Origin of the sequence: Arthrobacter sp. SO5 (assembly GCF_020532805.1) — a bacterium.
GTDB lineage: Bacteria > Actinomycetota > Actinomycetes > Actinomycetales > Micrococcaceae > Arthrobacter.
This window is the reverse complement of the sequence record NZ_MQTQ01000054.1, coordinates 77,169-132,769: the sequence shown is the minus strand read 5'-3', so window position 1 is coordinate 132,769 and position 55,601 is coordinate 77,169. Positions and strand designations below refer to the sequence as shown.

Here is a 55,601-nt window from a genome sequence, read left to right as displayed (position 1 = left end):
GAAGAAGTACCCCTGACCGAATTCGCAGTCCAGGTCCCTGAGCTTCTCCGCCTGCGCCTGGTGCTCGATTCCCTCGGCTACGGCTCCCAGGCCCGCCGAATGGATCAGCTGCAGGATTGCGGCGACGAAATTCTCCTGTTGACTGTCCTCCACCAGGCCGTCGATGAGTGACTTGTCAATTTTCGCATGCAGGGCCGGAAGGGTTCGCAAGTAGCTGATGGACGAATAGCCTGTGCCGAAATCGTCAATCTCCAAGGGAATTCCCAGCCCATTGAGCGCCTCCATGGTTCTGGAGACCTCCGGGCCGCCGCTCATGATCGCCGTTTCCGTTATTTCTATCGCGACCTGCTCCGGGGCTACCCCGTACTCAGCGAGCAACCCCTGGACGTACCGGGCCAGATCGCTGTGATGGAGTTCCACGGCCGAAAGGTTGACATGGATACGGAAATTCGCGGGAAGACCCGGTGCCGTCCGCCAGCTTCCGGCCTGTGCGATGGCGTGGTCCAGCACCCAGCGGCCGATTTCCACCGTGAGGCCGCCTTCCTCCGCCGCGGGGAGGAACGAATCCGGCGCCAGCAGGCCCCGCCTCGGATGGCGCCAGCGGATCAGGGCCTCAGCCCCCGCGAGCCGCCCCGTTCGCAGGTCGATGATTGGCTGGTAATGGAGTTCAAACTCGCCGGCAGCGAGCGCCGCCCGTACTTCCGTCACCAGGTGGACCCGCTCCTTCGCGGTCTCATGCATGGCCTGGGTGAACACCTGCATCTTGTCCGGGCCCTGTTTTTTCGCCTCGTGCAAGGCAATGTTGGCGTCACGGATGAGCTCGTCACTTCGGAGCCCGGTCTCGCCGAACCGAACCCCGGTTCCTGCTGTGACGGTCACTGCGATTCCGCCCGCCTGGATCTTTGCCTCGATCCCGGACAGGAGGCGGGCGGCGAGTTGCAGCACGTCCTCGGGCTCACAGCCCAGAACAAGCACGGCGAATTCGTCCCCGCTGAGCCGCGCCACCAGATGCTGCTCGCCTGCCGCGGATTTCAGGCGCCGGGCGACTTCCACCAGAACGGTGTCTCCTGCCGCATTTCCCAGGCTGTCGTTGATCAATCGGAAGGAATCAAGGTCCATGAGGATGAGCGCGGGCGGTTTGCCGGATTGCTCGGCCGCCAGGATGGCGTGGGAGATCGTTTCGCGCAGCAGCGAACGGCTAGCGAGGCCCGTAAGTTCATCGGTGTTGATGACCCGGCGCAGGTCCGTCTTCGCATCTTCCAGCAGCGCCGTGCGCTCTTCGACCCGGATTTCCAGGCTGTCGTACATGCTTTGAAGCTCTTCGGCGAGCAAATTGATGCCGGTGGTCACAGCGTCGATGCCGTCCCGGGCCGGGGAAATCTCCATGCGGTTGGAAAGATCTCCGGAGGAGAGGACAACGATGCCTGCCACCAGTTGCTCGAGCCGCCTACCGTCGTCGTTACTCGCGAGCATCGGCCTGGGACATCAACCAGTTGACAGCCTCGTCCTGGCTGGTGAAAAACTTCGTCGGAACCGGTGCGGTGTGGACACCCAGGAAGAAATTGGCGATGACCCGGTCAACGGGTGAGGAGCCGAGCAGGGCAATGGCGGAGGCATCGCAGCGTTGGGAAAACACAGCCCTCGCGGGCCGGCTCACTGAATTTGTGGTGGCCATATCGATCAGGAGCGGCAGCTGCCGTCCCTCGCACAGTTCATTGACACGGTCCATGGCCAGCTGCGCGCCGGAGCCGTCGATACTGACTCCCCGCGCCCAGACGAGCCGCAGGATGCCGTTGGGGTCAAGCTCAAGGGATTCGATGTCCGACCCGCCTGGGGTTTCAAGATCCCGATCAGGCACGGGCATACCTCAGCTTCCAACTTATTGCGTCCAATGCCTCGACACTAACGCACCGGATCCCCCTTCGCGTTCACCGGCACAGCCGTTGCGGGCCCGCGGCGGGTTGGCCGGCATCCCGGAATTAGGCGGCCGCCCGGGCGAGTTTGCGTGTCACGGAGTTCTGCCGTGCAGTCCGGAGCATGTCCACGGTCAGCACCAGCAACGCCAGCCACACGACGCCGAAGCCGATCCAGCGGTCCGTGGTCATGGTTTCCCCGAACACCGCCAGGGCCACGATGAACTGCAGGACCGGGGCGAAGTACTGGAGCAGGCCGATCATGGTCATCGGCAGCCGGCGTGCGGAGGCGCCGAAGAACAGCAGCGGCACGGCGGTGATGATGCCCGACGCCGCCAGCAGCCAGAAGTGCGCGGGGCCGTTGGCGCCGAGCGTTGCCGCACCGTTGAGCGCGAGGAAGATCATGGTCCCGGCGGCCACGGGTGTCAGGACCATCGTTTCGACCGAGAGGCTGGTGATGGCATCCGCCCGCGGGCCCACGCGCTTCTTGAGGAAACCGTAGAGGCCGAAGCTCAGCGCCAGGGTCAGGGCGATCCACGGCAGCTTCCCGTAGGAGACCGTCAGTACGCCCACGGCAATGAACCCGATTGCGACGGCGGCCCACTGGAGCCTCCGCAGTTTCTCCTTGAGGACGAAGACGCCCAGCAACACGGAGACGAGCGGGTTGATGAAGTAGCCCAGGGAGGCTTCTACTGCCTGGCCGGTGGTGACGCCGTACACGTAGGTCAGCCAGTTCACCGCGATCAGGACAGCGGCGAGGATCAGCGGGACAATCACTGTGCGGTTACGGAACGCCGCCCCGAGCACCCGCCAGGACCGGGTAATGGTGACGAGCAGCATGCAGAAGACCAGGGACCAGATGACCCGGTTGGCCACGATCTCGACTGCTCCGGCCGGCTGCAGCAGGAAAAAGTACAGTGGCATCAGGCCCCACAGCCCGTAGGCGCCGATGCCGAAGAGGATCCCCGCCGTCGTGTCCTTGTCCACGGAATGAGGCGCAGTCGGCGGGCCTCCGGCGGGCGCGCCCGCCCGGGGAGCGGTCAGCGTGGCTGGGGCGAGGGTTCCGTCGGGGGTAGGCACAGGATCCATAACGCCGCCCCGGGCAGCCGTATTCCTGCCCTGGACACCGTTGCCGCCGGCCCTCCCGGCCGACCCGCCGGCCGGGCCTCCGTGCGATCTCTGTCACGGCGGGCCGCACGGGGTCCCGCGGACATTTAGAATGGGGGGATTGTGCACTGCCTCGCCTGATGCAGCCGCCACGACTCAGAAGGGCTTCCGGTGTCCAACTCGGCCGAAACCACCTCCAATCGACCCCTCCGCGTCGCGATTGTCGGCGCCGGGCCGGCCGGCGTCTACGCTGCCGACATCCTGACGAAGTCCAATGAGGTCAAGGACGGCGACTTCGAGGTCAGCATCGACCTCTTCGAGGCGTACCCGGCGCCGTACGGGCTGATCCGCTACGGCGTGGCCCCGGACCACCCACGGATCAAAGGCATCGTCAACGCCCTGCACAAGGTGCTGGACCGCGGCGATATCCGGTTCCTCGGCAACGTCACCTACGGCCGCGACCTGACCCTGCACGACTTGCGCGCGTTCTACGACGCCGTGATCTTCTCGACCGGCGCCATCAAGGACGCGGACCTCGACGTCCCCGGCGTCGGGCTTAAGGGCTCCTTCGGCGGGGCTGACTTCGTTTCCTGGTACGACGGGCACCCCGATGTTCCCCGCGACTGGCCGCTGGATGCCAAGGAAATCGCCGTGATCGGCAACGGCAACGTGGCACTGGACGTCGCCCGGATGCTCGCCAAGCACGCCGACGAACTGCTCGTGACGGAAATCCCGGACAACGTCTACCAGGCGCTCAAGAACTCCCCGGTCACCGATGTGCACGTTTTCGGCCGCCGCGGACCGGCCCAGGTGAAGTTCACCCCGCTGGAGTTGCGTGAACTCAGCCATGCCAAGGACGTGGATATCGTCCTGTACCCGGAGGACTTCGAGTTCGACGAGGCCTCGGATGAGGCGATCCGCAGCAACAACCAGATCCGCACCATGGTCAACACCCTGAGCAACTGGCTCGTCGAGGAGCATGCCGAGGCCGAAGAACCCTCTTCCCGCCGCCTGCACCTGCACTTCCTGCACAACCCGGTGGAAATCCACGGAACAACAGGCGACTCCGCGCACCCCGGCCAGGTCGCCGGCATCAAGTTCGAGCGCATGCAGCTGGACGGCACCGGCAACGTCAAGGGCACCGGGGAGTTCCTCGACTACCCGGTCCAGGCCGTCTACCGCGCCATCGGCTACCACGGCTCGCCGCTGGACGAACTGGAATTCGACGCCCGCCGCGGCATCATCCCCAATGAGGGCGGCCGCGTGCTCGATGCCGCGGGACAGCCGGTTCCGGGGATCTACACGACCGGCTGGATCAAGCGCGGACCTGTGGGCCTGATCGGGCACACGAAGGGCGACGCGCTGGAGACCATCGGCTTCCTGCTCGAGGACCGGCTCACCCTGCCGCCGGCCCGGAACCCGGACCCGCAGGCGATCATCGATCTCCTCGACGAGCGCGGAATCGAATACACCACCTGGGCAGGCTGGAACAGGCTCGACGCCCACGAGCTCGCCCTCGGCGCGGAGTGGTCCGCCGCGGACCCCAACGGCATTGTCCGGGAACGCGTCAAGGTTGTGCCCCGCGAGGACATGATCGAGATTTCACGCGACTGAGTGACCCGCCCCCGTAGACTGGGCCGCACGTGGCAGCCTACGGTTCGCCGTCGCGCCCTTCAGGTGGGAGTTCAATGAGGAATCTGGTCCATCCGGCAGCCCGGTTCCCGCCAGCGGGCGGGAACACGGCGGAGCTGCGCCAGCAGTATGCCACCGCCGGCCACGAGCAGCTCGATTCCCAAGGACTTGTATTCCCCGCGGACCTGCACCTCCCCGGCCTGAGCCGGCTGATCCAGGACTCGTGGCGGCGCTCGGCGCAGTTGCACGCGAACCCGGACAACCCCGAAGCCCCGCTGGCCATGGACCGAGACGAACTCGAAGAGTACCGGCGACAGCATCCGCTGGCCGCTATCATGCCCGTCATTCACAAGCTCCTGGTCCTGCCCAGTCACGACAGCGGGATGCTGGTGGCCGTGGGAGACGAGGTGGGCCGTCTGCTGTGGGTCGAAGGCGACGCCGCCATGCTGCGCCGCGCCGAGGGCATGATGTTCGTTCCGGGCGCCGACTGGTCCGAGGCCACTGTGGGAACGAGTGCCCCCGGGACAGCTTTGGCGCTGGGCAGGGGGATCCAGATCTCCGGCGCCGAACACTACAAACGCTCGGTGCACCCGTGGAGCTGCACGGCCGTGCCCATCCACGATCCCGATTCGGGGGCCCTGCTGGGCGTCGTCGATATCACCGGGACCGAGTCCGCCGTCGCGCCGCATGCGCTGTCGCTCGTTGAAGCCACGGTGGCCGCCGCGCAGGCCCATCTGAGGGTGGAAAGGCTCCAGCTGGCCGCGTCCCGGCGGGCCTCGCCGTCCCGCCGGCGGAGCGGGGCGTCCGCTTCACAGGCTGACCCGGCAAGGGGAGGCGGCAGCCTCTACCGCAACAGCCTCCAGCTTCTGGGCCGGGACCAGGCCCTGCTCAGCATCGACGGCCGGACTGTGGCGTTAACCGCCCGGCACAGTGAAATCCTTGCCCTGCTCAGCACGCACCCGGAAGGACTGAACGCCGAGGAGCTCTGCACATTGCTGTACCCCGGCGACGCCGCCACCATGACGCTCCGGGCCGAGATGGTGCGGTTGCGCAAGGTGCTCCAGCAGCTGAACCCGGACGCGGTCCCGGAATCCCGCCCCTACCGGCTGCCGATGGATTTGGTGCCCGACGCCGGCCAGGTCCTCAGCTGCCTGCAGCGCGGCGCGCACCGGATCGCCCTGGAAATTTACCGCGGTGCCGTGCTGCCGCGCTCGGAAGCCCCGGGCATCGCCGGGCTTCGGACCCGGATTTCGGCCCTGCTCCGCGAAGCGGTGCTGACGGACGGCAGCGCCGAATCGCTGCTGAAGTACGCCGGGCTGCCCGAGGCGAGGGACGACGTCGAGGTCCGGCTGGCGGCGCTCAGGCTCCTGCCGCCGCGCTCACCGAAGCGCGCCGCCGTCGTCGCCGATCTGGAACGGCTCGACGCGGAACTCAGCGCGTGGCCACGCACGTGACCCGGCTCACTCGGCCTGCAACCTGACTGCAACCTCCCCGCTCCTAGGCTGAACGCAACGGCGGCGCCGACATCTGGCCGCCCTCAATCTTGCACAGCAAAGGAGCTAGCAATGACTGTTTACGCACAGCCCGGCACCGAGGGCTCGAAGGTCACCTTCAAGGACCGCTACGAGAACTGGATCGGCGGCGAGTGGGTTGCCCCGGTCAAGGGCCAGTACTTCGAGAACATCACCCCGGTCACCGGCAAGGCTTTCTGCGAAGTTGCCCGCGGCACCGCCGAGGACATTGAACTCGCGCTCGATGCCGCCCACAAGGTTGCTCCTTCCTGGGGCAAGACCTCCGTCGCCGAGCGCGCCGCGATCCTCAACAAGATCGCGGACCGGATCGACGAGAACCTCGAGATGCTCGCCGTCGCCGAATCCTGGGACAACGGCAAGCCGATTCGCGAGACCCTGAACGCCGACATTCCGCTCGCGGCTGACCACTTCCGCTACTTCGCCTCCGCGGTCCGCGCCCAGGAGGGGCGGCTGTCCCAGCTCGACGACGACACCACCGCCTACCACTACCACGAGCCGCTCGGCGTCGTCGGCCAGATTATTCCCTGGAACTTCCCGATCCTGATGGCCGTCTGGAAGCTGGCCCCGGCCCTCGCCGCCGGCAACGCCGTGGTCCTCAAGCCGGCCGAGCAGACCCCGTCCTCGATTTTGGTGCTGATGGAGCTCATCGGCGATCTACTGCCGGCCGGCGTCCTCAACGTCGTCAACGGCTTCGGCGTGGAGGCCGGCAAGCCCCTGGCTTCAAGCCCCCGGATCCGCAAGATCGCCTTCACCGGGGAAACCTCCACCGGCAGGCTGATCAGCCAGTACGCCAGCCAGAACCTGATCCCGGTGACCCTGGAACTGGGCGGCAAGAGCCCGAACATTTTCTTCAATGATGTTGCCGATTCCGACGACGCGTTCTACGACAAGGCGCAGGAGGGCTTCACGCTCTTCGCCTTCAACCAGGGCGAAGTCTGCACCTGCCCGTCCCGTGCCCTGGTCCAGGACGGCATCTACGATTCGTTCATGGCCGATGCCATTGCCCGGGTCGAGAAGATCATCCAGGGCAACCCGCTGGATACCGAGACGCAGCTCGGCGCCCAGGCCTCCAACGACCAGCTGGAAAAGATCCTCTCCTACATCGACATCGGAAAGCAGGAGGGCGCCAAGGTGCTCACCGGAGGCGCTCGGGCCGAAATGCCCGGCGACCTGGCCGGGGGCTACTACGTCCAGCCGACCATCTTCGAAGGCCACAACAAGATGCGGATCTTCCAGGAGGAGATCTTCGGTCCCGTGGTTTCCGTGACGCGCTTCAGCGACTACAACGACGCCATGGGCATCGCCAACGACACCCTCTACGGCCTCGGCGCCGGCGTCTGGTCCCGTAACGGCAACGTCGCCTACCGTGCCGGCCGTGAAATCCAGGCCGGCCGCGTGTGGGTCAACAACTACCACGCCTACCCGGCCGGCGCCGCGTTCGGCGGCTACAAGTCCTCCGGGATCGGGCGCGAGAACCACGCGATGATGCTGGACCACTACCAGCAGACCAAGAACCTCCTGGTCAGCTACAACGAGAACAAGCTCGGCTTCTTCTAAGCCGCAACAAACCCGGGCGGGGCGGATCAGGAGTGATCCGCCCCGCCCGTACCACTTGTGCACCCACCCGGAAGGACACCGCCTCACCGCACACGCCTCTCGCTGAACCCACGCTTGATGACGCAAGGATTTCGCCATGACGACGACAATGACGACGACGACGACGACAATGCAAGCCGCAGTAGTGACCGAATTCGGCAAAGACCTACAGATCCAGACCCTCCCTGTACCCGTGCCGGGGCGGGGCGAGGCGCTCGTCAAGGTCCTGACCACCGGCGTCTGCCACACGGACCTCCACGCCGCGGAAGGCGACTGGCCGGTGAAACCAACCCCGCCGTTCATCCCCGGCCACGAAGGCGTCGGCGAGGTGGTTGCCCTCGGTGAGGGCGTCACGGACCTCGCAGTCGGGGACCTCGTCGGCAACGCCTGGCTCTGGTCCGCCTGCGGCGACTGCCAGTACTGCCGCACCGGTTGGGAAACCCTGTGCGAGGCGCAGCAGAACGCCGGCTACAGCGTTGACGGCTCCTTTGGCGAGTACATGCTGGTGGACACCCGCTTCGCGGCCAGGATCCCGGCTGGCTCGGACCCCGTGGAGGTGGCCCCGGTGCTCTGCGCCGGAGTGACCGTCTACAAGGGCCTGAAAATGACCGAGGCCCGGCCGGGCCAGTGGGTCACCATCTCGGGCATCGGCGGACTCGGCCACATCGCCGTCCAGTACGCGGTGGCCATGGGCCTGCGTGTTGCTGCGGTGGACATTGCCGATGACAAGCTCGCCCTGGCCAAAAAGCATGGCGCGGAGCTGACCGTCAACGCCCTGCACGAGGATCCCGCCGAAGTCATCCAGCGCGAAACCGGAGGTTGCCATGGAGTCCTGGTCACGGCGGTGCACCCGTCAGCATTCGGCCAGGCGATCGGGATGGCCCGCCGCGGCGGAACGATTGTGTTCAACGGCCTGCCGCCGGGCGACTTCCCGGCGCCGATCTTTGAGATTGTGCTCAAGGGCCTGACAGTCCGCGGCTCCATTGTGGGCACCCGCCAGGACCTGGCGGAAGCGCTGGACTTCTACGCCCAGGGCAAGATCCATCCCACGGTCTCCACGCGGGAACTCTCCGAAGTGAATGCCGTCCTCGACGAGATGAAGCACGCCAAGATCGACGGCCGCGTGGTCATCAAGTACTGATCAAGAAAGGACTCTGATGCCAGCGACAAGGCTCGACGCCGCCGTTACCCGTCCCGGGGAAGACTTCTCCCGGGTGGCGCTCACCCCCGCCGCGGTAGAACTGCTGCGCAAACTGTGGCTCCAGTACGGGCCCCTGATGTTCCACCAGTCCGGCGGCTGCTGCGACGGGTCCTCGCCCATGTGCTACCCCGCGGGGGAGTTCATCACCGGGGATTCGGACGTGCAGCTCGGGCTGTTCGACATTTCCGACGGGCTCCAGCCGCAGCCAATCGAGTTCTGGATGTCGAAGGAGCAGTTCAACTACTGGAGCCACACCCACCTCACCGTGGATGTGGTTCCAGGCAGGGGGAGCGGTTTTTCGGTAGAAGCCCCTGAGGGGAAGCGGTTCCTGATCCGTTCCACTTTGATGGATTGGCCGGTCTAGGCGGTCCGGAACGGAGCGGCAAGGCAACAGCGGCAAGGCGACAGCGGGCTGTGCGGGGCAACCTGCACGGCCCGCGGTGGCGTCTCACTATGTGGGATGAAAAAGGCCGTCCAGTGGATGGGCACTACTCTGGATAGGTCCGTTTCCAACACGCTACCGAGATTGTGGACTTTGCCATGAACCTATTCCGGACCAAATCGATCGAGCAGTCCATGTCGGATGCCGACGAACCCGGACGCAAGCTGAAGCGCTCGCTCAGCTCCTGGGACCTGATGATCATGGGTGTCGCCGTTGCCGTCGGCGCCGGGATCTTCTCGGTGGGCGCGAAAGCTGCAGCAAACTTCGCCGGACCGGCCGTGACCCTCTCGTTCGCCATTGCCGCTGTCACGTGTGCTCTGGCCATCATGTGTTACGCCGAGTTCGCCACGGCCATCCCGGTGGCCGGCTCGGCCTATGTCTTCACCTACGCGACCATGGGAGAGTTGCTGGCCTGGATCATCGGCTGGAACCTCATCCTGGAGCTCTTTACCGCCGGGGCCGTGATCGCGAAGTACTGGGGCATCTACCTCAGCAAGGTCTTCGCGCTGACGGGCCTGGACGTTCCCCCCTCGATCAAGCTCGGCAGTGTGGACCTGTACTGGGGCGCCTTCCTGATCGTCGCCGTGTTCACCGTGCTGCTGGTGCTGGGGACAAAGCTGTCCGCCCGCGTCGGCAACATCTTCACGCTGGTCAAGATCGGCGTCGTGCTCTTCGTGATTGTGGTGGGCTTCAGCTACGTGAAGTTCGAGAACTACGCTCCCTTTGTTCCGGCCTCCGAGCCGACCGGCGGCACCGGCGCCGCAGATGTGATGAAGCAGTCCTTCTTCGGCTTCCTCACGGGCGCTGCCCCGGCGCAGTACGGCACGCTTGGCATCTTCGCCGGCGCCGCCCTGGTCTTCTTCGCCTTCATCGGCTTTGACGTTGTTGCCACGTCGGCCGAGGAGGTCAAGAACCCGCAGAAGACGTTGCCCCGCGGCATCTTCGGCGGCCTCGCCGTCGTCACCGTGCTTTACATTCTGGTGTCGCTGGCACTGACCGGCATGGTGCCCTACACCAGGCTGGCCGAGGCCGAGAACCCCACCCTGACCACGGCGTTCGAGGCTGTGGGCAACACCGACGCCGCCAAGGTCATCGCCTTCGGCTCCTTGGTGGGCCTGACCACCGTGATCATGGTGCTGCTCATGGGCCTGTCCCGCGTGGTGCTCGCCATGAGCCGCGACGGGCTCCTGCCCCGCTCGCTGTCGAAGACCAGCACCATCCGTGCGACGCCGGTCCGGCTCCAGGTCATCTGCGGGGCCGCCGTGGCGGTTGTCGCGGGACTCACCAAAGTGGACCTCCTGGAAGAAATGATCAACATCGGCACCCTGTCCGCGTTCGTGACGGTCAGCCTGGGCATCCTGGTGCTGCGCAAGAAGCGCCCGGACCTCAAGCCGGCATTCCGCGTCCCGTTCGGCAAGGTGCTCCCGGTCGTCTCCGCGGTCCTCTGCCTATACCTCATGACCAACCTGGCCGTCGAGACCTGGATCTTCTTCGCCGGCTGGCTCGTGATCGGCGTCATCATCTACTTCTCCTACGGCCAGCGGCACTCCAGGCTGAACGAGAAGTTCGCGGAGGCCAGGGCGTCGGTCAACGGTGCGTCCGGCCAGCCCGACGCCGCGGCCGCCACGGCTGCGCCCGACGCCGCGGCCGCCACGCCGGAGGACGCCTTTACCCGCTCCTGACCGCAACGCGGGGTCATCTACGGCCCATTCGGCCCCCGGCGATGGGCCGTAAGTGACCCCGCGTTGCCTCTGGGGACACCCGCGGCATCGGAAGCCCGACCGGCGCCCCACCACCGGCGCCCACCACCGACAGCAACCACGCCCGAGCTTACGGGGGCGCGTAGCGGCCGATCCATTCCACGAGGGGCCGGAGCTGTTCCCAACGGCGAGCCACTTCAGCGGCCGCACCGGGTCCGGCAAGCCAGCCGGGCTGGCCCAGGTTGATGCCTGCTGTGAGTGACTTGTGTTTGAGTAACTCCGCCCGCGGATGGTCCTTATCGAAGCCTCGGGGGACAGTTTTCAGCCTCTCGCCCTCCACCGCGAAGCCCGCCGCCTCAATGTCCTGCACGATTGCCTGCAGGACCTCGCCGCTGGACGGGGCATCGACGGCGCTGCGGAAGCGCGCCACCTGGGCCGGAGTGGGGGTATGGCAGCCGCCGCCGATCAGTACGCCGTCGGCGCTGAGCTGGAGGTAGAAGCCCGTGCCTTCCGCACTGGACGCGAAGGCGCCCTGGGCGGTCTTGTACGGCGATTTATCCAGGGAAAACCTGATGTCCCTGTTGGGCCGGAAGAGCCTGGCATCACCGAAGGCCGGCTCCAGTTCGGCCAGCAAAAGGGTCAGCGGCTCTTTCACCGCCGAGTCGTAGATTGGCTTGTGTTCCAGCCACCAGTCGCGGTTGTTGTTGTGTTCAAGCTCTGCATAGAACCGGAAGGCGGCCTCCGGGATCCCCTCGAAAGTGTCCATACAGGGATCGTAAGGACACGGGCGGCGTCATGGCGAGCGTGCGGGGCCGCCATGTGGAAAAACGCAAAAAACTCCCCGCCGCGGTAAACCGCAGCGGGGAGTTTCAGCACGCGGGCAAGCCCGGGCAAAGCGCAGTGATCAGACCTTGTTGGCGGCCTCGGCGTCGGACTCCACCTGGCCGGCACCGAGGTTGGCGCGCAGCTTGGCGCCGAACCCGGCGTCGACGTTGGTCCAGTACTGGATGGCCCGTTCCTTGATGCTGGCGTTCTTGACGCCGCTGACGGCACCGGTGACGGTGTCCAGCAGGCGGGCCTTCTCGCCGTCGTTGTACACCTCGCGGTACAGCGCGCCGGCCTGGCCGAAGTCGCCGTCCTCGGCGTGCAGGGTGTGCGCGGAGAGCGTCAGTGCGCCGTCGTTCTCCCAGCCGCCGCCGGCAACGGACGGCTCCACCGCAGCCGGGCCGCCCACGGAGTTCGGCGCGTAGACCGGAACCGAGGGTGCGTTGAAGTGGTAGCGCCCCTGGCCGTCCTGGCTGTAGTTGTTGACCTGGCTCTTGGGCAGGTTCACCGGGAGCTGGGCGTGGTTGGTGCCCACGCGGTAACGGTGCGCGTCCGCATAGGAGAAGATGCGGGCCTGCAGCATCTTGTCCGGGGAAGCGGCGATACCCGGCACGAAGTTCGACGGCGCGAAGGTGGCCTGCTCGATCTGGGAGAAGTAGTTCTCCGGGTTCTTGTTCAGCTCCATGGTGCCCACCTTGATCAGCGGGTAATCCGAGTGCGGCCACACCTTCGTGAGGTCGAACGGGTTGAAGCGGTACGTCTTGGCATCCTCATACGGCATGACCTGGACGTGCAGGTCCCAGGACGGGAAGTTGCCGGCGGCAATGTTCTCCTGCAGGTCGCGGATGTAGAAGTCACCGTCGGCGCCGGCCAGTGCCTCGGCCTCGTCGCCGGTCATGGACTTGACGCCCTGGTTGGACTTGAAGTGGTACTTGACCCAGAAGCGCTCGCCCGCGGCATTGATCCACTGGTACGTGTGCGAGCCGTAGCCCTGCATTTCACGCCAGGAAGCCGGCAGGCCGCGGTCACCCATGAGCCAGGTGACCTGGTGGGCGGATTCGGGGGAGAGGGTCCAGAAGTCCCACTGCATGTCCGCGTCGCGCAGGTGGGTGCCCGGCAGGCGCTTCTGGGAGTGGATGAAGTCCGGGAACTTGATGCCGTCGCGGATGAAGAACACCGGGGTGTTGTTGCCGACGAGGTCGTAGTTGCCCTCGGTCGTGTAGAACTTCACGGCGAAACCGCGGGGGTCGCGCCAGGTGTCGGGGGAGCCTGCTTCGCCGGCTACGGAGGAGAAGCGGATGAGCATGTCCGTCTCGGTGCCGGGCTGGAACAGCGCGGCCTTCGTGTACTTCGAGACGTCCTCGGTGGTGGTGAAGGTACCGAAGGCGCCTCCGCCCTTGGCGTGCACCACCCGCTCCGGCACGCGCTCGCGGTTGAACTGGGCCAGCTTCTCGATCAGGTAGTGATCGGTGAGGATGATCGCGCCATCGGCGCCGGTTGCCTGGGAGTGGGCATCGGAAGTGACGGGGGCGCCGGACTGTGTCGTGGACACGGCGGGCGCAGAGATGTTCTCAGTCATCTTTCTCCTTTTGGTTGGGTTTCTTAGTTTCGTTCGGCGGGAAGTGTTTGGCTGCGCTGGCAGTCCTGGCAGATGCCCTGGTACATCACATCGGCGATCTGGATGGTCATCGGCTTGGCGTTTTCGTCCCAGTGCGGGGTGAGGCACGGGGCATGGCCCACCGCGCACTCAACGTCCTCCACCCGGCCGCAGGAGATGCAGATGGCGTGGTGGTGGTTGTCTCCCACGCGGGTCTCATACAGGGCGGGGGAGTGCGGCGGTTCAAAGCGGCGCAGCATCTGCAGCTCGGTGAGGTCGCCCAGCACCACATAGACGGACTGCGCCGTCAGCTCGGGCAGGTCCTGCCGGGCTGCGGAAAGGATCGCCTCCGCCGGTGCATGCGGGTGCTGTTCGACGGCGGCGAGCACCGCCAGCCGCTGTTTGGTCACCCGGCGGCCGTGGGCACGCAGGGCCGCAGCCCATGCCTCTTGGGTGCCCGCGGGATCCGTCATGGCCCCATTCAACCATCTATTTTGAACCGGTCATAATAATGCCGCCCTTAGCCGGGCCCTCGTCGCGTGGGTGTGGCGCCGTGTGACAGGAGGCAGCCGCCGGGCGCCACTACAGTTGCCGGGTGGGGAATCTACTGGCGGACATCACGCCCTTGCGCGAAAGCACGGCGTTCCGCCGACTCTGGCTAGGGTCTGCCGTCGCGGCGCTGGGCAGCCAGTTGACGCTCGTGGCAGTCAGCCTCGAGGTGTACCGCCTCACCCAGGACAGCCTGTACGTCGGCCTGCTCAGCATCTTCGCACTGGGCCCGCTCGTCGTCGGCGGCCTGCTGGGCGGTGCCATCGCTGACGCCCACGACCGCCGCAAGGTCGCGTTGCTTGCCTCGTCCGTGCTGTGGGGGACCACAGCCTGCCTGGCGCTGCAGGCCTGGCTGCAGCTGGGAAATGTGTGGCTGCTGTATGCCCTTGTCGCGGTGCAGAGCGGCGCGCAGGCAATCAACCAGCCCGCCCGCAGCGCCATCATCCCAGTTCTGGTCCGCAAGGAACTGCTGCCTGCGGCCAACGCCCTGAGCATGATCAGCTTCGGGCTGACCTTCACAGCCGGCCCGCTGCTTGCCGGGGTGCTGGTGGCCTCGATCGGCTTCGCCTGGACCTACACGATCGACGTCGCCACTTTTGCCTTCGCCCTGTGGGCGCTGCTCAGGCTGCCTGCCATGCCCCCGGGCGAACACGCCCGGCCCGCGGGGCTGCGCTCCGTCGTCGAAGGCTTCGGCTTCCTCGGCACCCGGCCCAACCTGCGCATGACGTTCATCATCGACCTCGTCGCCATGATCTTCGCCCAGCCGCGGGCATTAATGCCGGCCATCGGCGCACTCGTAATCGGCGGCGGCGAAGCCACTGTGGGCGTCTTGCTGGCCTCCACCGCTGTGGGCGCCTTCCTCGCAGGCCTCTTCTCCGGGCCGCTCGGCGGGGTGTGCAGGCAGGGCGCCGCCGTCGTATGGTCCGTGATGGGCTGGGGCGCCTCGGTTGCGGGCTTCGGCCTGGTGGTGCTCCTGGCCGGCCCCTCCGGCGCTGGCGGCGTCACGCCCTGGCTGGTTCCCGCGGCCCTGTGCTGCGCGCTGGCCGGCATCGCGGACTCCGTCAGCGCCGTCTTCCGCACCACGATCCTGCAGGCGTCCACGCCGGACCATCTGCGGGGAAGGCTTCAGGGCGTGTTCGTGGTGGTGGTGGCCGGCGGCCCGAGGATTGGGGACATGCTCGCCGGCGGCGGGACTAAACTTTTGAGTGAAGGCTGGGTGCTGCTTTTGGGCGGTCTGCTGTGCATAGCTGTGGCATGGACGGTGGCGCACCTGCAGTTGGGCTTCCTCAAATACGACGCGCGGCACCCCGTCCCGTAGTGGTTCGTTTCCCTGAGATAGTCCACAGTGGGAGGAAACAGTGCACCAGCATCACAACGGACTGAAAACAGCGGCCCTGTTCGGGGTGCTGTGGGCGGTGCTTCTTGGGCTCGGTGCCCTGATCGCAGCCGGCACGCGCAGCGCCGCACCGATCTGGGCCATGGCCCTGATCGGCGTCGCCACGACGGCCTACGGGTACTGGAACAGCGACAAGATCGCGATCCGGGCCATGCAGGCCTACCCCGTCACGGAGGCCGAGGCCCCGGCGCTCTACGGCATCGTCCGGGAGCTTTCGGCACGGGCCAAGCAGCCGATGCCGCGGATCTATCTCTCGCCCACCATGGCGCCGAACGCCTTCGCCACCGGCCGCAACCCGCAGAACGCCGCCGTGTGCTGTACTGAGGGAATCCTGCAGATGCTCGACGCCCGCGAACTCCGGGGTGTGCTGGGCCACGAGCTCATGCACGTCTACAACAGGGACATTCTGACCGCTTCGGTGGCGGCCGCCGTCGCCGGCGTCATTACGTCCGTAGGGCAGATGCTGCTTCTCTTCGGTGGAGGCGACCGCCGCAACTCGAACCCGTTCGCCATGATCGCGATGGCGGTGCTGGCCCCGTTTGCCGCCTCGCTGATCCAGATGGCCATCTCCCGCACCCGGGAGTTCGACGCCGACGAGGACGGCTCGGCGCTGACGGGAGACCCGCTGGCGCTCGCCTCAGCCCTGCGCAAGATTGAGCGCGGCGTGCAGCTGGCGCCGCTGCCCCAGGACCAGCGCCTGGTCAATGCCTCGCACCTGATGATCGCCAACCCGTTCCGCGGGGGCGGCGCGAGGAAGTTGTTCTCGACGCATCCGCCGATGAGCGAGCGGATCGCCCGGCTGGAGGGGATGGCGGGCCGGCCGCCAGGCTAGGCAGGCTGCCCCCGCGACGCGCGAAACCTTCCGCGACGCGCAAAAGGGCTGTCGCTACCGGAATTCCGGTAGCGACAGCCCTTTTGCGCGTCGTGAGGAAATGTGCGCCGCGTTGGCGGCGCCTAGCTGCGGAAGTTCACAAACTGCAGGTCGGCCTCGTCGAAGCCCTTGAGCAGGTTCATGGTCTCCTGCAGGTCATCGCGGGACTTGGACGAAACTCGGAGTTCGTCGCCCTGGATCTGGGATTTGACGCCCTTGGGCCCCTCGTCGCGGATCAGTTTGTTGATTTTCTTGGCCAGGTCCTGCTCGATGCCCTCTTTGATGGTGGCCTCCAGCCGGAACTCCTTGCCGGAGGGGTACGGCTCGCCCGTGTCGAGGGATTTGAGCGAGATGCCGCGCCGGATGAGCTTGGACTGCAGGACATCCAGGACTGCGAGGACGCGCTCTTCGGAGTTGGCCTTCATGAGGATCTTCTCACCGCTGAAATCCACCTCGGCGCCGACGCCCTTGAAGTCGTAGCGCTGGACCAGTTCCTTCTGCGCCTGGTTCAGCGCATTGGCGACCTCCTGCTTGTCGACCTTGCTGACGACGTCGAATGTGGATTCGCCTGCCATGACTGTCCTCCTGATGGTTGCGGGGTGCCCGGTGAAGGGCGGTGATGTCTGGAATCCAGCCTAGTACGGATGCCTTCGTTGTGAAGGCCGGCCCGGCGCGGTATCCGTTCACAGGCCACGCGAAGCTGACGCACGGCGGGAACGAAGGTTGCGTGGCCAGGGTTGCAGGGTTGGAAGAGTTCTTCGAAAGGCACAGCACATGCACATGCACGGCAAGGCCGTCCGCTACGTCACCCGCTCCACCGCGGCCGGCACCGTTGCCACGGCTGCCGCAGCCCTGGCCGCCTCGATCATCTTCAGCCCGGCCGCCGATGCCTCCGCCCGGCTCGACGGCGTCCATGCGGACTTGGCTCGTGCAGTGCAGCTGCACCAGATCACCGAGGAGCAGGCCGCGAGGTTTGAGTCCAAAATTGCCGGACGCATCCTTGGGGAAGCCTGATTTCCCGGGCTTTTTCGGGACCCGGGGACTCGATTCGATTCTTCGGCGGAAGTTCTGTAAAGTTGTCTTGCCCGCGGTTGCTGGAAGCGGAACGAACCGGAAACGGCCGTTCTGACGATGGAAGCCGCGAGTGATCTTCTTTTTGAAGTTCGGCAGATTACCCGAGCGGCCAAAGGGGGCTGACTGTAAATCAGCTGGCAACGCCTACGGGGGTTCGAATCCCTCATCTGCCACCCTTGGAGAAGCCTCCGGAACCAATCGGTTCCGGAGGCTTTTTCTTTGCCCGCTCCCGTTCTTTGCCCGCTCGCGGCGGGCTAGGGGCCAGGGGATGCGCGTTTCCTGCTGTGTACCGCGCGGTCAGCTGACCCGTGAGCCGGCGAGAATGGCGTCGATCTGGCCGACTGCCCCGTTGAGGCCCTCGTCCATTCCCATGGCCAGCATCTCCTCCATCTGCCCTTCGGCCTCAAAGGTCGACATCAGGGTCATCCGCGTGCGGTCGCCAATCGCCTCGAGCGTCACGACGCCGTGGGTGGTGCCCATGTCCGAGACCGGATTGCCGTCTTCGTCGGCGAAGCCGTCGTCGAACTCGAGGCGGTGCGGGGCCTGGATGGCCGTGATGCGCCACCAGCCGCGGCTTTTCTTGCCGTCCGGGCCGGTCATGTAGTAGCTGACTTCCCCGCCGGGAACGAAATTGTGCCGCTCGAAGGTCGCGGGCCAGGTCGGCGGACCCCACCACCGCTCAAGCTGGCGCGGGTCCTCCCAGACCTGCCACACGCGCTCGACGCCCGCGTCGAACTCGGCGACGAGCGTGAAGCTGAGTGCCTCGAAGTTCTTGACCGAACTGATGACCGTCATGACTGCATCCTTCCTATCCTTGAGCGAGAATGTCCGCGATCCGCTCGGCACGCTGCCGCCAGATCGCCTCGTATGCATCGAGCAGCCTCCGGGCTCTTTGCAGGCCGCCACGGTGCGCCCGGACGATCTGCTCCCGTCCGCGCTTTTCCTTCGTGACCAGGGACGCACGTTCCAAGACCGCCACATGCTTCTGTACGGCGGCGAAACTCATGGCGTAGTGCCGGGCCAGCCCCGACACCGAGTACTCACCGGTGGTCACCCGGGTGACGATGTCGCGGCGGGTGGCATCGGCGAACGCCTGGAAAAGGCGGTCAAGGTCGGCGTCGTTCAACTTATCTACAACCATTTGGTTGTAGAATAGTCCGCCTGCTCCGCCGGGTCAACGGATTTCGCGGCGCCTACTTGGCCATGCCGGCGTGAACCGCAACAAACTCGATCTTGTTCGCGGGCTGGACGGTCTTCTTCGGTGCGCGCGAATAACCCTTCGCGTCCAGATGGTTCTCTGCCCGGTACACCGCGAGGGCTTCGTCATAGATCTTGTTGAGCTGATGACCGAAGAATTCCTCCGAAGACCCGTCGTTGAAGGTGACGGAAATAAGCGTGCTGCCGGGAAAGTGCCGGTTCATGCGGATGAAGCCGTCAGCGTCCTGCTGGAGATTGATCAAAGTGCGTCCTGCCTTTTTGTGTTGTCGAGTCTCCCAAGTGTCCCGCACCCGGGCGCTCCCCGGTTGCACCGCCCGGACAAACGGAAGGCCCCTCAATGAGGAGCCTTCCGTGGTGTTGCCAGAGCTAGACTTTCTCGCGGGTCCGGTCAGTTGTTGCCGGTTCCTCGACGGTGAATTCCCTGCTGCGGCGGGGGAAGGCCCAGAATGAGAACTTCTTGGCTTCCACCCGGGGCTCCGGGCGTTCAACAGGTTCCTGGCTGGCATCCTTCTTGATGTCCCGCTGGAAATCCTTGTTGTACTGATAGCACATTGGTGACCTCCTGATGGTGTCTGCCCCTTAATCTTCCTCCGCATCGGCCCGGGGGTCGATACCTGTCCGGTGAATTCCGGACGAAAATCGCCGTTTTCCGCCCGCGGGCACAGTATGGTGGTGCAGTTCGCCGTCGACTATAAGGAGCCTTAGTGAAATCGTTTGCATGTGGTGACGTAGTGCCCGGTTGCGAAGCCCGATGGGTGTGCAGCACGGAAGATGAAATCCTGGTCAACGTGGCAGCGCACGCCGCTGCCACGCACGGGCTGGTGGAACTGCCCGCGGAGCTCGTCCAGTCTGTGCACCGCGCCATCGTTCCGGTTAGTTGAGCAGTCCCGCGGCAGACGGCCCGCCTCCCGGTTCCGACGCGCTAGCAGGTCCGGACTGGCCAGAGCTCCTGGCGGCCGCCTGCCGCGGTGACGGCCTCGCCGCGGCGTACCAGCCGATCGTTGACACCTCACGCGGCACCGTCGTGGGGTACGAGGCGTTGGCCCGGTTCCCCGGTTTCGCCGAGAAGAATCCCGAGGTGTGGTTCGCCGCTGCGCGCGCCCACGGGAAATCGGAAGAGCTGGAATCCGCTGCACTCCGGACGGCACTCGCGGCCCGGGCCACCCTGCCTGCCAACTGCTTCCTGACCCTCAACGTCTCGCCAGAGCTGTTGTCCACGGAGGAGATCCGCAGCGTCTGGCGGGGGGAGGGCAACCTCGGCGGACTCGTCGTCGAACTCACCGAGCAGACCCCCATCGACTCCTACCTTGAACTTGAGCCGGACCTGAACCAGCTGCGCGCTGCCGGCGCGCTGATCGCCGTCGACGACGCCGGAGCCGGGTACGCGGGCCTGCGGCACCTGCTCGCCCTGCGCCCGGCCCTGATCAAAATCGACCGGGAGCTCATCCAGGACGTCGACCGGGACGAGGCGAAGCGTGCCCTGATCGCCATGCTGGGCACCTTCGCCAGCCACGTTGACGCGTGGATCCTCGCCGAGGGCGTGGAACGCGTGGAGGAGCTCGACGCCCTCGTGTCCCTCGGCGTCCCGCTGGTGCAGGGCTACTGCCTGGCCCGGCCCGCCCCGGCCTGGGCCGGCATCGACCTGGATCTGGCCCACCGGCTTGCCTCGACGCGGCAGGTCACCCACAAGAGGGTCATCCGCGACGTGCTGGAAACCGCGACGACGGCGACCAGCGCCGCGCTGGCAGCTGAAGCCTTCGCGGGCAATGCCGCACTGCAGTCGGTCGTGCTGATGGGCGAGCACCTCCGGCCTGTCTCCGTTCTGGACGCGTCCTCGGCGGGGCTCGGTATCGTCAGCCCCGGGATGTGCGTCAATCTGGACACCCCCATCAGCGACGCGCTGGCGCGGGCCATCACGCGTCCGCAGGCAAGCCGGTTCGAACCGCTCCTGGTGACGGACAACGCCGGCCGCTATACCGGCGTCGCACGCATGGAACGGTTGATCACGGCGCTGGCGGCCGCCAGCGACTAACCCAACAAATCCTGCGCAAGAGGCCCGTCCCGGGCAGTGCCAGGCTCAGGCGCGCAGTCCGAGAAGCTGGTCGGTGACAGCGTCGGGCAGGTCCTCAAAGTACTGGGCCAGGACCTTCCGGAAGGCCGGTTCGTGGGGGTCTGCGCGCAGGAACAGCGTCATCGAGGAGTGCAGCTTCCGTTCATCGATGCTGCCGAAGATCTCTCGGGCGGTGCGTCCCTGGATCCCGGCGACGGTCCGGGCGCATTCGATCAGGCGCGGACCCAACACCGGATGCTGCAGGTACGCCTTCGCTTCGGCCAGGGTGGCGACGGCGTATTTTTGGGCCGTGGGGCTCTGCCCGAGGCCGGCGAGCTGGGGAAACACGAACCACATCCAGTGGCTGCGCTTAGAGCCGTCGCGAAGCTCCGCTAGAGCCTGGCGGTAGGTTCCGCCGTCGTCCTGGGCCGTGACAAACCGTTCAAGGTCGTAGGTGTGGTCCACCGTATCCTCCTGGCGTCGGCATTCCGTCGCCTCCATCCAAGCACCGATCGACGGCTGCCGACAGGGTGGTGGACGCCGTGCCGGGCGCCTTACTGTGAACCGGCCAGCCTGTCTTTTGCCCGGTCGCCCCGCGGCCCCACCGGCACCAGCCCGGTCGCCTTCGCCAGACCCTGGGCGGGCATGGAGACGTACATGCTTTCGGCACGGCTCACCTGGAAGGTCTCGTGCCAGATGCCGACGGCGCCGGGAGCTTTCCTGGCCACTTGGTTGAAGGCGGTCCACGCCGGCCTGTGCTCCGACTCGGGCGCGCTGGCATAGGCGTAGAGCTTTTCCACGGAGTCCCAGTACTGCACAATAACCGGGCCGCCCGCGCCGATGCTCATGCGGTAGCCAAGAAGGCCGGAGCCGGGCTCACCCAGGAGCTCCGCGAGCATCCTGGGCATCGCGCGGAACGCCGGAAGCCACAGGTCCGGGCGCCAGGGCTGGTTGATCCTCATGCCGATCAGGAACACCACCAGCTCCCCGGAATGGCGGTGTGTGAATCGTCCAGTGTTGATGCGTGCCATACTTTTCTCCTCACTAGATATCGCTACTCCCTAATAATGGCGAGTAGCACTATCCAAGTCAAGGAGATTTAGTTGCGCATTTCACAACTGGCAGCCGCCACGGGGGTGCCGGTGGCCACCATCAAGTACTACCTCCGCGAGAAGCTGCTGCACGACGGCGAACTGACCTCGGCCACCCAGGCGCGCTATGACGATTCCCATGTCCGACGGCTGAAGCTGATCCGGGCCCTCGTGGGCACGGCGGGCCTCAGCGTGGCTGCCACCCGGGAGCTGCTGCAGGGGCTCGCGAACCCGCCGGAGTCCGGGCATGACCTCCTGGGGGTGGCCCACCGCGCCGTCACCCGTCCCGCGGGGGACGACGTCGACGTTGCGCCGGCGCAGGATTTACTGCGGCGCTGGGGCTGGGATGACCAGGCCTGCGACCGCGACTCCCAGGCTGCCCTCGCGGAGGCCCTCGACGGGCTTTCCAGTGCGGGTCTTGAGCTGCCGCCGGCCCTGCTAGACCGCTACGCCGAGGCCATGCGGGCCGTCGCCGAGGCCGACATTGGCAGCGTGCCGACCGACTCCGCGGAGGCTGCAATGCGGTTCGTGGTGCTCGGGACGGTACTGGTGGAGCCGGTGCTGCTGGCAATGCGGCGGCTGGCGCAGCAAAACGTCTCCTTCGAGCGGTTTGGCGGGGCCGCGATTACTGCCGCTGCGCGTCCCGCGACTGCACATACTCCGACTGCACCGACTGCGACTGCACCGACTGCGACTGCACCGACTGCGACTGCACCTACTGCAACTGCACCGGACCGGACCGCCGAAACGGGGTGATCAGCGGGCCGACGTCAGTCTTCGAAGCGCGCCGAGGTGTCCGTATCCCCGGCGATGGAGCCGATCAGCGACGCTGCGACGTCGCGGATTTTCTTGTTCCTGTTGTTTGACGTGTTCCGCAGGATTTTGAAGGCGGCGTCCCTTGGGCAGCGGTTCTGGGCCATGATGGCGCCGATGGCCATATCGATGATGGTCCTCGACTGCATCGCGGCGGCCAGGTCATCGCGCGACTGGCTGAGCTGGGAGATCCGCAGGGCCAGCAGGAGCGCTGCCGAGGCCTCGGATGCGAACCGCCGGGCAGCGGCGACATACTCGTCGGAGAATGCCTCGCGCCGGGGCGAGCAGAGACTGACCACGGCCGAATTCTCGTCATCCAGGGCAAGGTGGAGCCGGAGGCTGGAGGCGGCTGCCTCCGCCGTGCTGCCGGCTATTGAGGGCGGCCGCTTCCGGCGCGTGACGGTGATCGCGCAGGTCACCTCGCGTTCGGTGCACGACAATTCCTGGCCCATCCAGGTGGCCAGTTGCGCCAGGAAATCGTCGACGCCGGAGCCACCGCCGGTGCTGGCGACTACAAGACCCAACAAAGTGCCGGAGGTGCTGCTCCCGCTCTGCGGTATAGACACATTGGCATGGTAGTCACGCATATCGGCCCCCAAGTCCTGGCCGTCCAGTGAGCACGACGACGGCCTTCTGCGATCCTATTTCGGGTGTTCCGTGGAGGGAAGAGCGGCGCCGTGGCGAATTTCCTTAGCTAACGGGCGGATCCGGGCTGCAGCCGCCCTGGCGGCGACGGCGGGCAGGCCGGACAGGTTGAGGTCGAGTCTTACTTCAACGGCGCCTGTAGCGTTGTCCGCGCTTCAGTGGGACATCCTTGCGCACGCACTGAAGGAACGCTTGGATGGGCAGTATTCCGAAGCCGGAGACGGGGGGAAGATGAATCCGATGAGGAACCCGACGGCTTCCGGGGGCGGCATCGCTGGCCTCAGCGTCGGCGCAACCTGAGCCCTCCCCCCGGATGCACCTCAACGGTGTCGACAGTGTGATCGTCCGGGGTGCCGATCGAAACGGAGACGACGATGAAGCCTGAACACTTGCCGGCCACGGATCAGCGCATCGATGCCTACATCGAGGCGCTGCCGCAGTGGCAGCAGGCGATCTGCCGCGATGTGCGGGGGCTGGTCCATGCCGCCGATCCTGAGGTCGCCGAGACCATCAAGCGCACCACCCAGCCCTACTTCGTCCTGGCCGGCAACGTCTGCGCGCTCCTGGCGGCAAAGGACCACGTTAATGTGTTCCTGTACGACGGCGGAATCGTGCCGGATCCGGACGGGATCATCACCGCCGGCCATGGCAACAAGACCGCCCGCACCGTTGCATTCCGGCAGGGGGATGCGATCAATGAGCCGGCCTTGACCGCCATGTTCCGGCAGATCATTGCCAACAACCGCGCCGGCGGCTGGCGCAAGCTCAAAGCCGGCGGCTGAGGGCGCTGGTGACCGCGAGCAGCACGGTTTGCTTTACTGGGGGACATGGAATCCCTTGACGACGCCGACTCCCTGGCGCTTGCGAACCGGGGCGGGGCACCCGAATGACGGGGACTACCACTCTGATGGGAAGCGTCCAGGTGCGGGTGCTGCGCCTCTCCGATGCCGAGCGCATGTGCGCAGCCTATCGGCGGAACCGTGATCACCTCGCCCCCTGGGAACCGGTGCGGGCCGAGGCGTTCTTCACCGTAGACGGACAGAAGGCGAGCATCGAGTCCAAAATCGCCTTGTTCATCGCCGGTTCCGATGTTCCCTGGGTCCTGCTGGATGGTGGCGTCGTGATCGGAGTGATGACGCTCAGCAGCATCGTCCGGGGCCCGTTCCTCAGCGCCCACCTCGGATACTGGGTGGACAAGGACTACAACGGGCGCGGGATCGGCTCCGCGGCCGTGGCTTACGCCGTCGACGCGGCGCGGCAGGAACTTGGACTGCATCGTCTCCAGGCCTCGACCCTGACGCACAACGCCGCCTCCCAAAAGATCCTCAAGCGCTCCGGTTTCGAGGAAATCGGGCTGGCCCCGGAATACCTCAAGATCGCCGGCGCCTGGCAGGATCACCTCCTCTTCCAGCGCATCCTCTTCTGAGCGGAGGACCCCTGAACGTGCGAGACTCCTTGGGTGACTGACGTTCCCCTCGGTGCCCTGCACCACGTTGAGCTGTGGGTACCCCAGCTGGGGCGGGCCAGGGCCGAGTGGGGGTGGCTGCTGACCCGGCTGGGATATCAGCTGTACCAGGACTGGCCAGACGGCTGCAGCTGGCGGCGGGGGCCAACCTACATCGTCGTTGAGGAATCCCCGGCCCTGAGCAGCCGCGTGCACCAGCGCACTGCGCCGGGCCTCAACCACCTGGCGTTCAGTGCCGGGAGCCGGCAGCACGTGGCCGAACTGGCCGCGGACGCCGCCGCGCACGGCTGGACCGAGCTGTTCCCGGAGAGTTACCCGCATGCCGGCGGGCCGGACCACTTCGCAGCCTACCTCGTGAATTCTGACGGCTTCGAGGCGGAGCTGATCGCCACTCGGTGAGGGCCCTCCGCGGTGCGCCGGCGGCCGGTGCTGCCCGGCTCAGCGCACCATCCGCAGGATCCTGACCGGAGTGCCGATCAGCTCGTGCGTCGCGGTGACACCGTCGGCGGCGAAGCCGTTGCGCCGGTAGAAGGCGAAGGCGCGGGGGTTGGCTTCGGCAATCCAGAGGTACGCGCCGGCACGGCCCACTGCCGCGTCCAGTAGCCGTTGCCCCGCGCCCGATCCGTACTGGCTGGCGAGCACGTACATCCCCTCGAGTTCCCTGGCCCGGGGCCGGTCGGTGTCGCGGCCCGCGCCCGCGGACGCCCAGCCAATAATGTCCGCTCCTTCGCAGGCGACCCACACCCCGGATGCGCCGGCCGCGATGGTTTCCGCCCACCTCGCCTCCCGGGGACCGGGCTGCACGGCAGCCAGGGCCTCCGCGGGCAGCAGATGCGCGTACGTCTCGCGCCAGGCCTGGAGCTGCACCCTCGTGATGCCGGCGGCATCCTCCGGCACGGCGACCCTGACTGTGAGTTCACTTATCACCGGCAAGGCTAATGCTGCCGGCCGCCCGGCGCTGCCGGCGGCCGCGTGATGCTGATGGCGGGGAACCTACTATTGGCAGCTTTGTTACTGACGGGTAACATTGCCTCATGCACCTCCTGCTCCGCACCCTTCTCCTGTTGTTCACGTCCGCCCGGCGCTCGCCGCTGAGCATTTGGGACACCTCGTCCCTGCCGCTCCGGGTCCTGCCGACGGACATCGACATCGCAATGCACGTCAACAACGGCATGTATTTCTCGCTCATGGACCTGGGCCGATTCGACCTCATGGCCCGCAGCGGAACCTGGCAGGCCATGCGCCGCCGCGGCTGGAGTCCGGTGGCGGCGGGGGAGACCATCGCCTTCCGTCGTTCCCTGCAGCTCTGGCAGCAGTACACGATCGAATCGAAGATCATTGGCCTCGACGAGAAGGCCATCTACTTCGAGCAGCGGATGGTGGTGGACGGGGAAATCTACGCCCGCGCCTTCATCGCCACCCGGCTGGTCAGCAAGGGCAAGCCGGTCAGCCAGGAGGAGATCCTGCGCGAATTCGGCCAGCCGCCGGCGGACCTGGAACTGCCGGAGTGGATCCACGAGTGGCGGGAGACCAACGCCCTGCCCGGAGCCCGGCGTCCCGCTCCGCACGTCTGGGCCTGACCCCGGTAACCAGGTGCCGGCGTCGGCCGTAATCGCCGTCACATGGCTGTGCCAACAGCGAAATACGGGGGACAAGCCGTCGCCGCTCGCGTACCGTTGACCCATGGCTACCGTAGACATTACAGGTGAACAGTTCGCATCGACCGTCGAGGATAACGACATCGTCCTCGTCGACTTCTGGGCCGAATGGTGCGGTCCCTGCAAGCAGTTTGGCCCCACTTACTCAGCAGTCTCCGAGAAGCACCCTGACGTCGTCTTTTCCAAGGTGGATACCGAGGCCGAGCAGCAGCTGGCCGCCGAGGCCGGCATTACCTCCATCCCGACCCTCATGGCTTTCCGCGAGAAGGTGCTCGTCTTTTCCCAGCCCGGCGCGCTGAATGCCCAGCAGCTGGAGCAGGTCATCGACGCGGTCAAGGCCCTGGACATGGAGGAAGTCCACGCCCACGTGGCCCGGTCCCAGGCCGAAGCCGCCGCTGCGCCCGGCAACCAGGACGGCACCCAGATCCCCGAGGCCTGAAACTCCCGCCTGACCGACACACCACAACGCGGGGTCACTCCGCGCCCATGATCTTCCGATTAATGGGCGCGGAGTGACCCCGCGTTGTTCTGGTCCCGGGCTGTGCTTAGAGCATGTCCAGTTTCACCGGTTCGGCCAGCAGGGCGCTGAGGGATTCATTGAGGTCCTGGACCGCGGTGCCCTTGGAATGCTTGTCCAGGTGCTCCTGCGAGGCCCACTGCTCGGTCAGGACGAGCCTGTCCTGCCGGGCCTCGGTGAGCTCGTACCTCAGGCAGCCGTCCTCGTTGGCCACCTCCTCGATCGCGATTTCCAGGGCGAGCTTCACGCGGAAGAACTCGCCCTCGTTGGGGATGAACGTGGCCTGCAGGTCAATGGGTGCACTCATGCCCTTCACCCTACCCGGCGGCCTCGGCGGCGTCTGAAGATGACCGGATAATTTCGTAGGACATCCAAGCATCACTCTTCTTTTGGGCCGCGAGTGTTGGTAGCGTCACATCATGCTTGCATACACAGCCGGGGACACTGACGTCCCGCTGCTCGAGGAAACCATTGGCGCGAATTTCGAACGCATCGTGGCCAGGTTCCCCTACCAGGACGCCCTGATCGAGGCTGCCGCGGTCCCCGGCGAAGAGGCCCGGCGGTGGAGCTACATTAAGCTGAACGACGACGTCGACCGCGTCGCCCGAGCGTTGCTCGCCCTCGGCGTCGCCAAGGGCGAACGGATCGGCATCTGGAGCCCCAACTGCGCGGAGTGGACCATCCTCCAGTACGCCACCGCGAAAGTCGGCGCGGTCCTGGTCAACGTCAACCCGGCCTACCGCAGCCACGAACTGGAGTTCGTGGTCAAGCAGAACGGCATGCGGATGCTGGTCTCGGCACCCTCGGACCGCAACAGCGACTACACCGGCATGGCACGGCAGGCGCTAGCCGGATGCCCCGAACTGCGCGAGCTCGTGTTCCTCCCGGCCTCGGGCCTGCCGGAGCTCACCGCCGGCAGTCCTGAATCCGAGGCGGAGCGGACCTTCGCCGAACTCCTCAAGCGGGCCGACGACGTCGGGCATGCGGGCCTTAAGGCGCGCATGGCCGAACTGGGCCCGCACGATGCGATCAACCTGCAGTACACCTCCGGGACCACCGGCTTCCCGAAGGGGGCCACGCTCTCGCACCACAACATCCTGAACAACGGCTATTCGATCGGTGAGCTGCTGGAGTACACCGAGCACGACCGCGTGGTGCTGCCGGTGCCGTTCTACCACTGCTTCGGCATGGTGATCGGGAACCTGGCCGCCCTCAGCCACGGCGCCGCAACCATCATTCCGGGCCGCGGTTTCACCCCCGCGGCGGCGCTGGAGGCCGTGCAGGACTTCGGCGGAACCTCGCTGTACGGGGTGCCCACGATGTTCATCGCCGAACTGGCCCTGCCGGACTTCGCCTCCTATGACCTGGCCACCCTGCGGACGGGCGTGATGGCGGGCTCCCTGTGCCCCATCGAGGTGATGAACAGGGTCATTTCGGCGATGAACATGAAGGATGTGGCGATTTGCTACGGCATGACGGAGACGTCGCCGGTGTCCACGATGACCCGCAGCGTTGACACCATGGCCCAGCGCACCGAGACTGTCGGACGGACCATGCCGCAGCTGGAGAGCCGGATCGTGGACCCGATGACCGGCGAGGTTCTGCAGCGCGGAGAGATCGGCGAGCTGTGCACCCGCGGCTACTCCGTCATGAAGGGCTACTGGGACCAGCCGGAGAAGACTGCCGAGGCGATCGACGCCGAGGGCTGGATGCGCACCGGGGACCTTGCCCGGATGGACGGGGACGGCTACATCGTGATTGAGGGCCGGATCAAGGACATGGTGATCCGCGGCGGAGAGAACGTCTACCCGCGCGAGATCGAGGAATTCCTCTACACCCACCCGGACATCCAGGACGTCCAGGTGATCGGGATCCCGGATGCCAAGTACGGCGAGGAACTGATGGCCTGCGTCATTCTCAAGCCCGGGGCGGATCCGCTCGACGCGAAGGGCCTGGCCGAGTTCTGCCGCGGGAAGCTGGCGCACTACAAGATCCCCCGCTACGTGGACGTGCGCGACAGCTTCCCGATGACCGTCTCGGGGAAGATCCGCAAGGTGGACATGCGCCGGGAGGCGGTGGCGCGGCTGGGCCTGTAGCCCCGCCGTCGACCTCCCCCAACGCGGGGTCACTTAGCGCCCAAAAAGCGGCCCCGGATGGGCCGTAGGTGACCCCGCGTTGCCGTGGTTTTGGCCGGCCTGTGGATAACCCCGGCAAGGAATCCGAACCGCGGACACAATGGTGCCCATGGTCCGCATTACTGCACTCCCGGAAGCCCTCGGCCAAACGCCCTTCACCGTCTACGAGTCCCGCGAACTTGGCGTCCCGCCCAAAAGGCTTCGGGCCAAAGACCTCTCCGACGGCGGCCGGCTCATCTACCTGCCGGCCGGCCGGCACCTTGAGGTGGCCGAACGGGCGCGGGTCCTCGCCGCTGCCACCCCCGGTGCCTGGGTGTCCCACGAAACCGCCGCCGTACTGACGGGGCTGGGCTTGCCTCCGTGGCTGGGCGGTTGTCCCACCATCCATCTCAGCAAGCCGCACGAATGCCCCGGGTGCGCCGGGCAGGGGTTACCGGCCACCGGGTGCGCCTCATCCCCGGCGAGCTGGCCGACGTCGACGGCGTCCCGGTCTCTGCCCCGCCGCGAACATGGCTGGATCTTGCCGCGGCGCTTCCGCTCGATTACCTCATTGCCCTGGGCGACCAGCTGATCCGCATCCCGCGCCCGGGTCTGGAAGGGAGGGCCCAGCCCTACGCGTACAAGGAGGGCCTGCGGCTGCTCATCCGCCAGCACCCGAACATGAAAGGGGTGGAGAAGGCCCGGCTGGCCCTGGACGAGATGAGGGTGGGCTCGGATTCCTTCCCTGAAACTTTCCTGCGGCTGGCCCTGCTGGACGCGCGGCTGCCAGAGCCGGAACTGCAGCTGCGGCTTGATCCGCGGGATGACCGGTCGCCGGCAGCGGACCTCGGCTACCGGAGGTTCCGGATCGCCGTGCAGTACGACGGCGCAATCCACCTCACCCGCGAACAGCAGTCGCGCGACAACCGGCGCGACGAGGCCTTCCTCAACGCCGGGTGGGCCTACTTCAAAGTCAACGCCGACGATCTTGCCGAGGGGTTCGAAGCGGTCATCCCGCGGATTAAGCGGGCCCGAATCCGGTCGGCCTGAACCAACGCGGGGTCAGATCGCGCCCATAAAGTGCCTCCGGATGGGCCGTAAGTGACCCCGCGTTGCTTTTAGTGGTGGCGGTGGTCCTGGATGGTCATGCGGGGGCCGAAGGTGGGTTTGCGGAACCCGCTGAGGCCGAGCATCCGCACCACCCGCTGCCGGTGCCCGGTCCAGGGGGCGAGCAAGCGCAGCATGCCGGCGTCATCGGTCCGCCGGCCGGTCAGCGCCGCGCCGACGTAGGCGGCCAGGTGGTAGTCGCCCACCGCGATTGAATCCGGGCAGCCGTGCGTCCGCTGCACAATCTCCGCCGCCGTCCAGGCCCCGATTCCGGGAATGGTCTGCAGCTTCGCGCCCGCTTCCGCCGCCGGGAGGCCGGCGAGCCGCTCCAGCGCGACGGCGGACCGCAGCGCCCGCATGACGGTCGCGGAGCGCTGGGGCCCGACGCCGGCCTTGTGCCACTCCCAGGAGGGAATGCGAAGCCACTGCTCGGCCGTGGGCTGGACCAGCAGATTGGCGGGGGCGACAGTCCCGGCGCCGGGCGCCGCGGTCCCGAACCGGTACATCAGGTAGCGGTAGCCGCGGCGCGCCTCGATGACTGTGACCTTCTGCTCCAGAATTGTCGGCACGAGCGAGTCGATCATCCGGCCGGTGGCGGGCAGCCGCACGGCGGGGTTTCGCCGTCGGGCCTCCACCACCATCCGCGGCAGCGTGGCGTGGAAGACGGGATCGTCAAAGCCGGACCAGTCGTCGTCGCGGCCCAGCAGGCGCGGCACGGAGTCGACGGCCTCGGTTGCCCCGGGGCCCCAGGCCTGGACATCAACGGCCGGATCTGCCCGGGGCCCGGCTCCGCAAAGCCGCAGCGTGGCCGGGCCGGCCGGTGTGGAGAATGCCAGCCAGATCCCGTCCGGGGCGGTGCGGATGGCGGGGTCGCCGTGGCCGCGCAGGAGGGTCCCCAGCGTCTGAAGCAGGTCAAAGGGGCCGCCGGGGTGCCACCGCAGCGAGGCGTCCGCCGCGGCGGCAAAGCCGGCGGGAACGTCTGCGATGGTCATCCAACCATGATTCCACGCCCGCCTGAGAGTGCCGGTATCGCCGGGCCCCGGGCGCGGACCGCAGGGCCCTTATTTCCCCCGCGCCGCCGGGAGTAGAATCCGGCTGTGGTGCGGAGCGCCCGCGCCGGCAGTGCCTTTGACCAGGAGGAGCGCGATGTCCGGACAAGTAGTGCACTTTGAGATTCCCGCGGAGGACACGGACCGGGCGAGGGAGTTTTACAGCTCCGTGTTCCAGTGGGGAATGCGCGCCATGCCCGGCATGGGCTACGACCTGATCCAGACACCGCCGACGGACGAAGCCGGTATGCCCGCAGCGGGGATCAACGGCGGAATGTTCCGTCGCGAAGGAGAGCTGGTCGCGCCCATCGTCGTCATCGACGTCGATGACATTGATGCGGTCCTGGAAAAGATCGGCGCCCTGGGCGGCTCAACCGTCGTGCCCAAGGTCGAGGTCCCGGGAATGGGCTGGAACGCGTACTTCAGGGACAGCGAAGGCAATGTCGTCGGCCTGTGGCAGAACGCCGTGCCCGAGGGCGCGGCCGCCGCCGCCGGGGACGACATTGGTGCCTGAGGTTGCCCGCCCGGGGACCCCGCCGTCAGCGCGTTCCTGATACGAGCACCGACGGATCCGCAGGCGCCGGAACGCCGCACCGACGTGCCGGGGCCGCGGAGACGGTAACTTTGTACCTATGAAGTACGCGCAGTCCGTTCTGGACCTCATCGGCAATACGCCGCTCGTCAAACTTAACCACGTCGCCGACGGTATCGCTGCCACGGTCCTGGTGAAGCTCGAATACCTGAATCCCGGCGGGTCCATCAAGGACCGCATCGCGGTGAAAATGATCGAGGAGGCCGAGCGCACCGGCAAACTCCTGCCCGGCGGCACCATCGTGGAACCCACGTCCGGCAACACCGGCGTCGGACTGGCCCTCGTGGCCCAGCAGAAGGGCTACCGCTGCGTCTTCGTGGTGCCCGACAAGGTTGGTGAGGACAAGCGGGCCGTGCTTCAGGCCTACGGTGCCGAGGTGGTGGTGACCCCCACGGCCGTCGCCCCGGATAGCCCGCAGAGCTACTACGGCGTCTCCGACCGGCTGGTCACGGAGATCCCCGGTGCCTACAAGCCGGACCAGTTCTCCAACTCCGCCGCCCCCGCCAGCCACTACGAATCCACCGGCCCCGAGATCTGGAAAGACACTGACGGCCGGATCACGCACTGCGTCATCGGTGCCGGCACCGGCGGCACCATCACCGGCACCGGGCGTTTCCTTAAGGAAGTTTCCGCCGGGCGCCCGGCGTCCGACGGCGGCGTGGTCAAGATCATCGGTGCCGACCCCGCCGGTTCGGTCTACTCCGGCGGCACGGGCCGGCCGTACTTCGTTGAGGGCGTCGGCGAGGACATGTGGCCCGCCAACTTCGACAAGGCCATCCCGGACGCCGTCATCGCCGTCACCGACGCCGACTCCTTCGAGATGACCCGCCGGCTGGCCCGCGAGGAAGGCCTCCTCGTGGGCGGCTCCTCCGGGATGGCCGTCGTCGCCGCGCTGCAGGTCGCCAAGGACCTGCCGTCCGACGCCGTCGTCGTCGTGATCCTGCCGGACTCCGGCCGCGGGTACCTGGCCAAGATCTTCAACGACCAGTGGATGCGCTCCTACGGCTTCCTGGCCAGCGGCGACGAAGCCTCCGTCGGCGAGGTGCTCAAGGCCAAGACCGGCGAGCTGCCGGACCTGGTGCACATCCACCCCAACGAGAGCGTCCGCGACGTCATCAACATCATGAACGAGTACGGTGTCTCGCACATCCCCGTCCTGTCCCAGGAGCCCCCGGTGGTCATGGGAGAGGTGCTGGGTTCCGTGGACGAACGGACCCTGACCGCCAAGCTGTTCCGCGGCGAGGCGCAACTCACGGACAAGATCTCCGAACACATGGAAGCCCGGCTGCCCGTGATCGGCTCGCTCGAATCGATCTCGACGGCCCGTGAACTCCTCTCCGACACCGACACCCTCATGGTGACGTTCGTCGGGGCTCCGGTGGGGATCCTGACCCGCCACGACCTCCTCGCCTACCTCAGTAACTGACCCGGCGGCGGGCGCCTGCCGTGGCAGCGCGCCCTCCCGCCGGCCGAAAGGACCGCAGATGTCTTTGCCAGAAAGCTCTTCCGCACAAACCGCCGGCTTCAACACTCGTGCCGTCCATGCGGGCCAGGCGTTCGAGCCGCGCACCGGCGCCGTCGTCCCGCCCGTGCACTTCTCCTCCACCTATGCCCAGGAAGCGATCGGCGTGCTGCGCGCCGGTTATGAATACGGCCGCGGCACCAACCCCACCCGGGACTCGCTGCAGGAACAGCTGGCGGCGCTGGAGGGCGGCTCCGCCGCGTTCTCCTTCAGCTCAGGACTCGCCGCCGAGGACTCGATGATCCGCGCCCTGACCCGGCCCGGTGACCACATTGTGCTCGGCAACGACGCCTACGGCGGCACCTACCGGCTGATCAGCCGTGTCCTGGGGGAGTGGGGCATCGGAAACACCCCGGTGGACATGTCCGATCTTGACGCCGTCGCGGCCGCCGTCGCGGCGGGCGGATCCGGCGGCGGCACGACCCGCCTGGTCTGGGTGGAGACGCCGTCGAACCCGATGATGAAGATCACCGACATCGAGGCCCTGGCCAGGCTGGCGCACGACGCCGGCGCCCTACTCGTGGTGGACAACACCTTCGCCTCGCCGTACCTGCAGAACCCGCTCGCCCTGGGCGCCGACGTCGTGGTGCACTCGACCACCAAGTACATCGGCGGCCACTCCGACGTTGTGGGAGGTGCGATCATCGTCAACGACGCCGAACTCGCCGAGAAGATCGGCTTCGTGCAGTTCGCCGTCGGCGCCATCTCCGGGCCGATGGACGCGTTCCTCACCACCCGCGGACTCAAGACCCTGGGCGTCCGGATGGACCGGCACAGCGACAACGCCCAGGCCGTGGCCGAATGGCTGCTGCAGCGCCCCGAAGTGGAGGCCGTGCTGTACCCGGGCCTGCCCTCACACCCCGGCCACGAGCTCGCGAAGAAGCAGATGAAGAAGTTCGGCGGCATGATCTCCGTGCAGTTCAAGGGCGGCGAGGCGGCAGCCCGCAAAGTGGCCGAATCTACCTCGGTGTTCACGCTCGCGGAATCCCTTGGCGGCATCGAATCCCTCATGAACTACCCCTCGGAAATGACGCACGCCTCGGTCAAGGGCACCGAGCTGGCTGTTCCGGTCAACCTGATCCGGCTCTCCTGCGGCATCGAGGACGTCGAGGACCTGATCGCGGACCTCGAGCGGGCCCTCTCCAGCCTCGCCGACCTCGAGACGGGCAGCTAGCCACCCGTGACAACCACCACCAGGGCGACGTCCTCCACTGCGCTCGGCTGGCTAGCGACGGCGGCCGGCGCGCTCGCCGTCGTCGCCGCCCTCGTGGTCCTGTACACCGCCTACATCCCGCTGATGAACGATTTCGAGGTGTACTTCTACGGCGGCAGCCGGGTGCTCCAGACCGGCGAGACGGGCGTCAATGAGCTCTACGCGCCGCGGGACGGGCTCCCCTTCACCTACCCGCCCTTCGCCGCACTGATCTTTGCCGCGCTCGCCAGCCTGGGCCAGGGCATCGGGAGCCTGGTGTTCATCACGGCCGCGCTGCTGGGCGCCGTCATCGTCTCCGCCTGGCTGGCCAGGCACTACTTCCGCCTCGGCCGCTGGCGGGATGCCCTAGCCGACTGGCGGTTCCGCTCGGCGGCCCTTGCCGGGACGGCGGCGATCCTGCTCCTGGGACCCTGGCGGGACACCTTCGACTTCGGCCAGATCAACATCATCCTCATGGGCCTGATCCTGGCGGACTTCGCGCTCTACGCGAAGGTGCGGGCCGGCCGGCTCCGCTGGCCGGCGGGGCTGTTGATCGGGGTAGCGGCCGGCATCAAGCTGACTCCGCTCGCGTTCGGCCTCTACTTCCTGGTCCGCCGCGACTTCAAGGCCCTCGGCTGGATGGCGGCCGGTTTCTTCGGCTCCATCGCCGCAGCCTGGCTGCTGCTGCCCACAGCCACCGTCACGTTCTGGACCAAGATCCTGCCGGACACCGGACGGATCGGCGGGCCGGCCTACATGGACAACCTCTCGGTCAAGGGCCTGCTGCTGCACCTGGGCCTGCCGGACTCGGGCCTGACGTCCGTGGTGTGGCTGGCAATCTCCCTCGTCTTGGCGGCCGTGGCCGCGCTGGTGATCAAATGGGCGGTCGACGCCGGAGAGAACTTCGTCGCCGTCTCCGCCACCGCCGTGCTGATGCTGCTGGTCAGCCCCGTGTCCTGGTCCCACCACTGGGTCTGGATGGCCGTGGCGCTGCCCTCGATGGGGTTCGCGATCCACCGGGTGCCCTCGCGGGACGGGAAGATGCGGCTGGCCGGCTGGATCATCGTGGCGTTCAGCGCCGTCGCGTTCTACCTGACGCCCAAGTACCTCGCCGTGATGGCCGGCGCCCACGAGTGGGGCAAGGATCCGCAGACCCAGTGGCAGCTCATCGTGGCGAGCCTGGGCGTGCTCTGCGGCACCGCGATGCTCGTCTATTGGGCGCTCGCCTACCGGCCCTCCCGCGCCGCGCTGCGCGCCGGGGCTTAGCAGCGACTCGTAGTCTTCCCGACGCTGCGCGAGTGGGCATTTCACGGCAATGCTGACGCTAAACACTGCCGTGAAATGCCCCCTCGGGGCTAGCGGAAAGCCGCCAGCCCCGTGATGTGCTGGCCCAGGATCAGGGTGTGGACCTCGTCGGTGCCCTCGTAGGTGCGGACCGACTCGAGGTTGGCGGCGTGCCGGAGCGGGGAATAGTCCAGGGTGATCCCGTTCCCGCCCAGGATGGTGCGGGCCTCGCGGGCGATGGCGATCGCCTCGCGAACGTTGTTGAGCTTGCCCAGCGAGATCTGCTCCGGCCGCAACTGCCCGGCGTCCTTGAGCCGGCCCAGCTGCAGCGCCAGCAACGTGCCCTTCTGGATCTCCAGCAGCATGTTCACCAGTTTCTCCTGGGTCAGCTGGTATCCGGCGAGCGGCTTGCCGAACTGCAGCCGCTCCTGGGAATACTTCAACGCAACCTCGTACGAGTCCCTGGCCGCGCCCATCGCGCCCCACGCGATCCCGTACCGGGCCTCGTTCAGGCAGCTGAACGGTCCCCCCAGCCCGCGCGCCGCCGGGAGCACTGCCTCCGGGCCCAGCCGGACGCCGTCGAACGTCACATCGCACTGGATCGAGGCGCGCATCGAGAGCTTCCGGCTGATCGGCGTCGCCGTGACTCCGGGGGTGGCGGCGGGCACGAGGAAGCCGCGGACGCCGTCGTCGGTCATGGCCCACGCCACCAGCACGTCCGCCACGGAGGCGAGCCCGATCCAGCGTTTGGCCCCGGCGAGAATCCAGCCGGCGTCGCCGCCCGTGCCGTCACGCCGGGCGAAGGTCGTCATCGAGGCGGGGTCCGAGCCGGCGGTGGGTTCGGTCAGCGCGAAGCTTCCGATCACCTCGCCGGCGGCCATCCGGGGGAGCCACTCCTGTTTCTGTTCCTCCGAGCCCCACTTGTGGATGGCCGTCATGGCGAGGGAGCCCTGCACGGACACGAACGTGCGGATGCCGGAATCGCCCGCCTCCAGCTCCATCGCGGCGAGGCCGTATTCGACGGCGGAGCGGCCTGGGCAGCCGTAGCCCTCCAGCTGCATGCCGAGAACTCCGAGTTCGCCCAGTTCCGGCGCCAGCTCGAGCGGGAACACACCCTCGTCATACCAGCGAGCGATGCCCGGGCGGATCCGCTGGTTCGTAAAATCGCGGATCCGTTCCCGCACGGCCAGTTCCCCGGCGCTCAACAGAGAATCGATCGCCAGGACGTCGGAAACATCAGCCTCGTTGCTCATGCGAGCATCCTACGGTCTTGACCGGGCAACCGGGCTGGAGCGCCGGACGGGTGCGGCAGGCTGCGGAGGACATGTCCAGTCGGAGCCCCGGATGGGACACAGGCCTACACTGGTGCCATGGACACCGCATCAGTGCTTGCCGTCTGCCGCGTACACCAGCTGCTGAAAGACCCGGGGTCCGTGGGCGTCACCGCCATTGACAAGCGTCCCGTCGACGGACCCGTGCGGGTGCACAGGTTGGGCCTGCACGGCGACATCCAGGCCAGCAGGATCGACCACGGCGGCGAAGACCAGGCCCTCTACGCCTACTCCCAGGACGACGCCGACCACTGGGCCGCGGAGCTGCAGCGCGAACTGCCGCCGGGCATCTTCGGCGAGAACCTCCGCGTCGCCGGCATCAGCGCCAGCGACGCGATCATTGGCGAACGGTGGAAGATCGGACTCGATGTCGAGGTCGAAGTGACCTCACCCCGCCTACCCTGCGCCACGTTCCAGCGGCGGATGGACGTCCCGCACTGGGTGAAACGGTTCAGCGAGTCCGGCCGCGTGGGCAGCTACCTCAGGGTGGTCCGGACAGGCACCATCCAGGCCGGGGACCATATCCACCGGATCTTCATTCCCGTCCACGGGGTCAGCATCAGCAAATGGTTCAGCGATCCCACGGTCGAGGACATGGAGGCCCTGCGGGACGCCGACGCCGATGGCGAGATCCGCCTCCAGCCCGAGTACCACGAGTATTTCGAGCAGCTGCAGCGCCGGCTCGGAGTCTAGACGACCGACGGCGGACTGACTGCCCCCCTGGCTGCACCCCGGGGCGGGGGCCTGTGTGCGCAAGCTCACCGCCGTCGTGAGCCGTTCGATTTACCCTTGCGCGGATCGATGCCCTACACTTGAACTATCCCCCACTCCGGAAATCCCTTATTTCCTGCCCAATTCTTGAGGCAAGACTGGTAAGTGTTGGGGCCCGCGCATTGAGATGCGGGCATTTTCATAGGGAGAGCCGGCTAAAGAAAACGCTGTACAGACTGCTGTGATAGCAGCCAAGAGATGCAGCGGGAAGTCCTGCCACGGGATTGCGAAAGCGCCGGACTTCTATGTGACCGGCCGGTCAAAGTATGCCCGGCATGTTTCGGTCACGCGTACTGCGGCTCCGCTCACCTCGGGTTGTGCCGCTTGGCCCCTATGGATGAGGATATTTCACCTATGCCCGAAAATCAGAACAACTCCGTCGACACCGAACTCTCCACCGAGAACAGCCAGGTCGACGTCGAGACTTCTGAAACGGCTGCCCCCGCAGCCGGCTCCGCCCCGGAATTCACCGAGGCTCCTGCGGACACTGAGGCCCCGGCTGCTGCCGAGCCCGCCGCGCAGGCTGACACAGCCGCCAAGGACGAGACCAAGGCCGCTCCGGCCAAGGCCGAAGAAACCGAGGATGACGGCGTCAAGTTCGTTGACCTCGGCATCGACGCCCGCGTCCTCGCTGCCCTGCAGGACGTCGGCTACGAGAAGCCGTCCCCGATCCAGGCAGCAACCATCCCGCTGCTGCTCGAAGGCCGCGACGTCGTGGGCCTGGCCCAGACCGGAACCGGTAAGACTGCAGCATTCGCAGTACCGGCACTGTCCCGCCTGGCCGAGCTCCACGACCTCAACGGCCCGTCCCGCAAGACCCAGGCCCTGGTCCTCGCCCCGACCCGTGAGCTTGCGCTCCAGGTCGCCGAGGCCTTCACCTCCTACGCCAAGCACATCGATGACTTCACCGTCCTCCCGGTGTACGGCGGCTCGGCCTACGGCCCCCAGCTCGCCGGCCTGCGCCGCGGCGCCCAGGTTGTTGTCGGTACCCCGGGACGCGTGATCGACCACATCGCCAAGGGTTCCCTCGACCTGTCCGAACTCCAGTACCTGGTGCTGGACGAGGCCGACGAGATGCTCCGCATGGGCTTCGCCGAAGATGTGGAGCAGATCTTCCAGCAGACCCCCGAGGGCCGCCAGGTGGCACTGTTTTCCGCCACGATGCCGAGCCAGATCCGCCGGCTGTCCAAGCAGTACCTGAACAACCCGGCGGAGGTGCAGGTCAAGTCCAAGACCACCACCGGCGCCAACACCCGCCAGCGTTACCTGCAGGTCATGGGCCCGCACAAGCTTGACGCGCTGACCCGCATCCTCGAGGTCGAAGAGTTCGAGGGCGTCATCGCGTTCGTGCGCACCAAGATGGCTACCGAGGACCTGGCCGACAAGCTGCGCTCCCGTGGCTTCCAGGCTGCCGCCATCAACGGCGACATCCCGCAGCAGCAGCGTGAGCGCACGGTTGAGGCCCTGCGTGACGGCAAGATCGACATCCTTGTCGCCACCGACGTCGCGGCCCGCGGCCTGGACGTCGAGCGCGTCAGCCACGTTGTCAACTACGACATCCCGCACGACACCGAATCCTATGTCCACCGCATCGGCCGCACCGGCCGTGCAGGCCGTTCCGGTGACGCGATCCTGTTCATGACGCCGCGGGAGAAGTACCTGCTGCGCTCGATCGAGAAGGCAACCCGCCAGCCCGTCGAGCAGATGCACCTGCCCACGGCCGAATCCGTCAACACGCTGCGGCTGGGCAAGTTTGCCGAAAAGATCACCGAGACGCTTGCGTCCCAGGATGTCTCGGCCTTCCGCGACCTCATCTCCTCCTACGAGGAGGAGCACAACGTGCCGGCCGCCGAGATTGCCGCGGCACTGGCAGTCATGGCTCAGGGCGGCCAGCCGCTCCTGGTCAAGGAACTGCCTGCCGCTCCCGAGTTCCAGAAGCGCGAACGCGCCAAGGACGGCTTCGGCTCCCGCGGCCCGACCCGCAGCCTGACCGAAGGCAACGCCACGTACCGGATCGCCGTCGGACGCCGCCAGCGCGTCATGCCGGGTTCCATCGTCGGCGCCATCGCGAACGAAGGCGGCATCTCCTCGGCCCAGATTGGCGGCATCGACATCCGCTCGGACCACTCCCTCGTGGAACTCCCGGCGGATCTGAGCGCCGATCAGCTCAAGGCACTGTCCCGCACCCGGATCGGCGGCGAGCTGATCCACCTCGAGCTGGACAACGGCCGTAAGCCCTCGGGCGGCGGCAGCAGCTACCAGGGTGGCAGCCGCGGCGGCGACCGCGGCGGGTTCTCCGGCGGCAGCGACCGTGGCGGCAACTTCAAGGGCAACGGCGGCTTCAAGCGCGAATTCCGCAAGACCGACGGCGAGCGGTCCTCCGCTGACCGGGGCGGACGCTCCTTCAGCGACCGCGCCGAGCGCGGCGTCGGCTCGGACGCGGCACGCAAGCCCCGCACCAAGTGGTAAGCACTGGTTCTAAGCACTGAATCACCCTGAGAACGGGCCGGCTCAAAAGCCGGCCCGTTCTTGTTTAAGTTCGCTTCGTCACATCGGGGCGTTCGGCGCGCCCGCGGGTCCCGTTCCTGGGCGGATCCAGGCCCGGGACGCTCCGGATTCCCGCCGGTTTCGGCAGGTTCCTCCTCGCCCCGGTGCCGATTTGTTGAGCAGGCAATCTTCCGGTAAAGTATTTACTCGTTGCCCCCCTAGCTCAGTGGTAGAGCGCGTTCTTGGTAAGAACGAGGTCACCGGATCGATTCCGGTGGGGGGCTCGGAATGAGGGCCTGTGTCAAGGCGGTTTTTGACCGGCTTAGCGCAGGTTTTCCTCATTTATGGCGGCGTAGCTCAGTTGGTTAGAGCGCACGACTCATAATCGTGAGGTCGGGAGATCGAGCCTCCCCGCCGCTACAGAATGACCCCGCAGGCCCAGCCTGCGGGGTCCTTTTGTTTAATCCCGTTGGGCTGCCACTCAGGGTCCCTCTGGGCGCCCGCAAGGGCCCCAGGCGATGGCACAAGGGGCGCTTAGTGGCGATCCGGGGCAGAATGGTTCCATGACGCGAATCGCAATCATTGGCGGCCACGGCAAAGTGGCTTTGGAACTATCCAGGATCCTCGCAGCGGATGGGAACGATGTCACGTCGTTCATCCGCAACCCGGATCACCGCGCAGACGTCGAAGCCAGGGGCGCTACGCCCGTCGTTTTGGACGTGGAGCATTCGACGACGGCGGAAATCGCCGGGGCCTTGCGGCACCACGACGCCGTGGTCTGGTCCGCGGGCGCAGGCGGCGGGAGCCCGGAGCGCACTTACACGGTGGACCGCGACGCAGCCATCCGGTCGATGGACGCGGCGGCCGAGGCCGGCGTCGCGCGTTACATCATGGTCTCCTACCTCGGCGCCGGGCCGGATCACGGAGTACCCGCGGACAACTCCTTCTTCGCCTACGCAGAAGCCAAGGCTGCCGCTGACGCCCACCTGCGGGCCTCAGGGCTGGACTGGACCATTCTCGGCCCGGGTTCCCTCACCGACGGACCCGGGAACGGCCTGATCGAGGTCAACCCCGCGGACACCTCGGACGGCACGGACACGGCACGGGGGAACGTCTCTCTTGTCGCGGCGGCGGTGCTGGGCCTGCCCGCAACCATCCGGCGCACCGTTGAGTTCCGGGACGGAACGCTGCCGCTGGCGGCTGCGTTGGAAACGCTGGCCTGAGCATACCCGGACCCGCCGTGGGTCCCCGACTGGCCGGGAGTCTCGCTGAGCCCGTGGGTGGGCCTTCCGGCCGCGTCTTTGACGATCGGCGGCCTCTTGCTCCGTGCTCAAGCAGTGTAGGCCTGGTGGTCCACGGACAGGGCGACGTCCCTGAGCCGGGCCAAATGGACGGTGCAGCGCCTAAGTGGGCGTAGGCAGCCCGGTAGAGACCGCTTGTTTTCCCTGTTGCCCAGTCTGGATCGGTGCTGCCCGCGGAAGACCGGGCCGGGGCGCCAAGGCCGATGATGTCCCTCATTTAGTGGCAGCCGCCTCCGGGCAAGTTGAGGCAACGTGCATGCCTGCCGGATCACTCCCGCCGCCTGATGCGCACTCTTACCGACATCCAGGCCCCGAAGACTGAGATGTTGCTGACCTGAACCAGTGGACGACGCTGCACGTGCTCCCTTGAGGGCGCCCCTGCCTCCCGTCAGGATGAGGCAACTCGAGCGACTTGGCCGCCATCGCCAGGCCGACAAACGTTCGCCCACGGCGCGCAACGAGTGCGGCATCCTTCCCTCGTTACAGGCCGCCCGCGTAGGCGCGCCCCAGATACCCCTCATTCGTTTGCATTCCCGTTCCTGCATATGACCACAGCGAGCCGTCTGGCCGTCGGGCGATAATGTCCGGGAAGCTGTCACGGTCCAAATTGCCCGCGCTTACAACACTGTCGAAGATGTTCCAGCCGGTCCCCACTCGCCGGGGGGTGGAGAATTTTCCGGTGCCCGTACCTGGATACATCCACAGAGTGCCGTCAGGCATACGTGCGAGGACATCGTTCTTGCCGTCCGAGTTGTAGTCCCCGGCCCCTAACAAGTGGTCGAATACGTCCCACCCGAAGTTGCCGACCTTCTGACCTCCGGCGTAGCCGTTAGACGTGGAATTCACCCGGCCGGTGCCGGCGTACAGCCACAAGGACCCGTCCGCCATTCGACCTAGGAGATCGTTTTTCCCGTCCCCATTGAGGTCCCTGACTGCAGTGAGAGACGTGAATGCCTCCCAGCCGAAGTCCCCGATCTTGATCGGACTGGCGAGGCCGGAATTGGTGGCGTCTACGCGGCCTGTTCCGGGGTAAAACCACAAAGTGCCGTCTGGTTTGCGCGCAAGAAGGTCGTTCTTACCGTCTCCACTGAAGTCGCCGATGCCGGTCAGAGAGTCAAAGACCTCCCAGCCGAATTTTCCGATCTTGGTAGGTGCAGCATAGGCGCCGCTACCATTGCCGGGGTAGAACCACAAGCTGCCGTCGTCCATTCGGGCCAAAAGATCGTCAATATTGTCTCCGTTGAGGTCCTTTGTGCCGGACAGGGAGTTGAAGGCATCCCAACCGAAGTCGCCAATCTTTCGGGCCCCTTTGTAGCCTTGGTCCCGCATTGCGGTGCCGGCGTAAAAAAAGGTGTTCCCGTCGGCCTGGCGCCCCACGAAGTCAGCCAGACGGTCGCTGTCAGCGTCCCCGACGCCCACGATGTCGTCATAGATCTGCCATCCGGTGCCGATTTGCTGGGCCCCGGCAAAGGAGGCCCGTCCGGTATTGGCGTAAAACCATAAAGTTCCGTCCTCCCTCCGGCCAGCCAGGTCATTTGTTCCGTCTCCGTTGAAATCCTGCAGGGCAATGAGTCGGTCAAAGATCTGCCACCCAAAATCAATCTGACGGGGTGTGCCGGGCTTCCCCGAGCCGTTCCCGGGATATAGGAACAGGACACCGTCCGGCCTGCGGGCCAAGATGTCCGCGTAGCTGTCGCCATCGAAGTCGCGGACGCCGATGAGGGCATCGAAGCCGTCCCACCCGAAGTCGCCGACCTTCACTCCGGGCCGATAGCCTTCACTGCTGGAGGTCACTGTTCCGGATCCGGCATAAAACCACAGCGAGCCGTCGAACTTCCTGGCCACTAAGTCATTCCTGCCGTCACCGTTGAAGTCACCGGAGCCAAAGATGCTGTCGAAAACCTCCCAGCCCGTGCCGATTCGCCTCCCGGGCAACGACTTGCCAGCGCCGTCTCCGGGGTGAAGCCAAAGTTCACCATTGGCCCTGCGCATGATGAGGTCAGCGATTCCATCGCCGTTGAAATCGCCTGGGGCGATCAGCAATGGCTTTGCAGGGGGTAGGGAATCGATAGTAACCCCTGCGGCGGAATCCGAGATCCAGTCGATGGTGACGCGGGTCCCGGCATGGGTGGTGAAACGCTGGCCGGCCTGCCAAGCCTGGTTATTGCTGTAGTAGCCACTAAAGGTGGTGGTGCTGGGCTGCAGTGCGAGGGAACCTGCGCCGTAAGCCTGGACAACTTTGACGCCGCGGTTACCGCTCCGGGCCGTTGCAGCGTCGTTGCCGACGGGGAGACGAAGCTCAAGATAGTAGATTTCGCCGCTTACGGGATCCGTGAACTTCAGAGCACGGTTGTCGTCTGCGCTTCCCCAGGCCCGCAATTCATAGGATTTTTTGCCTACGGCTTTTCCGAGATTTCTGACCTCATTGCCGCTGCCGAACCCGCCAAATTCATAGATGGGCGAACTGACCACCGGCTGGCTGGTCTGTGACACGCCCATCAGGTCAAGGTTGTCCTTGTATTCCTCGATGCTGCACGTGCCGTTGATAAATGATCCGTCGGCGTTGCTGGCGGTGTCCACGGCTCCGTCCGCACACCGGAGCCGGTTGGCATGCATCAGCCCAAGGACGTGCCCGAACTCGTGAGTCAGCACGCTCTTGGTCAGTGTCGCCGGGAGCGGCATGAGAACTCGTCCGCTGGTTCCGTTGTAGCTCCAGCCGGCGCCGTAGGCCCCGTCGGACAACGTCGGAGTTGAAACGAATACCACGAGTGCCGTGTAAGAACTGGGGACCCACCCAATCTCGCCCGCGATGGTGTTCATCATTGATGAATAAGTCTGCGTGGAGGTTGCCCTGCTCGACCTGTTTTCGACGGTGGCGACGCTCATCGACAGTCTGCCATTCGACATGGCCTGCCAGTACTCGCTGCTGGTTGCGATTGCGGCCCGGGCGTCCGACTCCGGGATAGCGGCTTTCCGGTCGGCCAGCTGGACCATTACCAACTTGACCTTGATGTCCCCGCCCCGTGCAAGGGAATAGGCCTCGGTTGCGGCTTTGTGCTCTTCAGCGCCCTTTGTCCTTGGTGCCGCATTCCCGTGACTTCCGGTGGAAGTTGGATTGCTGCCGCCGATAACTTCCGTGAACACCGGTTCCGGAGGTGCCAAGGTCTGCGACTGGACCGTTCCCGGGGTTGCCGTGGTCGACGTCGACCAGGCCGTAGGTGTGGATTGCGCCGAAGCGGTAGTCGCGGTCGCAGCAGGGCTCGTCGCTGCTGGAGTCGTCGGCGCCGACGTGGCTGCCGGAAGCGGCGTCGGAGCACCCACCGCCGGGGCGAGCGTCACTGCAGTGAGCGAGGCTAGAGTGACGACCAGTGCCGTCAGAAGCGCTGTCGTCTTCCGTATTGAATTCACTTTTCTCTTTCATGAGACGGCCGCCCCGCTGAAGGCTCAGGGAGGCGGCCGGGGAGACCGGGAAGTGAGGTCAGTCTACGGACGGCACGCCGCCGGACCCGGCAAGCTGCATCGATCTTTCGGCTTAGGTAGCGAATCGTTGCCGAATCTTGAGGAAAAACTGCGCGGGTTCCCCGACCAACAGCACCGGCGCCCCCGGCTACCGCGGCAGCACCAGATCCAGTGCGTTTGCCTCGACGTAGTCCAGGGCGTGCCGGATGGCGCCGACTGTCACGATCGCATCTCCCAGCGGCGAGACGGTCACCCGCGGCGGAGTCGCGGTAAACCGCGGGAGAAGCGCGGTGATGCGCGGCAGCAGCACCCCGGCAGATTCAGCCACGGCGCCGCCGAGCACCACTTGCTCGGGGTTGATGAAGCTTGCCACGGAGGCGATCACCCGCGCCATCCGCTCCGAGATCCGGTCCAGGATCTCGAGCGCCGCGGCATCGCCGGCGGCCGCGTCCTCAAAGACCCGCCGCGCACTCGCCGTTCCGCCGCGCGACGGGCCGCCGGCTGCCGCGGACCACTGCCGGGCCAGGCTGGCGATGCCGTCGCTCGAGCCAACACCCTGGACCATATCCAGGTAGCCCATTTCGCCGGCCGCGCCACCCCTGCCGTGCAGCAGCCGGCCGGACTCCAGCACCCCGGCGCCCAGCCGTTCGCCGGCCAGGAGCACCACGAGGTCGTCCACGCCGGCACCGGAACCGCGCCAGCGTTCGCCGAGGACGGCGAGGTTCGCGTCGTTTTCCAGGAGCACGGTCCAGCCGTGCAGGTCCGCGAACGCGGAGCGGAGTCCGACGTCGAACAGGCTCCAGAAGTGCTGGGTCACGAGCACCTTGCCGTCGCGGTCCACCGGGGCGGCGATGCCGGCGCCGGCAGCCAGTACCCTTTGGGGGTCGGTCCCCGCAGCGTCGAGCGCCCGGCGGCAGGCGCGGTCCACGACGCCTATCCGCTCCGCCGCGGGGATGTCGGCGGCCCGGAATGATTCGCTGGAGCGTCCGAGGACATGACCGCGGAGGTCCGCGACGGCCGCGGTGGTGGTGGCGGCGCCGATGTCGATCCCCAGGACGTACCCGGCGGTCGCGTTGAGCGCGAAACGCCGGGCGGGACGGCCCTTCCGCGGGCCGCCGGGCTCCTCGCCCCGGGCGTCAAGTTCACTGATCCAGCCGCGCCGGATGAGGTCCTCGCAGACGGAAATGACGGTGGCCCGGGTGAGCCCGGTCCGGTCCATCAGCTCGGTCCCGGTCGCCACTTCGGTGCCCCGGATGACGCCCAGCACGGCCCGGGCATTCACGCGGCGCAGCAGTTGCGGCGTGGCAGCGGCTGGCGTCGGCTTCATTTCTTGACCTCTTCCGGATCCGGACCCATAATTGTTCAGGCAATATATTTAGCTTGTATCTAAAATACCAGAAGCCCCGCCCCGAGCTCCGAAGGATCATCCCTTGTCCAACACCGCCACGCTGGCAACCCTCTCCGGTTCCGATCCCGCTGCCGACCCCAACTGGTGGCGGCAGGCGTCCGTATACCAGATCTACCCGCGCAGCTTCTCCGATTCCAACGGCGACGGCCTCGGCGACCTCAAGGGCATCACCGCAAAGGTTCCGTACCTGAAAGACCTCGGGATCGACGCCGTCTGGCTCTCCCCGTTCTACCCCTCAGCCCTCGCCGACGGCGGCTACGACGTTGACGACTACCGCGACGTCGACCCCAAGCTCGGCACCCTGGCGGACTTCGATGCGATGTCCGCGGCCCTCCACGCGGCCGGCATCAAGCTGATCGCCGACATCGTCCCCAACCACTCCTCCAACCGGCACGAATGGTTCCAGGAGGCCCTTGCCTCCCCGCGGGGCTCTGCCGCCCGGGAGCGCTACATCTTCCGTGACGGCAAGGGTGAAAATGGTGAGATTCCGCCGTCGGACTGGGAATCGGTCTTTGGGGGACCCGCCTGGGAGCGCATTACGGAACCGGACGGCACGCCCGGCCAGTGGTACATGCACATCTTCGCCAAGGAACAGCCGGACCTGAACTGGTCCAGCCGTGAAATCCGTGACGACTTCCTCAAGACCCTCCGCTTCTGGTCCGACCGCGGCGTGGACGGCTTCCGGGTGGACGTCGCACATGCCCTGACCAAGGACCTCACCGAGCCGCTGCTGTCCAAGGTGGAACTGAACCCCGCAGGGACCGGCGCGGACGGGCACGACGACGGTTCGCACCCGTTCTGGGACCGCGACGAGGTCCACGAGATCTACGTCGAGTGGCGCGAGGTCTTCAACGAGTACAACCCGCCGCGCACCGCCGTCGCCGAGGCCTGGGTTCACGCCAGCCGCCGCGCACGTTACGCCAGCCCGCAGGGGCTGGGCCAGGCGTTCAACTTCGACCTTCTGCAGGCAGACTTCAACGCCGAGGAATTCCGCGAAATCATCACCCGGAACCTCGCCGAGGCCACCGAGTCCGGCGCATCGTCCACCTGGGTTTTCTCCAACCACGACGTCGTCCGCCACGCCACGCGCTACGGCCTGCCCCAGGGAGGCGGCAGGCACGCCAAGGGCCAGGACGGCAAGGGCTGGCTGCTGGCTGGTGCTCCCGCTGAGGAGCTCGACGTCGAACTCGGCCTGCGCCGGGCCCGTGCGGCCACTCTGCTGATGCTGGCCCTGCCTGGCTCCGCGTACCTGTACCAGGGCGAGGAACTCGGACTGCAGGAAGTCGCGGAGATCCCGGACGCCCAGCGCCAGGACCCCACGTTCTTCCGGAACAAGGGCGTCGAGATCGGCCGGGACGGCTGCCGCGTGCCCCTGCCGTGGCAAACGGAAGGCACCTCGTTCGGCTTCGGCGACGGCGCGGCGCACCTGCCGCAGCCGGCCTGGTTCAGCCGCTACGCCGTCGCTGCCGAGGACGGCGTGGAGGGATCCACCCTGGAGTTCTACCGCCGGGCCCTCAAGCTGCGCCGCGAACTCCAGACCTCGGAGGAGCTCGACTGGCTGGACTCCGGAAGTGCCGACGTCCTGCGCTTCAGCCGCCCGGGCGGCTGGCAGACGGTCGCCAACTTCGGCGACGAGCCCGTCGAGCTTCCCGCCGGCGAGGTTCTGGTCAGCAGCGGCCCGCTCGACGGCGGGCTGCTGCCCGGCAACACCACTGCATGGCTGCGGTGAGCCCCTCGACTGGGGCGCGGGCGCAGGAGCTGAAACCTCAGCAGGAACTGATTTACGGCTGCATGGGCCTGGGCGGCAGCTGGTCGGCCGAGCCGTACTCGTCCGCGCACGTTGACGAGGCGGCTGCCGCCGTCGACGCGGCCCTCGCAGCAGGCATCACGCTCTTTGACCACGCCGACATCTACCGTAACGGCAAGTCTGAGGCGGTGTTCGGCGAGGTCCTGGCGGGCACTGCGGGCCTGCGCGAGAAGATCCGGCTGCAGACCAAATGCGGCATCCGGCTGGGCGAGCAGGGCCTCGAGGCGTACTACGACCTGAGCCGGGAAGGCATCCTGGAACGGGTCAACGAAAGTCTCGCCCGGCTGAAGACGGACTACGTCGATGTGCTGATGCTGCACCGGCCCGATCCGCTGATGGACCCCGCCGAGGTGGCTTCCGCCGTCGGGCAGCTCATGGCAGAGGGCAAGGTGCGGGCCCTGGGCGTATCCAACATGTCGGGGGCGCAAATCGAGGTGCTGCAGGACCGTCTGGAAACGCCGGTGGTCGCCAACCAGCTGGAAATGAGCCTGTTGAAGCGGGCCTGGCTGGAAAGCACGGTCCTGGTCAACCACGCCGAGGGCACGGACTACAGCTTCCCGCACGGCACCGTCGAGTACTGCGGCCTGCACGGGATCACGCTGCAGGCCTACGGGGCGCTTGCCCGCGGACTGTACACGGGGGCGCCGGCCGCAACGCCGACCCCGGCGGAGGAGGCCACGACGGCCTTTGTGGCCGCGCTGGCCGCGGAGAAGAACACCACGGGGGAGTCGGTCCTGCTGGGCTGGCTGATGAAGCATCCGGCCGGGATTGCCCCGGTGATCGGGACGGCGAAGCCGGAGCGGATCCGAGCGTGCGCCGATGCCGCAGGGGTCGCGGCCGCCATGACGCGGGCGGAGTGGTACCGGCTCTGGGTGACGGCACGCGGCAGCAACATCCCCTAGCCGCCGTGCCAAACTGGCTCGCAGTTGAGGCCGTTCTGGGCGCTGAGAACGGCCTCTGCTGCGAGCTGGTTGGGCCGGGACGTGATTTTGGTCGTATTGGTCGTCCCGGGGGGCCGCAATACTTGGCCGGAGGCCCCCTTCTGCGGCTAGCGTAGAGACATGACCTCCACCACCACCGCCGGGACCATCCGGCCCCAACGCAACGTCCCAGCTGAAATTGCCCGCTCCTGGCTGCTGGTTAACGCTATGAAAACCGAGCTCTTCGACCAGTCCGCCGTCTCCCGCGCGGATGCCGTTATCCTCGATATCGAGGACGCGGTGGACCCCTCCCAAAAGGACGCCGCCCGCGCCAACGTTGTGGACTGGCTGACCGCCGGCGGCAACGCCTGGGTCCGGATCAACGACGCCACGAGCCCCTTCTGGGCTGACGACCTCGCCGGCCTCCGCGGCACCCCGGGCCTGCTCGGTGTGATGCTGGCCAAGACAGAGTCCGCGGACCAGGTCACCGAGAGCTTCCACCGGATGGACGGCAAGACGCCGGTCATCGCGCTCGTCGAGTCCGCCGTCGGCATCGAGGAAGCCAATAACATCGCCAGGGCGCAGGGCGCGTTCCGCCTCGCGTTCGGCTCCGGCGACTTCCGCCGCGACACCGGCATGGCGGCCACCCCGGAGGCAATGGCCTACCCGCGCGCCAAGCTCGTCGTGGCCAGCCGGGTGGGGAACCTGCCGGGCCCCATCGACGGCCCCACGGTCGGCACCAACCACCCGATCCTGCGCGAGCAGACCGGCATCACGGTGATGATGGGTATGACGGGCAAGCTGTGCCTGGCCATCGACCAGACCCACGTCATCAATGAGGTCATCAGCCCGACGCCGTCCGACGTCGCCTGGGCCACTGACTTCATGGCCGACTTCGAGGCCAGCGGCCGCGTCATCCGCGACGGCTCCGACCTGCCGCGCCTGGGCCGCGCCGAGAAGATCATGAAGCTCGCGGTAGCCTTTGGGGTGCAGCCGGCCGTCTAGCCAACCCCGTACCAAGGAGGCCCCGTGACCGATACCCGCTATCTGGTCCACGGGGTCTTTTGGGATGCCGCACCGGCACAAGCACCTGCGCAAGCATGGGACGCCGGCGGCGTCCGCCCGGTGCTGCGCCTGCAGGACCCTGCCGGCGCCTTCACCGACCTGGCGCTCGACGCGGGGACACGGCTCGGCTTCAGACTCGCCGCCGGGGGGAAGTATCGGCTGCGGTCTGCGCCCCGGCCGTCCGGCACGCCTACCCGCACGAGCTCAGCACGGGTACGCACGGGTTCCGGATCGACTCGCTGAGCGGCACGGTTGCGCTGGCCCGGCTCGACGGCGCCGACCTTGAATTCGTCGTCAACCTTGGCCAGCTGAAAGCGCGGACCGTCGAACTAGGCGACCACGGCTCCGAGGTCCCCGCCGTCCAGGAGTCCCTGTTCTGACGCTGGATTTGCCCCGCGACGCGCGAAATACCGGACGCACCCGTATTCCGGTGTCGCCCGGCATTTCGAGTGTCGCCAGGAAATTTACGGCTCGCGGCCAGGCACCCCGGCCCCGGTAGACTGACACGGTGCTGAACGAATTCTGGGCCACCGCGTCAACCACCTACAAGGTGCTCGTTTTCAGCGCCATGGGGCTGATCGCCGCCGGCATCATCCTGAACGTGATCGGTAACAGCTCCGGCAATCAGGATCTCGCCGTCGCCTCCCTTGCCGTGATCGGGCTCGGCCTGATCCTGCACATTGCCGGGATCGTGGTCCGCGGCCAGAGGATCCGCAAGAACCTCAAACGCTAGCAGCGGCGTTCCGGCGCACGTGGCTGCGGGCATGCTCCACGGCCTCGGGCAGGGAGGTGAACAGGTGCTTGTGGTGCCGCAGCGAACGGATCACCCCGACGTTGGTCACGAGTTCAAGGTGTTGCGGCTGGACGCCCTTCAGCAGGACCGTCACTCCCCGCAGTTCCAGTGCCGAGATGACCTCCACCAGCGTGTGGGCCCCGGTGGCGTCGAGCATCCGCACCTGTGAGAGCCGGATAATGGCCACCTGGATATCTTTGACCTGGCTGATTTCCTGCAGGACGCGTTCCGCGGCGCCGAAGAACATGGCCCCGTCGAGCCTGAAGATCGCGATGTGCTGGTCCCCGTCTTCGCGCGGTGCCGGAATCTCCTCGCGCTTCACCCCGCTGAGCGAGGCGAACTTCCGCAGCGTGAAGAGGGCTGCGGCCACCAGCCCGATCTCGATGGCCACAATCAGGTCGAAGGCCACCGTGATGAGGGCTGTCAGGACGAACACGAAGGCGTCGGCACGGGTGGAGCGCATGATGGCGCCGACCGTGTGCCTGGAGACCATGCGGGTGGCCGTGACCATCAAGATTCCGGCCAGGACCGCCAGCGGGATCGTCCCGACCAGTCCGGCCGCCAGATAGATAATGGCCAGCAGCACCAAGGCGTGCACTATCGCGGAGAGCCGGGTCTTGGCTCCGGAACGGACGTTGACCGCGGTCCGGGCGATGGCGCCCGTGGCGGGCATGCCGCCGAAGAACCCGGCGGCAACCGAAGCGAGTCCCTGCCCCATGAGCTCCCGGTCCGGGCTGTACGCCCCGGAGGGCCTCCCGTCGGGGCCGACCATGCCGGCGGCCACCCGCGCCGAGAGCAGGGATTCGATGGCGGCGAGCATCGCGATGGATACCGCGGGCATCAGCAACCCGCCCAGGGCGGCCGGGTCCAGGGACGGGACCGACGGGGCGGACAGGGAATGCGGCAGGGCACCGATCCGGGGAATGTCCAGCTGCAGCAGTTCGGCCGCCACGGTGGCCACCAGCACGGCGATCAGGCTCGCGGGCAGGGCCTTGTTCAGCTTCGGGAGCAGGAGCATGACGGCGGCAACCCCGGCGACGACGCCGAGAGTCTGCAGCACGGTGGGGAGAGTGGCCTGGGAGGCGCTCTCGAAGGCGGCCACCAGGGTGTTGTGGCCCGGTACCCCCTGGGTGCCGGTGGCGAGCGGCACCTGCTGGAGAAAGATGATCGCGGCGATTCCGAGCGTGAAGCCCTCCACCACAGGCCACGGGATGAAGGCCACGGCCCGGCCCAGTCCGCTGAGGCCGAGGATGACCACCAGTAGACCGGCCATCAGCGACACCAAGGCGATGCTGCCGACTCCGTGGGCGGCGACCACCGGGGCCAGCACCACCACCATCGCGCCGGTGGGTCCGGAGACCTGGACGTGCGAGCCGCCCATGATCGCGGCGACCAGGCCGGCGACGACGGCAGTGATGAGCCCGGCTTCGGCGCCTGCGCCGGAACTGACTCCGAAGGCCAGTGCCAGCGGAAGGGCAACAATCCCCACGGTGATGCCGGCCAGGAGATCCGTTTTCCAGGAGGAGCGCAATCCGTCGTAGTCCCGGCGGGACGGCAGGAACCGGCTGAGGCGGCTTAGCGACACGCTCATGAAGAGGTACCCTGCAGATGCTCGCTGGGCAGCTCCTGCGCAAGCTTGAGCCGTTCGTTGGAATCGGCCAGGCTGTCGAGGAGGAAGGTCCGGGCGATCGCCAGCAATTCGGCGATCTTCGGATGGGCCAGCCGATAGGTCACAGCGTTCGCGGACCGGGACGAGGTCACCACCCCATGGCGACGCAGCGTGGCGAGGTGCTGGGACAAGTGCGACGCCTCGAGGCCTGTCTCGGCCAGCAGGTAGCTGACGGACGCCGAGTTATCCGGGGCGGCAGAGAGCAGTTCGAGCACACGGATCCGGGCCGGGTGGGCGAGGGCCTTGAACAGGTTCGCCTTGATCTCGTACAAGGGCGTTTGCGCTGGTGAAATCATTGCTGCCTGTGCTTCCCCATCGCCGCATATCCCCGACCGGCCATGAATTGATGAATTGATGTTTTCATCATACCGCAATGATGCGTTCCCGTTCGGTCCCCTGGCGTCGGTCCTGGCATCGATCCTGGCGGCCGGCGCGTTCGGCGGCACATTAGGCTGGAGCCATGACTATCAATCCGGACCTGCAGGGCCGAAGCTACCCTGCCGCAGAGGTGTACGACGTCGGCCGGGAGAAGATCCGCGAGTTCGCCCGCGCGGTCAAGGCCACCCACCCCGCCCACTTCGACGCGGACGCGGCCGAGGCCCTGGGCCACCGCGATCTCGTGGCCCCGCCCACCTTCGCGATCATCGTGGCGCAAAAAGCGGACGCCCAGCTCATTGAGGACCCGGACTCCGGCATCGACTTCTCTCGTGTGGTCCACGCGGACCAGCGGTTCATCCACCACCGCCCCATCGTCGCCGGCGACCGGCTGGTCGCGGAGCTGCACGTCGACGGCGTCCGTGCCATGGGCGGCGGAGCCATGATCACCACGCGCTCGGAAATCTTCGCACTTGCCCTTGGCAGTCCCAGCGAGGGTGCCCGCGAGCCGGTCGCCACCGCCACCTCATCCATTCTGGTCCGCGGAGAGGGACAGTAGATATGACACCCACACTTGCAGAACTCACTGTCGGCCAGACCATCGGCAGCCGCAGCATCGACGTCACCCGCTCGGACCTGGTGAAGTACGCGGGCGCTTCCGGTGACTTTAACCCCATCCACTGGAACGAGGCCTTCGCTACCAGCGTGGGACTGCCCGGTGTGATCGCGCACGGCATGTTCACCATGGGCTCCGCCGTCCAGCTCGTGTCCGACTGGGCCGGCGACCCCGCCGCCGTCGTCGATTTCCAGACCCGCTTCACCAAGCCGGTCCCGGTCTCTGACACGACGGGGACGGCCGGGGCAGGTGCGGTGATCGAGGTCAGCGGGGCCATCGGCGCGCTCGACGCCGACGCCGGCACCGCCCGCGTGGACCTCACCGTCACCTCGGCCGGCCAGAAGGTGCTGATGAAGGCCCAGGCTGTCGTCAGGCTGAGCTAGCCCCATGGCGACGGGCCAATTCGTGTCCGCACCTGTTCCAGGGCTGGCCTACGCAGACGATCCCGTCAAGGCAGCAGACCAGGTCTCCTTGGTGTCCACCATCGGGTACGCGGTCACGATCCCCGTTAGGCTGGTCGGGTGACCCAGACTCTGCTTTCCGCCCTGACCACGGCTGCCGTCGGCGGCCCCGCCGCCACTTTCATCGAAGCCAGCACCGAGGCCGAGATCATCGACACCGTCCGCACTGCCGACGCTGCCGGGTTGCCGTTGCTGATCATCGGCGGTGGCTCCAACCTGCTCGTGTCCGACGACGGCTTCCCGGGCACCGTGCTGAAGATCGCCTCCGAAGGATTCACCGTCAACGCCGAGGATTCCTGCGGCGGGGTGGCCGTGGTGGTCCAGGCCGGCCACAACTGGGACGCCCTGGTTCAGCACGCCGTGCTGCACGCCTGGTCCGGCCTCGAGGCGCTGTCCGGCATCCCGGGCGCTACCGGTGCCACCCCCGTGCAAAACGTCGGCGCCTACGGCTCGGACGTCTCCCAGACGGTCGCCGCGGTGCGGACCTGGGACCGGGAACGCAACGCAGTCCTGACCTTCACCAGTTCGGAGCTGAAATTCGGTTACCGCGATTCCATCCTCAAGCAGACCACCGTCAGCGGCTCGCCGCGCTACGTCGTGCTGACTGTGGAGTTCCAGCTTCCGTTGGGCCGGATGAGCGCCCCCATCCGCTACGCGGAGCTTGCAAGGGCCCTCGGTGTGGAGGCAGGCCAGCGGGCCTACGCGAACGAGGTGCGCCGCGAGGTGCTCCGGCTCCGCGCGTCCAAGGGCATGGTCTGGGACCGGGCGGACCGGGACACTTACTCCACCGGCTCCTTCTTCACCAACCCGATCGTGGCGGCCGAGGTGGCCGCGAACCTGCCGGATGACGCCCCGCGGTACCCGGGCGGCGCAGACGGGCTCACCAAGCTCTCGGCTGCCTGGCTGATCGACCACGCCGGCTACGGCAAGGGCTTCGGACTCGAACCCGGCAGCGTCTCGGGCGGCCGGGCTTCGCTGTCCACCAAGCACACCCTGGCCATCACCAACCGCGGCGGCGCCAGGACTGCGGATATGCTCGCGATCGCCCGCGAGGTGCGCCGCGGCGTCGTCGAACGCTTCGGCATTGAACTGCACCCGGAACCGCTGCTGATCGGCGTGGAGCTCTAGGAAACGGAATTCACGGGCTCCGCCAGCCTCACTGACCGGCTGCGGCCGGCTTGGCTGGCCCTAGTTCCTGCCGCGGCGCGGGGTGACCTTGCTGAAGAGCATGAAGGTGAAGCCGGACGCCGCGGCGCCGAGCAGGAAGACCTGGCAGAACGCCACGGACTGGGCGCTGGGGCCGCTCCGCAGCAGCAACCCGGCGCCGGCGAAGGCCACCGCTCCGGCCAGGAGCACCAGCGAGCCCAGCAGGAAACTCTGCACCGT

General features: G+C 66.8%; 57 protein-coding genes, 3 tRNA genes and 1 pseudogene (1 of these 61 only partly in view). 38 read left to right on the top strand and 23 right to left on the bottom strand.

Annotated features, from left to right (window positions below; genetic code table 11):
- The 3 genes from BJG92_RS10550 to rarD form a co-directional block, all read right to left on the bottom strand.
- Positions 1-1,473, bottom strand: the 5' portion of a protein-coding gene (locus BJG92_RS10550; RefSeq protein WP_232083959.1) for a bifunctional diguanylate cyclase/phosphodiesterase. The gene continues 129 nt to the left of window position 1, outside the view; only the first 1,473 of its 1,602 coding nucleotides appear in the window; it begins with the start codon at positions 1,471-1,473; its stop codon lies off the left edge, out of view.
- Complete coding sequence (locus BJG92_RS10545) at positions 1,460-1,864, bottom strand: STAS/SEC14 domain-containing protein (RefSeq protein WP_232083958.1); 405 nt, start codon at positions 1,862-1,864, stop codon at positions 1,460-1,462. Before BJG92_RS10545 ends, BJG92_RS10550 begins: the two co-directional genes overlap by 14 nt.
- Positions 1,865-1,979: 115 nt before the next feature.
- A complete protein-coding gene (rarD, locus tag BJG92_RS10540) occupies positions 1,980-3,002 on the bottom strand; it encodes an EamA family transporter RarD (RefSeq protein WP_232083957.1) in 1,023 nt (340 codons plus the stop codon).
- Between the two features lie 189 nt (positions 3,003-3,191).
- On the opposite strand from rarD, the gene BJG92_RS10535 reads away from it, so the two are divergent.
- The 6 genes from BJG92_RS10535 to BJG92_RS10510 all read left to right on the top strand — a co-directional run bounded on the left by BJG92_RS10535 (position 3,192) and on the right by BJG92_RS10510 (position 11,105).
- A complete protein-coding gene (locus BJG92_RS10535; RefSeq protein WP_232083956.1) occupies positions 3,192-4,634 on the top strand; it encodes an FAD-dependent oxidoreductase in 1,443 nt (480 codons plus the stop codon).
- 74 nt (positions 4,635-4,708) lie between these two features.
- Positions 4,709-6,106 carry a helix-turn-helix domain-containing protein gene (locus tag BJG92_RS10530; RefSeq protein WP_232083955.1) on the top strand — a complete coding sequence of 466 codons (1,398 nt, stop codon included), beginning with the start codon at positions 4,709-4,711 and terminating at the stop codon, positions 6,104-6,106.
- A gap of 111 nt (positions 6,107-6,217) precedes the next feature.
- Positions 6,218-7,741, top strand: coding sequence for an aldehyde dehydrogenase family protein (locus BJG92_RS10525; protein ID WP_232083954.1), 1,524 nt, complete (start codon positions 6,218-6,220; stop codon positions 7,739-7,741).
- Positions 7,742-7,910: 169 nt separating this feature from the next.
- Entirely contained in the window at positions 7,911-8,921 is a 1,011-nt protein-coding gene (gene adhP, locus BJG92_RS10520; protein ID WP_232083978.1) for an alcohol dehydrogenase AdhP, read from the top strand.
- Between the two features lie 16 nt (positions 8,922-8,937).
- The gene (locus BJG92_RS10515; RefSeq protein WP_232083953.1) at positions 8,938-9,345 is read left to right on the top strand and encodes a DUF779 domain-containing protein; all 408 of its coding nucleotides are present in this window, start codon (positions 8,938-8,940) and stop codon (positions 9,343-9,345) included.
- Positions 9,346-9,521: 176 nt separating this feature from the next.
- The gene (locus BJG92_RS10510; protein ID WP_232083952.1) at positions 9,522-11,105 is read left to right on the top strand and encodes an amino acid permease; all 1,584 of its coding nucleotides are present in this window, start codon (positions 9,522-9,524) and stop codon (positions 11,103-11,105) included.
- 148 nt (positions 11,106-11,253) lie between these two features.
- On the opposite strand, the gene BJG92_RS10505 is transcribed toward BJG92_RS10510, so the two are convergent.
- From BJG92_RS10505 to BJG92_RS10495, 3 genes are all read right to left on the bottom strand, one after another.
- On the bottom strand, positions 11,254-11,889 hold the full coding sequence (locus BJG92_RS10505; RefSeq protein ID WP_232083951.1) for a DUF2461 domain-containing protein: 636 nt from the start codon (positions 11,887-11,889) through the stop codon (positions 11,254-11,256).
- Positions 11,890-12,027: 138 nt separating this feature from the next.
- Positions 12,028-13,527, bottom strand: coding sequence for a catalase (locus tag BJG92_RS10500; RefSeq protein WP_232083950.1), 1,500 nt, complete (start codon positions 13,525-13,527; stop codon positions 12,028-12,030).
- A gap of 23 nt (positions 13,528-13,550) precedes the next feature.
- Positions 13,551-14,018, bottom strand: a complete 468-nt coding sequence (locus tag BJG92_RS10495; RefSeq protein WP_232083949.1) for a Fur family transcriptional regulator — start codon at positions 14,016-14,018, stop codon at positions 13,551-13,553.
- A 122-nt stretch (positions 14,019-14,140) separates the two neighbouring features.
- Here BJG92_RS10495 and BJG92_RS10490 point away from each other — a divergent pair, with 122 nt between their 5' ends.
- Positions 14,141-15,412: an MFS transporter gene (locus BJG92_RS10490; RefSeq protein WP_232083948.1), complete on the top strand. Its 1,272-nt coding sequence runs from the start codon at positions 14,141-14,143 to the stop codon at positions 15,410-15,412.
- Between the two features lie 40 nt (positions 15,413-15,452).
- Complete coding sequence (htpX, locus tag BJG92_RS10485) at positions 15,453-16,322, top strand: zinc metalloprotease HtpX (protein ID WP_232083947.1); 870 nt, start codon at positions 15,453-15,455, stop codon at positions 16,320-16,322.
- Between the two features lie 122 nt (positions 16,323-16,444).
- Here htpX and BJG92_RS10480 read toward each other — a convergent pair whose 3' ends face one another.
- Positions 16,445-16,936, bottom strand: coding sequence for a YajQ family cyclic di-GMP-binding protein (locus BJG92_RS10480; RefSeq protein ID WP_232083946.1), 492 nt, complete (start codon positions 16,934-16,936; stop codon positions 16,445-16,447).
- Between the two features lie 205 nt (positions 16,937-17,141).
- Between BJG92_RS10480 and BJG92_RS10475 the strand changes: the two genes are divergently transcribed.
- On the top strand, positions 17,142-17,375 hold the full coding sequence (locus BJG92_RS10475; RefSeq protein WP_232083977.1) for a hypothetical protein: 234 nt from the start codon (positions 17,142-17,144) through the stop codon (positions 17,373-17,375).
- A gap of 151 nt (positions 17,376-17,526) precedes the next feature.
- A tRNA-Tyr gene (locus BJG92_RS10470) sits at positions 17,527-17,608 on the top strand.
- Between the two features lie 124 nt (positions 17,609-17,732).
- On the opposite strand, the gene BJG92_RS10465 is transcribed toward BJG92_RS10470, so the two are convergent.
- The 4 genes from BJG92_RS10465 to BJG92_RS10450 form a co-directional block, all read right to left on the bottom strand.
- Complete coding sequence (locus BJG92_RS10465) at positions 17,733-18,230, bottom strand: SRPBCC domain-containing protein (RefSeq protein WP_232083945.1); 498 nt, start codon at positions 18,228-18,230, stop codon at positions 17,733-17,735.
- A 13-nt stretch (positions 18,231-18,243) separates the two neighbouring features.
- A complete protein-coding gene (locus BJG92_RS10460; RefSeq protein WP_232083944.1) occupies positions 18,244-18,576 on the bottom strand; it encodes a metalloregulator ArsR/SmtB family transcription factor in 333 nt (110 codons plus the stop codon).
- 52 nt (positions 18,577-18,628) lie between these two features.
- Complete coding sequence (locus tag BJG92_RS10455; protein ID WP_232083943.1) at positions 18,629-18,895, bottom strand: hypothetical protein; 267 nt, start codon at positions 18,893-18,895, stop codon at positions 18,629-18,631.
- Between the two features lie 124 nt (positions 18,896-19,019).
- Complete coding sequence (locus tag BJG92_RS10450; protein ID WP_232083942.1) at positions 19,020-19,205, bottom strand: hypothetical protein; 186 nt, start codon at positions 19,203-19,205, stop codon at positions 19,020-19,022.
- A gap of 152 nt (positions 19,206-19,357) precedes the next feature.
- Between BJG92_RS10450 and BJG92_RS10445 the strand changes: the two genes are divergently transcribed.
- Both BJG92_RS10445 and BJG92_RS10440 read left to right on the top strand, forming a co-directional pair.
- Positions 19,358-19,534: a DUF1059 domain-containing protein gene (locus BJG92_RS10445; RefSeq protein WP_308011648.1), complete on the top strand. Its 177-nt coding sequence runs from the start codon at positions 19,358-19,360 to the stop codon at positions 19,532-19,534.
- Positions 19,531-20,685 carry an EAL domain-containing protein gene (locus tag BJG92_RS10440; protein WP_232083940.1) on the top strand — a complete coding sequence of 385 codons (1,155 nt, stop codon included), beginning with the start codon at positions 19,531-19,533 and terminating at the stop codon, positions 20,683-20,685. Before BJG92_RS10445 ends, BJG92_RS10440 begins: the two co-directional genes overlap by 4 nt.
- Before the next feature lie 45 nt (positions 20,686-20,730).
- Here the strand turns inward: BJG92_RS10440 and BJG92_RS10435 are convergent, their stop codons facing one another.
- Positions 20,731-21,168 (bottom strand): DUF1810 domain-containing protein, encoded by a 438-nt coding sequence (locus BJG92_RS10435; RefSeq protein ID WP_232083939.1) that lies wholly within the window; start codon positions 21,166-21,168, stop codon positions 20,731-20,733.
- An 89-nt stretch (positions 21,169-21,257) separates the two neighbouring features.
- A complete protein-coding gene (locus BJG92_RS10430) occupies positions 21,258-21,734 on the bottom strand; it encodes a DUF4188 domain-containing protein (RefSeq protein ID WP_232083938.1) in 477 nt (158 codons plus the stop codon).
- 72 nt (positions 21,735-21,806) lie between these two features.
- On the opposite strand from BJG92_RS10430, the gene BJG92_RS10425 reads away from it, so the two are divergent.
- Positions 21,807-22,550 (top strand): MerR family transcriptional regulator, encoded by a 744-nt coding sequence (locus tag BJG92_RS10425; protein ID WP_232083937.1) that lies wholly within the window; start codon positions 21,807-21,809, stop codon positions 22,548-22,550.
- A gap of 14 nt (positions 22,551-22,564) precedes the next feature.
- Here the strand turns inward: BJG92_RS10425 and BJG92_RS10420 are convergent, their stop codons facing one another.
- On the bottom strand, positions 22,565-23,173 hold the full coding sequence (locus BJG92_RS10420; RefSeq protein ID WP_232083936.1) for an ANTAR domain-containing protein: 609 nt from the start codon (positions 23,171-23,173) through the stop codon (positions 22,565-22,567).
- A 453-nt stretch (positions 23,174-23,626) separates the two neighbouring features.
- Here BJG92_RS10420 and BJG92_RS10415 point away from each other — a divergent pair, with 453 nt between their 5' ends.
- From BJG92_RS10415 to BJG92_RS10405, 3 genes are all read left to right on the top strand, one after another.
- A complete protein-coding gene (locus tag BJG92_RS10415; protein WP_232083935.1) occupies positions 23,627-24,034 on the top strand; it encodes a DUF1801 domain-containing protein in 408 nt (135 codons plus the stop codon).
- A 125-nt stretch (positions 24,035-24,159) separates the two neighbouring features.
- Positions 24,160-24,678, top strand: coding sequence for a GNAT family N-acetyltransferase (locus BJG92_RS10410; RefSeq protein WP_232083934.1), 519 nt, complete (start codon positions 24,160-24,162; stop codon positions 24,676-24,678).
- Between the two features lie 33 nt (positions 24,679-24,711).
- Entirely contained in the window at positions 24,712-25,116 is a 405-nt protein-coding gene (locus tag BJG92_RS10405) for a VOC family protein (protein ID WP_232083933.1), read from the top strand.
- A gap of 39 nt (positions 25,117-25,155) precedes the next feature.
- Here the strand turns inward: BJG92_RS10405 and BJG92_RS10400 are convergent, their stop codons facing one another.
- Positions 25,156-25,644 (bottom strand): GNAT family N-acetyltransferase, encoded by a 489-nt coding sequence (locus tag BJG92_RS10400; protein ID WP_232083932.1) that lies wholly within the window; start codon positions 25,642-25,644, stop codon positions 25,156-25,158.
- 107 nt (positions 25,645-25,751) lie between these two features.
- On the opposite strand from BJG92_RS10400, the gene BJG92_RS10395 reads away from it, so the two are divergent.
- On the top strand, positions 25,752-26,297 hold the full coding sequence (locus BJG92_RS10395; RefSeq protein WP_232083931.1) for a thioesterase family protein: 546 nt from the start codon (positions 25,752-25,754) through the stop codon (positions 26,295-26,297).
- Positions 26,298-26,400: 103 nt separating this feature from the next.
- Positions 26,401-26,814 carry a thioredoxin gene (gene trxA / locus BJG92_RS10390; RefSeq protein ID WP_232083930.1) on the top strand — a complete coding sequence of 138 codons (414 nt, stop codon included), beginning with the start codon at positions 26,401-26,403 and terminating at the stop codon, positions 26,812-26,814.
- 106 nt (positions 26,815-26,920) lie between these two features.
- Here the strand turns inward: trxA and BJG92_RS10385 are convergent, their stop codons facing one another.
- Positions 26,921-27,199, bottom strand: coding sequence for a putative quinol monooxygenase (locus tag BJG92_RS10385; RefSeq protein ID WP_232083929.1), 279 nt, complete (start codon positions 27,197-27,199; stop codon positions 26,921-26,923).
- Between the two features lie 112 nt (positions 27,200-27,311).
- Here BJG92_RS10385 and BJG92_RS10380 point away from each other — a divergent pair, with 112 nt between their 5' ends.
- Both BJG92_RS10380 and BJG92_RS18550 read left to right on the top strand, forming a co-directional pair.
- Entirely contained in the window at positions 27,312-28,988 is a 1,677-nt protein-coding gene (locus BJG92_RS10380; protein WP_232083928.1) for an AMP-binding protein, read from the top strand.
- 483 nt (positions 28,989-29,471) lie between these two features.
- Complete coding sequence (locus BJG92_RS18550) at positions 29,472-30,056, top strand: hypothetical protein (protein ID WP_308011647.1); 585 nt, start codon at positions 29,472-29,474, stop codon at positions 30,054-30,056.
- Positions 30,057-30,124: 68 nt separating this feature from the next.
- Here BJG92_RS18550 and BJG92_RS10370 read toward each other — a convergent pair whose 3' ends face one another.
- Positions 30,125-31,105, bottom strand: a complete 981-nt coding sequence (locus tag BJG92_RS10370) for a DNA-3-methyladenine glycosylase (protein WP_232083927.1) — start codon at positions 31,103-31,105, stop codon at positions 30,125-30,127.
- A 154-nt stretch (positions 31,106-31,259) separates the two neighbouring features.
- On the opposite strand from BJG92_RS10370, the gene BJG92_RS10365 reads away from it, so the two are divergent.
- The 4 genes from BJG92_RS10365 to BJG92_RS10350 all read left to right on the top strand — a co-directional run bounded on the left by BJG92_RS10365 (position 31,260) and on the right by BJG92_RS10350 (position 35,734).
- The gene (locus BJG92_RS10365; RefSeq protein ID WP_232083926.1) at positions 31,260-31,676 is read left to right on the top strand and encodes a VOC family protein; all 417 of its coding nucleotides are present in this window, start codon (positions 31,260-31,262) and stop codon (positions 31,674-31,676) included.
- Positions 31,677-31,794: 118 nt separating this feature from the next.
- Positions 31,795-33,180 carry a cystathionine beta-synthase gene (locus tag BJG92_RS10360; protein ID WP_232083925.1) on the top strand — a complete coding sequence of 462 codons (1,386 nt, stop codon included), beginning with the start codon at positions 31,795-31,797 and terminating at the stop codon, positions 33,178-33,180.
- Between the two features lie 58 nt (positions 33,181-33,238).
- Complete coding sequence (locus BJG92_RS10355) at positions 33,239-34,450, top strand: cystathionine gamma-synthase (RefSeq protein ID WP_232083924.1); 1,212 nt, start codon at positions 33,239-33,241, stop codon at positions 34,448-34,450.
- A gap of 6 nt (positions 34,451-34,456) precedes the next feature.
- Positions 34,457-35,734 carry a glycosyltransferase 87 family protein gene (locus BJG92_RS10350; protein ID WP_232083923.1) on the top strand — a complete coding sequence of 426 codons (1,278 nt, stop codon included), beginning with the start codon at positions 34,457-34,459 and terminating at the stop codon, positions 35,732-35,734.
- An 89-nt stretch (positions 35,735-35,823) separates the two neighbouring features.
- Here the strand turns inward: BJG92_RS10350 and BJG92_RS10345 are convergent, their stop codons facing one another.
- Positions 35,824-37,005, bottom strand: a complete 1,182-nt coding sequence (locus BJG92_RS10345) for an acyl-CoA dehydrogenase family protein (protein ID WP_232083922.1) — start codon at positions 37,003-37,005, stop codon at positions 35,824-35,826.
- A gap of 117 nt (positions 37,006-37,122) precedes the next feature.
- Between BJG92_RS10345 and BJG92_RS10340 the strand changes: the two genes are divergently transcribed.
- The 5 genes from BJG92_RS10340 (at position 37,123) to BJG92_RS10320 (ending at position 41,564) form a co-directional block, all read left to right on the top strand.
- The gene (locus tag BJG92_RS10340) at positions 37,123-37,776 is read left to right on the top strand and encodes an MOSC domain-containing protein (RefSeq protein WP_232083921.1); all 654 of its coding nucleotides are present in this window, start codon (positions 37,123-37,125) and stop codon (positions 37,774-37,776) included.
- Positions 37,777-38,208: 432 nt separating this feature from the next.
- Positions 38,209-40,323 (top strand): DEAD/DEAH box helicase, encoded by a 2,115-nt coding sequence (locus BJG92_RS10335; protein ID WP_232083920.1) that lies wholly within the window; start codon positions 38,209-38,211, stop codon positions 40,321-40,323.
- 230 nt (positions 40,324-40,553) lie between these two features.
- Positions 40,554-40,625, top strand: a tRNA-Thr gene (locus BJG92_RS10330).
- Positions 40,626-40,687: 62 nt separating this feature from the next.
- Positions 40,688-40,761: transfer RNA gene (locus BJG92_RS10325), tRNA-Met, on the top strand.
- Positions 40,762-40,904: 143 nt separating this feature from the next.
- Entirely contained in the window at positions 40,905-41,564 is a 660-nt protein-coding gene (locus BJG92_RS10320; protein ID WP_232083919.1) for an SDR family oxidoreductase, read from the top strand.
- Positions 41,565-42,122: 558 nt separating this feature from the next.
- Here the strand turns inward: BJG92_RS10320 and BJG92_RS10315 are convergent.
- Positions 42,123-44,324 carry an FG-GAP-like repeat-containing protein gene (locus BJG92_RS10315; protein ID WP_269461914.1) on the bottom strand — a complete coding sequence of 734 codons (2,202 nt, stop codon included), beginning with the start codon at positions 44,322-44,324 and terminating at the stop codon, positions 42,123-42,125.
- A gap of 157 nt (positions 44,325-44,481) precedes the next feature.
- Here BJG92_RS10315 and BJG92_RS10310 point away from each other — a divergent pair, with 157 nt between their 5' ends.
- A complete protein-coding gene (locus tag BJG92_RS10310) occupies positions 44,482-44,679 on the top strand; it encodes a hypothetical protein (RefSeq protein ID WP_232083917.1) in 198 nt (65 codons plus the stop codon).
- 570 nt (positions 44,680-45,249) lie between these two features.
- Here the strand turns inward: BJG92_RS10310 and BJG92_RS10305 are convergent.
- Positions 45,250-46,428 (bottom strand): ROK family protein, encoded by a 1,179-nt coding sequence (locus BJG92_RS10305; protein ID WP_232083916.1) that lies wholly within the window; start codon positions 46,426-46,428, stop codon positions 45,250-45,252.
- Between the two features lie 103 nt (positions 46,429-46,531).
- Between BJG92_RS10305 and BJG92_RS10300 the strand changes: the two genes are divergently transcribed.
- The 5 genes from BJG92_RS10300 (at position 46,532) to BJG92_RS10280 (ending at position 51,034) form a co-directional block, all read left to right on the top strand.
- The gene (locus BJG92_RS10300; RefSeq protein WP_232083915.1) at positions 46,532-48,238 is read left to right on the top strand and encodes a glycoside hydrolase family 13 protein; all 1,707 of its coding nucleotides are present in this window, start codon (positions 46,532-46,534) and stop codon (positions 48,236-48,238) included.
- A 29-nt stretch (positions 48,239-48,267) separates the two neighbouring features.
- Entirely contained in the window at positions 48,268-49,218 is a 951-nt protein-coding gene (locus BJG92_RS10295) for an aldo/keto reductase family oxidoreductase (RefSeq protein ID WP_269461913.1), read from the top strand.
- Positions 49,219-49,377: 159 nt separating this feature from the next.
- Positions 49,378-50,241, top strand: a complete 864-nt coding sequence (locus BJG92_RS10290; protein WP_232083914.1) for a CoA ester lyase — start codon at positions 49,378-49,380, stop codon at positions 50,239-50,241.
- Between the two features lie 24 nt (positions 50,242-50,265).
- Positions 50,266-50,544 (top strand): hypothetical protein, encoded by a 279-nt coding sequence (locus BJG92_RS10285; RefSeq protein WP_232083913.1) that lies wholly within the window; start codon positions 50,266-50,268, stop codon positions 50,542-50,544.
- 265 nt (positions 50,545-50,809) lie between these two features.
- Positions 50,810-51,034 (top strand): DUF3188 domain-containing protein, encoded by a 225-nt coding sequence (locus tag BJG92_RS10280; protein WP_232083912.1) that lies wholly within the window; start codon positions 50,810-50,812, stop codon positions 51,032-51,034.
- Here the strand turns inward: BJG92_RS10280 and BJG92_RS10275 are convergent.
- Together BJG92_RS10275 and BJG92_RS10270 are read right to left on the bottom strand one after the other, a co-directional pair.
- Positions 51,024-52,685 carry a SulP family inorganic anion transporter gene (locus BJG92_RS10275; protein WP_232083911.1) on the bottom strand — a complete coding sequence of 554 codons (1,662 nt, stop codon included), beginning with the start codon at positions 52,683-52,685 and terminating at the stop codon, positions 51,024-51,026. The genes BJG92_RS10280 and BJG92_RS10275 overlap by 11 nt on opposite strands.
- Positions 52,682-53,059: a helix-turn-helix transcriptional regulator gene (locus BJG92_RS10270; protein WP_232083910.1), complete on the bottom strand. Its 378-nt coding sequence runs from the start codon at positions 53,057-53,059 to the stop codon at positions 52,682-52,684. Before BJG92_RS10270 ends, BJG92_RS10275 begins: the two co-directional genes overlap by 4 nt.
- A gap of 164 nt (positions 53,060-53,223) precedes the next feature.
- Here BJG92_RS10270 and BJG92_RS10265 point away from each other — a divergent pair, with 164 nt between their 5' ends.
- The 3 genes from BJG92_RS10265 to BJG92_RS10255 all read left to right on the top strand — a co-directional run bounded on the left by BJG92_RS10265 (position 53,224) and on the right by BJG92_RS10255 (position 55,343).
- Complete coding sequence (locus tag BJG92_RS10265; protein ID WP_232083909.1) at positions 53,224-53,697, top strand: MaoC family dehydratase N-terminal domain-containing protein; 474 nt, start codon at positions 53,224-53,226, stop codon at positions 53,695-53,697.
- A gap of 2 nt (positions 53,698-53,699) precedes the next feature.
- Positions 53,700-54,137, top strand: coding sequence for a MaoC family dehydratase (locus BJG92_RS10260; RefSeq protein ID WP_232083908.1), 438 nt, complete (start codon positions 53,700-53,702; stop codon positions 54,135-54,137).
- A 138-nt stretch (positions 54,138-54,275) separates the two neighbouring features.
- A complete protein-coding gene (locus BJG92_RS10255; RefSeq protein ID WP_232083907.1) occupies positions 54,276-55,343 on the top strand; it encodes a UDP-N-acetylmuramate dehydrogenase in 1,068 nt (355 codons plus the stop codon).
- 60 nt (positions 55,344-55,403) lie between these two features.
- Here BJG92_RS10255 and BJG92_RS10250 read toward each other — a convergent pair.
- A pseudogene (locus tag BJG92_RS10250) lies at positions 55,404-55,601 on the bottom strand (hypothetical protein); the annotation flags it as partial.

Coding starts and splice junctions, on each gene's coding strand:
- BJG92_RS10500 (WP_232083950.1), bottom strand. CDS start 13,527: ATGACTGAGAACATCTCTGCGCCCGCCGTGTCCACGACACAGTCCGGC.
- BJG92_RS10505 (WP_232083951.1), bottom strand. CDS start 11,889: ATGGACACTTTCGAGGGGATCCCGGAGGCCGCCTTCCGGTTCTATGCA.
- trxA (WP_232083930.1), top strand. CDS start 26,401: ATGGCTACCGTAGACATTACAGGTGAACAGTTCGCATCGACCGTCGAG.
- BJG92_RS10395 (WP_232083931.1), top strand. CDS start 25,752: ATGCACCTCCTGCTCCGCACCCTTCTCCTGTTGTTCACGTCCGCCCGG.
- BJG92_RS10345 (WP_232083922.1), bottom strand. CDS start 37,005: ATGAGCAACGAGGCTGATGTTTCCGACGTCCTGGCGATCGATTCTCTG.
- BJG92_RS10340 (WP_232083921.1), top strand. CDS start 37,123: ATGGACACCGCATCAGTGCTTGCCGTCTGCCGCGTACACCAGCTGCTG.
- BJG92_RS10320 (WP_232083919.1), top strand. CDS start 40,905: ATGACGCGAATCGCAATCATTGGCGGCCACGGCAAAGTGGCTTTGGAA.
- BJG92_RS10305 (WP_232083916.1), bottom strand. CDS start 46,428: ATGAAGCCGACGCCAGCCGCTGCCACGCCGCAACTGCTGCGCCGCGTG.
- BJG92_RS10335 (WP_232083920.1), top strand. CDS start 38,209: ATGCCCGAAAATCAGAACAACTCCGTCGACACCGAACTCTCCACCGAG.
- BJG92_RS10430 (WP_232083938.1), bottom strand. CDS start 21,734: ATGGCACGCATCAACACTGGACGATTCACACACCGCCATTCCGGGGAG.
- rarD (WP_232083957.1), bottom strand. CDS start 3,002: ATGGATCCTGTGCCTACCCCCGACGGAACCCTCGCCCCAGCCACGCTG.
- BJG92_RS10275 (WP_232083911.1), bottom strand. CDS start 52,685: ATGAGCGTGTCGCTAAGCCGCCTCAGCCGGTTCCTGCCGTCCCGCCGG.
- BJG92_RS10525 (WP_232083954.1), top strand. CDS start 6,218: ATGACTGTTTACGCACAGCCCGGCACCGAGGGCTCGAAGGTCACCTTC.
- BJG92_RS10270 (WP_232083910.1), bottom strand. CDS start 53,059: ATGATTTCACCAGCGCAAACGCCCTTGTACGAGATCAAGGCGAACCTG.
- BJG92_RS10265 (WP_232083909.1), top strand. CDS start 53,224: ATGACTATCAATCCGGACCTGCAGGGCCGAAGCTACCCTGCCGCAGAG.
- BJG92_RS10530 (WP_232083955.1), top strand. CDS start 4,709: ATGAGGAATCTGGTCCATCCGGCAGCCCGGTTCCCGCCAGCGGGCGGG.
- BJG92_RS10410 (WP_232083934.1), top strand. CDS start 24,160: ATGGGAAGCGTCCAGGTGCGGGTGCTGCGCCTCTCCGATGCCGAGCGC.
- adhP (WP_232083978.1), top strand. CDS start 7,911: ATGCAAGCCGCAGTAGTGACCGAATTCGGCAAAGACCTACAGATCCAG.
- BJG92_RS10365 (WP_232083926.1), top strand. CDS start 31,260: ATGTCCGGACAAGTAGTGCACTTTGAGATTCCCGCGGAGGACACGGAC.
- BJG92_RS10315 (WP_269461914.1), bottom strand. CDS start 44,324: ATGCCGCTCCCGGCGACACTGACCAAGAGCGTGCTGACTCACGAGTTC.
- BJG92_RS10545 (WP_232083958.1), bottom strand. CDS start 1,864: ATGCCCGTGCCTGATCGGGATCTTGAAACCCCAGGCGGGTCGGACATC.
- BJG92_RS10465 (WP_232083945.1), bottom strand. CDS start 18,230: ATGACGGTCATCAGTTCGGTCAAGAACTTCGAGGCACTCAGCTTCACG.
- BJG92_RS10495 (WP_232083949.1), bottom strand. CDS start 14,018: ATGACGGATCCCGCGGGCACCCAAGAGGCATGGGCTGCGGCCCTGCGT.
- BJG92_RS10380 (WP_232083928.1), top strand. CDS start 27,312: ATGCTTGCATACACAGCCGGGGACACTGACGTCCCGCTGCTCGAGGAA.
- BJG92_RS10415 (WP_232083935.1), top strand. CDS start 23,627: ATGAAGCCTGAACACTTGCCGGCCACGGATCAGCGCATCGATGCCTAC.
- BJG92_RS10460 (WP_232083944.1), bottom strand. CDS start 18,576: ATGGTTGTAGATAAGTTGAACGACGCCGACCTTGACCGCCTTTTCCAG.
- BJG92_RS10475 (WP_232083977.1), top strand. CDS start 17,142: ATGCACGGCAAGGCCGTCCGCTACGTCACCCGCTCCACCGCGGCCGGC.
- BJG92_RS10510 (WP_232083952.1), top strand. CDS start 9,522: ATGAACCTATTCCGGACCAAATCGATCGAGCAGTCCATGTCGGATGCC.
- BJG92_RS10360 (WP_232083925.1), top strand. CDS start 31,795: ATGAAGTACGCGCAGTCCGTTCTGGACCTCATCGGCAATACGCCGCTC.
- BJG92_RS10260 (WP_232083908.1), top strand. CDS start 53,700: ATGACACCCACACTTGCAGAACTCACTGTCGGCCAGACCATCGGCAGC.
- BJG92_RS10515 (WP_232083953.1), top strand. CDS start 8,938: ATGCCAGCGACAAGGCTCGACGCCGCCGTTACCCGTCCCGGGGAAGAC.
- BJG92_RS10385 (WP_232083929.1), bottom strand. CDS start 27,199: ATGAGTGCACCCATTGACCTGCAGGCCACGTTCATCCCCAACGAGGGC.
- BJG92_RS10355 (WP_232083924.1), top strand. CDS start 33,239: ATGTCTTTGCCAGAAAGCTCTTCCGCACAAACCGCCGGCTTCAACACT.
- BJG92_RS10450 (WP_232083942.1), bottom strand. CDS start 19,205: ATGTGCTATCAGTACAACAAGGATTTCCAGCGGGACATCAAGAAGGAT.
- BJG92_RS10290 (WP_232083914.1), top strand. CDS start 49,378: ATGACCTCCACCACCACCGCCGGGACCATCCGGCCCCAACGCAACGTC.
- BJG92_RS10480 (WP_232083946.1), bottom strand. CDS start 16,936: ATGGCAGGCGAATCCACATTCGACGTCGTCAGCAAGGTCGACAAGCAG.
- BJG92_RS10370 (WP_232083927.1), bottom strand. CDS start 31,105: ATGACCATCGCAGACGTTCCCGCCGGCTTTGCCGCCGCGGCGGACGCC.